Below are 55865 nucleotides of genomic sequence, written 5' to 3' on the forward strand. Positions count from 1 at the left end.
TGGCGCCCTGTGGTTCCACGGCCGGGGAACGCCCGACGGCGGATTGCAGCTTGCGATGATCCTGGGGCCACTGTTCGGGGCAGGGTTCGCCGTGGTCACGGGCATGGCCTACCGCGCCTTGTTCCAGGAAGCCGAAAGCCAACGGCTGGTTGCCGACGAACTCCGACGGACCCGCGCCGAACTCGCGCGCACCCAGCACGAGGCCGGCATGATCTCCGAACGCGAGCGTTTGGCCCGCGAAATCCACGACACGTTGGCCCAAGGGTTCTCCAGCATCATCCTGATGGGAAGGTCGGCGGAAAAGGCCCTGGCGGATGGACAACCGGAGACAGCGCAGGAGCGGTTGAGGACTGTCCAGGAAACGGCTTCGGCCAACCTGGCTGAAGCCCGGAGCTTTGTCCGTGGCCTGCGGTCTCCCGACCTGGCGCAGTCGGGGTTGGTGGATACCCTGTCCAGGCTCTGCGCGAAGACGGAGACGGAAGCCGCTGCCCGGGGGACCGATCTGCGTTGCCGCTTCGAGTTGGTGGGCTCCCCCGTGGAACTCCCCGGTTCCTACCAGACCACCTTGCTGAGGGCGGCCCAGGCTTCCCTCGCGAACGTGTGGGCGCACGCCCACGCCCATGCCGCCGTCGTGACCCTGTCCTTCCCAGGAACCGAGGTGACCATGGATGTCTTCGACGACGGCGTTGGTTTTGATTCCACGACGGTGGCCGGCACGGCGAGGGGCGACGGAACCGGCGTCGGGCTTTCGGGGCTGCGTGAGCGGCTTGCCGCCCTGGACGGGAGCATGGAGATTGAGTCCGCACCGGGAGAGGGGACGGTGGTGGCCATCCGCCTGCCGCTTCCCGAGGAGGGTGCAGCATGAGCGGGATCCGTGTGCTCCTGGTGGATGACCATCCCGTGGTCCGCGCAGGGCTCCGAGCCATGCTGGCCGATTTTCCAGGCGTCAGCGTCGTGGCAGAGGCCTCCGATGGTGCTGCGGCGTTGGTGGAGCTTCGGCGTTTGGCTGCCTTGGAAGAGCCGGTGGACCTGGTGCTCATGGACCTCCAGATGGGCACCGGCATGGACGGAGTCACGGCAACGGGCAAGATCAAGGCCGGTGGGGGCGGGACTCCCCCGCCCCCGGTGCTGATCCTCACCACGTACGACACCGACGCCGACATCCTCGCCGCCGTGGAGGCAGGAGCGAGCGGCTATATGCTCAAGGACGCCCCACCGGAGCAGATCCTGCAGGCAGTTTCACAGGCCGCAGCGGGGCAGACGGCGCTGGCCCCGGAAGTTGCGGCACGGCTTATGGGACGGATCCGCAACCCGTCGCCGGCGCTGAGTGCCAGGGAAGTCCAGCTCTTGGAATTGCTGGCAACGGGCATGGGCAACCGGGCTATTGCCAAGCAGCTTTTCATCTCGGAGGCCACCGTGAAGACGCACCTGGTGCACATCTACTCAAAGCTTGGCGTGGACAACAGGACCGCCGCGATTGCCGTGGCCACGCAGCAAAGGATCATCCGCGCTCGGTGACCGTCCGGGGTGTGGGCGCAACAAGAAACTGTCAGTGGAACCCGGCATAATGGCGCAAATGGGGAAACTTCGGAACCTGGTCCTTGGTCTCGTTACGCTGGTGATGGCCGGTTCGCTGACCGCTTGCGATGACGGCCGCTCTGGAGCGGAGAGTGCCGCAAAACAGCTGGCCTCCGCCTTGGAAGCGCTCGACGTCGGGCAACTCGCCTTCGACGGGAAGGACGCGGCGGCGGCCAACGATGAACTGAAAGCCGTAGTGGGAGGCCTTGACGCCAAGCCATCCGTCCAGTCCGGGGACCTCAAACTCGACGGCGACAAGGCCACCTTCCCCCTCAATTACAGCTGGAACATCGGCTCGGCCAAGTGGGAATACAGCCGGGAAGCGACCCTCAAGAAGTCAGGCGACAAATGGGCAGTCCAGTGGTCTCCGTCCCTCCTTGCCCCGGAGCTCGCTGATGGCCAAACGCTCTCGGCAAAGACTGTAGCTGCCCAGCGCGGGCAGATCCTGGGTTCCGGGGACGCTCCGATCGTCGAAGATCGGCCTGTCTTCCGGGTTGGTATCGACAAAACCAAAACCTCCGAAGACAAGTGGGACGCCTCGGCCCGGGCCATGGCTGAACTGCTCGGCCTGGATGCAGAGGACTACGCCAAGCAAGTGGCAGGCTCCGGACCACAGGCCTTCGTGGAGGGCATCGTCCTGCGCGCCTACACAGCGGATATCACTGAAGCCAAGATCAAGGCCATCCCGGGTGGTGTGAGCATCCTCGACTCCATGGCCCTTGCCCCCACGCGCACTTTCGCGCGCGCACTCCTGGGCAGTGTTGGCCAGGCCAGCGCCGAACAGATCGAAAAGTCCAACGGCGCCCTGCGCGCCGGGGATACCACCGGTACGGGCGGGCTGCAACAGAAATACGACTCCTTGCTTCGCGGCAAGGACGGCGTGGAAGTTGTTGCCACCGCCGAGCCTGCGGCCGAAGGCGCAACGCCGGAAACCAAGGTGCTCTTCTCCACTCCCGCGGAAGCGGGGACCACGCTGAAAACCACGCTGGACCTTAAGCTCCAGCAACTGGCCGAAGAGACACTGGCCGGCGTTGGACCAGCATCGGCAATCGTTGCCCTCAAACCGTCAACGGGCGCAGTGCTTGCTGCGGCGTCCGGGCCGGGCAGCAACGGCTACAACACAGCACTGCTGGGCCAGTATGCACCCGGTTCCACGTTCAAGATTGTTGATTCCCTGGCGATGTTCCGGAACGGTGCCACGCCGGACTCCAAGGTTGACTGTCCCTCCACGGTGACCGTGGATGGCAGGACCTTCAAGAACTCCGAGGGGTATCCCGAAAGTTCGCTGGGCAACGTCACACTGACCGACGCTTTTGCCCACTCCTGCAACACGGCGTTCATCAACGCCCGCGACACAGTCAGCCAGGATCAACTCGAATCGGCTGCCACGGCGCTGGGCGTTGCTGTAGAGGCCCCCAAACTGGGTGCCGATGCCTTCCTCGGTTCCGTTCCGGGCGAGGCAGCCGGCACCGAGCACGCGGCGTCCATGATCGGGCAAGGCAAGGTGCTGTTCTCGCCGCTCTCAGCGGCTGTCATGGCTGCCTCCGTTGCCAACGGAGCGCCCGTTTCGCCCCAACTGGTGCTCAACGCCGACGCCGCGGGAACCCAACAGAACCCCGACGCCGGTACGGCCACCGCGGAAGGCGGCACCGCATCGCCGTCGTCCGCTACGGCAATGGCCCCGGCGTCACCTGCATCCACCAAGCCGATCACCAAGGAAGAAGCCGCGTCCCTTTCGGACATGATGCGTGCCGTAGTGACCTCCGGGCACGCCGGGTTCCTGGCACAGGTTCCCGGAGCACCCGTGGGCGCCAAGACGGGAACTGCCGAATTCGGAAACGACGATCCGCCGAAAACGCACGCGTGGATTGTGGCAGTGCACGGTGACCTCGCAGTGGCCGTGTTCGTCGAAGACGGTGGACTCGGCGCCACCACCAGCGGCCCTTTGCTGAAGACCTTCCTGACGGCTGCCGGATGATGAGGGAGTAACCATGGAAACCAGCAATACCCAGTGCTTGGTGGTCGGCGGAGGGCCGGCAGGAATTGTCCTGGGACTATTGCTGGCGCGTGCCGGGCTCCGCGTGACGGTGCTGGAGAAGCACGCTGATTTCCTGCGTGACTTCCGCGGTGACACCGTGCACGCTTCCACCGTGCGGCTCCTCGATGAACTGGGCCTGGGTGAAGGGTTCCGACGGCTGCCCCAAAGCCAACTGAACAACTTCCGGCTGCCCACCGAAGACGGCGAATCCGTGGTCCTGGCTGATTTCGGCCTCCTCAAGGCGCCGTACAACTATGTGGCCATGGTGCCCCAATGGGATCTGTTGGACTTCCTGGTGGAAGCGGCCCGGCAGGAGCCGACTTTCACGCTGCTTATGAACACCGAGGCAACGGACGTGGTGAGGGATGCTGCAGGCGCCGTGGAAGGAGTCAGGTTCCGTACACGGGATCCCCAATCCGGCGAAACCATGGATACCGGGGAACTGCGGGCCGGACTCACGGTTGCCTGTGACGGACGGGGTTCCATCATCCGCCAACGAGCGGGAATGGTGCCCCGTGAGTTCTCCGTGCCGTTCGATACGTGGTGGTTCCGGCTTCCCCGGACGGCTTCGGAACACGATCCTGTGGCGTCCATTTCTCCGCGGTTTGGGCGCGGGGACGTGCTGCTCAGCCTGACCCGCAAGGACTACCACCAGATTGCCTATCTGGCAGCGAAGGGGTTGGACGCGGATCTGAGGCGAGAGGGTGCACAGGCTTTCCGCGACCGCATTTCACGGCTGCGTCCGGACCTCGCGGATCGCGTGGACACCATCCGCTCCATGGATGACGTCCACCTCCTGGACGTCAAGCTCAACAGGCTCAGCCGATGGCATCGGCCTGGCTTGTTGCTGATCGGAGACGCAGCACATGCCATGTCGCCGGCCGGAGGGGTAGGCATCAACCTGGCCGTCCAGGATGCGGTGGCCGCTGCCCGGATCCTGGCACCCGCCCTGCTCAGCTCAACCCTGGACGAAAGCCACCTCGCTGCCGTGCAAAAGCGCCGTTGGCTCCCAACAGTGCTCGTCCAGACGTTCCAGCGCGTGCTGCACCGGGGAGTGTTCGCCCGGGTCATGGCAGGACATGAGCCCAGGCCACCCAAGCCGCTGCTGTTCGTCATCCGCCATTTCCCGGGCTTCCGCAAGCTGCCCGCGCGGATGATCGCGTTTGGCCCTCGTCCTGAGCACGCACCCGGGTTTGCGCGGCGGAAGCCTGACGCCTGACCCGCAAAGGTCCCCTGCCGGCCAATGGTTCGACGCCGCCCATGGTTCCGTGCCCGCCCAGGCAAGTGCCGCCGTCGAGCATTAACTCCCACCATGGGAAGATGGGGCAGTGGCCCATATTGACGTTTCCGGCATCGACTACTTCCTCTCCGACGGCACCCAACTGCTCAACGGCGTGACCTTTAAGGTTCCTGATGGCACCAAGACGGCGCTGATCGGCCCGAACGGTACCGGCAAAACCACGCTGTTCAAGATCATCGCGGGCGATCTCACTCCGGACGAAGGTGTGGTTGGACGCTCGGGAAACATGGGCATCATGCGCCAGTTCGTGGGCCAGGTCCGCGATGAATCCACTGTTCGGGACCTGTTGGTCTCTACCGCCCAGCCGGGCCTCGCCAAGGCGGCCAAAGCCGTTGAGGAAGCCGAGCTGGCCATGATGGAGCACGACGACGAGCCCACCCAGATGCGCTATGCCCAGGCAATCGTGGACTGGGGTGACGCCGGCGGGTACGACGTGGAAACCGTGTGGGACGAGGTCTGCATGGCCGCCCTGGGGATTTCCTTCGACAAGGCACAGTTCCGCCGGGCTTCCACCCTGTCCGGCGGCGAGCAGAAGCGGCTCGTGTTGGAAGCACTGTTCGCGGGCCCGGATGAGCTCCTGCTGCTGGACGAGCCCGATAACTATCTCGATGTGCCCGGCAAGCGCTGGCTGGAATCGAAACTCAATGAATCCAAGAAGACTGTGCTGTTCATCAGCCACGACCGCGAGTTGTTGAACAATGCGGCCGGCCGGATCGTGACGCTGGAGCCGGGCATCAATGGTGCCGGTGCATGGATTCACGGCGGCGGTTTTGGCTCCTACGTGGAGGCGCGCGCGGACCGTAACGCCCGTTTCGAGGAACTCCGCAAGCGTTGGGACGAGGAGCACGTGAAGCTCAAGGAACTCGTCAACATGTACAAGAACAAGGCCGCGTTCCGCTCCGACATGGCCAACCGGTACCAGGCTGCACAGACGCGGCTGGCCAAGTTCCTGGAAGCGGGACCACCCGAGGCCCTGCCCATCGAACAGAACGTCCGCATGCGCCTCAAGGGTGGACGGACCGCCAAGAGGGCAGTCGTGGCCGAGAAACTGGAACTGACCGGGCTCATGAAGCCGTTCTCCACGGAGATCTGGTTCGGGGACCGGGTGGGTGTGCTGGGGTCCAACGGCTCGGGCAAGAGCCACTTCCTGCGTTTGCTCGCTACCGGTGGAACCGACCCCGAGCGTGAGCATTTGCCGGTGTCCGACGTCGTGATCGCCGAGGTTCCGCACGAAGGCACCGTCAAGCTTGGTGCCCGCATCCGTCCCGGGTTCTTTGCCCAGACCCACGTGCGGCCGGACCTTTTGGGGCGGACCTTGTTGGAGATCCTGCACCGGGGTGACGAGCACCGGTCCGGGTTGCCCCGTGAGGCGGCTGCGGGTGCGCTGGATTCGTATGGATTGGCCGGCCAGTCGGAGCAGAAGTACGAGTCATTGTCCGGTGGCCAGCAAGCGCGTTTCCAGATCCTTTTGCTGCAGTTGTCCGGCGCTACCCTGCTGCTCCTCGACGAGCCTACGGACAACCTCGACCTGCATTCGGGCGAGGCTCTTGAACGGGCGATTGATGCCTTTGAGGGCACTGTCCTTGCCGTGACGCACGACCGTTGGTTCGCCAAGTCCTTCGACCGTTTCCTGGTGTTCGGCTCGGACGGCAAAGTGTACGAATCCGAAGAGCCGGTGTGGGACGAGAAGCGGGTAGAGCGCGCCCGCTAACCCGACGCTCTCTCACCGAATCGCCCTTAAACGGGATCGCTCTCGCACCCACTGCGAGAGCGATCCGATTTAAAGGGGTGTTAGGTGAGAGAGCGTCCGGGGGTGAGCAAATGATCACAAAAAGTGATTAAGTGCGCGTCTGCTTGTTAGGCTGGAACCATGAAGACTGCCGACCGCCACCGCTACATCGGGGAGCTGCTGCGCACCCGCGAGGCGGTGACGGTTGACGAGTTGGTGGCCGAGTGCGGAGCCTCCGGAGCCACCATCCGGCGGGACCTGGAGATCCTTGCGGCCAACGGAGTGCTGAAGAGGGTCCACGGTGGCGCCCGCAGCCTGTTGGCGCGCGGCGATAATCCTGGCTACGGCCAGCGTGAACTTGAAGAGCACGAGTCCAAACTACGGATCGCAGCAATTGTTGACGGCCTCCTCCGGGACCGTGAGCACGTGTGGCTGGACAGCGGATCCACGGCCACGGAAATCGCGCGCAGGCTGTCCAACCGCGACCTCACCGTCATGCCCATGTCCCTTCACAGCGTGGACGCGCTGGCCGGGGGACGCGCCGAACTCATTTTGCCCGGCGGCCGTCTTATCCCGGGCGAACAATCATTCCGTGGACCCATGGCCGAATCCAACATCCGTTCGTTGCGCTTCGACACCGCGATCGTCACCCCTTGCGCCTTCAACCTCAAAGACGGGCTCCTGGCGCACGACCTCGACGATGCCGCCGTGAAGCGCTCCGGACTTGAGTCGGCCGCCCGGGTGATAGCCGCCGGCTCCGGAAGTAAATGGAATGCCAGCGCGGTGGCGTTGGTTGCCGCCATGGAGGCTGTGGACGTGATCGTGACAGACCTCAAACTCTCCCCAGAAGACCTTGCCCGGCTCGACAAACTCTCCGTGGAAGTTGTGATTGCATGACCACCAGCACCCGAACCTTACCGAACGTGAACGCCGCGGCAATCGCCACATTCCTGGTCTTTGGCATGAACGGCCTGGTCTTCGCCAGCTGGGCGGCCCGTATTCCCGCCGTGACCGAGGCGCTCAGCCTCACCTCGGGACAGATGGGCACCCTGCTGTTGTGCACCGCCGTAGGTTCCCTCGTTGCGCTGCCTTCGGCCGGGTGGGTGGTAGGCCGCATCGGAACCGCCAACACGGTGAGGCTTGCGGGCATCGTGGCCGGCGGTGCGGGAACGGCGATCGCCCTCTCGCTCATGGCGGCTTCGGTTCCGGCGACCGCCATTGCGCTGTTTTTCTTCGGTATTGGCATCGGCTTGTGGGACGTGGCGCAGAACATTGAGGGCGCCGAAGTCGAGCACCGGCTTAAGCGCACCATCATGCCGCAATTCCACGCGGCCTTCAGCGGCGGCGCGTTCGTTGGCGCCCTGATCGGCGCCGGGCTCTCCCAAATCGGTGTGGGCCTGCCCGTGCACCTGCTGGTGATCGCGGCCATCGCCGTGACCCTCTCGCTCACCGCCCCGCGCTTCTTTCTTCCGCACCACGCTGCGGTGGCTGAAACGCACGACGACGGTCCGGCGGCTTCCAAGGGCACGTCGGCTTGGCGGGATGGCAGGACGCTGCTCATCGGCGTGGTTGTCCTGGGTGCCACGCTGACCGAAGGTGCGGGCAACGACTGGATAGCCAAGGCCGCTGTGGACGGACTTGGCTCCTCCGAGGCAACGGGTGCGCTGCTCTTCGCGCTCTTCGTGGCAGCAATGACGGCCATGCGGTTCGTGGGCGGGAAGGCGATCGACAAGTTCGGCCGGGTAACTGTGCTCCGTGCCAGCATGGCCGCCGCGGCGGTTGGCCTGGCGCTGTTTGTCTTCGCGGACAACGTGGTCCTGGCGGCTGTTGGCGCTGCCCTGTGGGGCATTGGCGCAGCCTTGGCATTCCCTATGGGTATGTCCGCTGCGGCGGACGATCCGCGGCACGCCGCAGCGCGCGTCTCGGTGGTCTCCACCATTGGCTACGTCGCATTCCTGGCCGGGCCCCCGCTGCTGGGCTACCTGGGTGACCACACGGGCATCCACAACGCCCTGCTGGCTATTGGCGCGCCTATTCTTGTGGCCCTGCTGCTTGCCGGTGTTGCGAAGCCTTTGCCCGCCAAATAGGGCCGGTGCTTTCATTCTCGGCAATGCATATGCGGCGAAATGGCACCCACAGCAGCAGGACAAGGCCCGTCCCCAGGCAAGCGGCGCCGAGGACATCGCTGAGCCAGTGCGCTGACAGATAGGTCCGGCTGATCATCATGGCCAGAATCCCGAGTGCGGCCAACGCTTTGATCCAGAGCCGGTCGATAAGCACCACCGTGACTACCAGGAAGGTGGTTGTGGCCGACACATGCCCTGAAGGGTATGAGCCCGTGTCAGTCAGGACTTTGGCTCCCTCGGGACGTTGGCGGCCCACCACTACCTTGGCCAGCTGGGTGAGGGCAAGCGCAGTCACCCCCGCGACCATCACGAAGAGGGCCGTCCTGGGCCGTTGCCACAGCAAGAGAATCACGCCGAGAAGAAGCTGCAGGACGACCATCCCCACGTAGCCCACGCTGTTCAGCACCACATTCACTTGGTCCCAGAGGGGCGTGTGCAGGGTGAAGACGTAAGCCTGCCACAGCGTGTCCACGCCGTTGAACGCCGGCTCGCCGTTTCCCGCGAGGATGAGCAGGCCCGGAACAACAAAAGCGGTGAGCAACAGCACGGCCGGTGTTGCGATCTGCCATGTGGGCCGTTGACGCGGTTGCAGGAGGCGGGCCATCCACTCATGGTAGCCACCGGGGCTGGAACCGCCGGGGAGGCGCCGGGCAACCGTCGGCATCGGCGTTACGCTGGTCAGATGCAAGGCTTCCTGCGTAAAGGTCCAAAGCACGTCGCCAGGTTTGATCACTTCCTGGTGAGGGCTGTCTCACGCCAGCCCCAGGGTGAGCACGACGACTTCTTCCGGCGGCTCTCAGCAGCGGCCACCAAGGGCAAACTGTGGTTCGGCATCGCGGGCCTCATGGCCACGGTTCCGGGAAAGCCCCGCCGCGCTGCCTTGCACGGCCTGCTTGCCCTTGGCGTGGCCTCGGCGGTGACCAACCTGGTTTTCAAGACGGCACTCCCCCGCAGGCGGCCATTGCCCGAACATCTGCCTGTTTTCCGTTTCGTGAATCCGCAGCCCGTCAGTTCGTCCATGCCGTCGGGCCATTCCGCTTCTGCCGTTGCGTTTGCTGTTGGAGCCGGGCTGGTTTCACCGGCCATCGGCCTTGCCCTGGCTCCCGTTGCTGCCGGCGTTGCCTACTCGAGGGTCCATACGGGTGCGCATTGGCCGTCTGATGTGGTGCTGGGTTCGGCCTTGGGAGTGGGTTCGGCCATCGTGACGCGGAAATGGTGGCCGGCCAAGCCCCCGGAGCCCACTCCGCGGCGGACGCCCGTGGAACTCCCGAAGATATCCGACGGCGATGGGTTGAGTATTGCGGTCAATGCCATGGGCGGCTCCTACTCGCCGGAGACTGGCGATCTTCTCCGAAAGATATTTCCCAAAGCGCATATTCATGAGATTGCCGAAGGCGAAGACATCGGGCACGAAATTGAGGCAGCGGCCACCCGGGCCGGCATTATTGCCCTGGGCGTGTGGGGCGGTGACGGGACCGTTGGCACGGCGGCAGCTGCCGCCGTCGTACATTCCCTGCCACTCCTGGTGCTGCCGGGCGGAACACTGAACCACTTTGCCCGCGACCTCGGCGTCGGATCCATGGACGACGTCTTGAAAGCGGCTGCCGATGGGTCTGGCGCGTTGGTGGATCTTGGCAACGTCGTTATGCAGAGGGGCCTGCCGGAGCTGCCGGAAACCAGCGAATTGACGATGCTCAACACGGCCAGCGTAGGGGTTTACCCCAACCTTGTCCGGCGCCGTGAACGGTTGCAGCCGGCATTGGGCAAGCCCCTCGCCGGCCTGGTGGCATCGCTGCGGACGTTCGCGGTCAATTCCCCCACCACCCTGTTGGTGAATGGCGTCAGGCACAAGCTGTGGATCCTGTACATGGGCCGGGGCAGGTATTACCCCAGGGACCACGCGCCGCTTCGACGTCCGGTGCTGGACGACGGATTGTTCGATCTGCGCATGATCACTGCGGATGAGCCGTTCGCGCGGGCCCGACTGCTGTGGGCCACCGTGACGGGAACTGTGGCCGCATCCAGGGTGACCCACCTGACCGAGGGGACCAAGGTGCACATCGAGTCGATCGGGGAGCCGTTGGTGCTGGCTGTCGATGGGGAGCCGAAAGCCGGTGTCCGCAGCGCCGAATTCGTGGTCAAGCCGCGGAACCTGCGGGTCTATTCACCCCTCGACCCGGCGGTCTGAGCTGTTTCGGTCATCCGCGAGGATTACCCTGACTGAACCCTGAATCATCCCTGAGACAGGCGACTTCCTTCCTTCGTGTGACTAGCGTTTTAAGTACATTCACTACTCATCCGCATTCACTACTCATCCGCACGGACACGTGCCCAGGGAGGGGAACGCTTCCATGATCGAAGCAAAAGGCCTGACGAAGGTCTACGGCGAAAAGACCGCCGTTGGCGGTGTCAGTTTCACGGTCCAGGCTGGCCGGGTGACGGGCTTCCTTGGCCCGAACGGCGCCGGCAAGTCCACAACGATGCGCATGATCATGGGGCTGGACAGGCCAACATCAGGTGATGTCACGGTCAACGGCCTCCACTACGCCCAGCACAAGGCTCCGCTGCACCAAGTGGGCGCCTTGCTGGACGCCAAGGCCGTGCACACCAGCCGCAGTGCCTACAACCACTTGCTGGCAATGGCTGCCACCCACCACATCCCCACGTCGCGGGTCCACGAAGTCATCGAAATGACCGGCCTGGGCGCGGTGGCCAAGAAGAAGGCCGGTGGGTTCTCCTTGGGCATGGGCCAGCGGCTTGGAATCGCGGCTGCGTTGCTCGGTGACCCGCAAACGCTGATCCTCGACGAACCGGTAAACGGTTTGGATCCCGAAGGCGTTCTGTGGGTTCGCAATTTGGTGCGTTACCTCGCCAGCCAAGGCAAGACCGTCTTCCTGTCGAGCCACCTCATGAGTGAGATGTCCCAGACCGCGGACCACCTGATCGTGATTGGCCGGGGCAGGATCATTGCCGATGCGCCCATGCAGGACATCATTGCCGGCGCCCAGCAGGCCAAGACCCTGGTGCGTACTTCGGCGGCAAGCCGACTGTCCACGTTGTTGGTGGGTGACGGCGTCCGTGTGGACCAGAACGAGACCGAAACCCTGGAAGTTGTTGGTCTGCAGCCTCGTGAGATCGCCCAGGTGGCGCTGGACAACCAGGTTCTGATCTACGAACTGACTCCGCAGGTTTCCTCCCTGGAAGAGGCCTATTTCAACCTCACCAAGGACGAGGTTGAATATCACTCCCATCTCACTGGCGAGCCCATCGCCGCCGCAGCGGAAGGAAAGTAAGGACGATGAGCACCATGACTGAAAGCCGAACGAACGCACCTGCCCATGTATCTGCGGCCGGGCGGGGTGTGACCTTTGCCGGTGTTGTGAAGTCCGAATGGATCAAGCTCCGGTCCCTCACGTCGACGGTGATCCTGCTGGCCCTGACACTCATTGCCACCGTGGGTGTCGGTGCGCTGGCCGTCCTCATCCGGTTCACGTTTATCGACCAGATGATCAAGGAAGCGAAGAACGCCGGCCAGCCGGTGACTGCCGAGATGATCACGCAGCAGTTCCCGGCGGGCTCCGGGTTCGACCTCTACAACCTGCCGAACGCCGGAATCCAAATCGGCACCCTGGTCCTCGGTGCACTGGCCGTGCTCTTCATCTCCTCGGAGTACGCCACGGGGATGATCCGGTCCACCATGAACGCTGTTCCGAAGCGCATTCCGGCTTTTGCGGCCAAGGCTTTGCTCCTGGTTGTCATTTCCTACGTGATCACCACCATCGCCGCAGTCCTCACCTTCCTGATCGCCATGCCGGTGTTCCAGGGCCTCGACATCAAGCTCGACTGGTCCACCGACGGCGTCATGTACAGCATCTTCACCGGTGGCCTCTACGTTGCAGGCGTGGCCCTCATTGGTCTCTCACTGGGTACGCTGCTCCGCAACTCCGCAGGCGGCGTTACCGTGCTGGTCGCCCTCTTCTTTGTCCTTTCCATTGCTTCCGGGTTCCTGAGCCTTGTTCCCGGCGACTTCTGGAAGTACGTCCCCCAGTACATCCCCAGCGAGGCAGGCGGTCGCTTCCTGGCGATCGGGCACACGGACGGCGTACTGGATCCGTGGCAGGGCGGGCTGGTTTTCCTCGGCTACATCCTGCTCTTCCTCATCCCCGCCGTGTTCGCCATCAAGAAGCGGGACGTCTAGGCGGTCTAGGCTCGATCCATGACTGAAGCTCCACAGGCGAGGGACGCGTTGGCCACAGCGGCCGACGCGTCCTTCGCCGAAATCGCCCAACGGCGGCGCGGCCGTGTCCGGCGGTACTTCTACGAGCGTCCGCGGGCCATGGACGCCGTGGTGGTCCTTTGCTACGTGATCCTTGCCCTGCCCACCATCATTGCGTCCGGCAGCGAGGGCAAGTGGCTGGCGATGTCGCTGTTGCTGCTGATTGCGACTGTCCTGGCTTTCAGGCGACGCTATCCGCTCCAGGTGGTTACCGCCGTCGTGCTTTTCGAAGTGGCGGCCACCATCCTCAACCCGTGGGGCTCTAACGTTTCTGCTGGTTTGTGGTTCGCCCTCTATGCGGTGGCGACCGCGAAGAAGCGGCCTCTCGCGCTGCTGGTTTTCGTGGCGGCGAGCCTGCCGTTGAGCCTCCTGTACCTGTTCATGTGGACCAGTCCCACCAATCTGGACACGCTTCAGGACGTGCCGGAGAATTTCCATCTCATCAACAACATCGCCACGGCCGTCACCATCATGTTGTCCAACCTCCTGGCTACTGGAATCGGTATTTCGGTGCGGCAGCGGCGTGAACACGAGGCGGAAATTGCTGCGTGGGTGGCGCGGACAACGCAGCTGGGCAAGGTCACGGAGCGCAACAGGATTGCCCGCGAGATGCACGATGTTGTGGCGCATTCGCTGACGGTGATGATCAGCCTTTCCGATGGGGCTGCTGTGGTGGTCAAGAAGGATCCGGAACGCGCAGGCGACGTGCTGAACGAGCTGTCCAGGACCGGCAGGGCCGCCCTGGCCGACATGCGGCGTGTCTTGGGCGTTCTCCGTGACGATTCCGGGCGGCCCGCACCTTTGGCACCCTTGGAGTCGGGCCATAACCTGGGGAAACTCTTGGACGGGTTCCGCACCGCCGGCCTGCCCCTGCACTACGCCCATACGGGCCCGGCGCTGCCCGCCGACCCCGCGTTCGAATTGACGGTGTACAGGATCGTCCAGGAATCGCTGACCAACGTCCTTCGCTACGGCCGGTCGCTGAGCCGGGTGGACGTGCAGATAACCCGCGACGGCGATTTGGTCACCATTGACGTGCTCGACGACGGCCGTGGAACCCGGGAGGGTGGCGGGGACCTGGCGAGCAGCATCGGATCAGGCCAAGGCATCGCAGGGATGAGTGAGCGTGCGGGAATTTATGCTGGAATCGTGACTGCCGGTCCTGGAAAACGCGGCGGCTGGGCAGTACACGCCCAGCTGCGCTGGAACGGCGATAAGGGGGAAGAATGACTGGGGACAGCATGATCAAGGTCCTGTTGGTGGACGATCAGCCACTGCTTCGGATGGGGTTCCGACTCATCCTGGAGGGTGAGGACGATTTCACCGTGGTGGGCGAAGCTTCGGATGGGGCGGAGGCCGTGCGGTTGGTCGCGGAGCTGCACCCTGACGTGGTGCTCATGGATGTCCGCATGCCCGCCATGGACGGTATTGAGGCCACCAGGCGGATTTCGGACGCAGGCTCGGATTCCCGGGTGATCATCCTGACCACCTTCGACCTCGACGAGTACGCGTTCTCGGGTTTGCAGGCCGGCGCCTCGGCGTTCCTGCTCAAGGATGTGGCGCCCGCCGAATTGGTGCATGCAGTGCGCCTGGTAGCCAGCGGGGATGCTGTTGTGGCGCCGCGGGTCACGCAACGGCTGCTCGAAACTTATGTCCGTGGCGGGCATGCGCCGGGACTGGCTCCAGCCCCGCACCGGGATCCGCTCCTGGACGAGCTCACGCCGCGTGAAACCGAAATCCTCACCACCATCGCCGAGGGCCTGTCCAACGCCGAGATTGCGCACAAGTTCTTCCTGTCCGAGGCCACGGTGAAGACCCACGTCCGGCGGATCCTCAGCAAGCTCCAGCTGCGGGACCGCGTGCAAGTGGTGGTTTACGCCTATGAGACGGGCCTGGTGGTCCCGAGCAACCCGGATTACTGACCCACAGCCCCGGCACAGCTTCACCATGTACAAGCCATAGGCTGCCCGCGTTTGATGGAGGCATGACTTCACTCCAGCGCCTCACGCAAGCTTCCCCGGAGGAAGACCAGCCGCATCCCAACCACGATCGCGGACTTGAATTCGACCTGTCAACGATCCTGAATCGCAGACGGACGCTGGGTGTCCTCTTCGGTGCGGGAACGGCAGCAGCCTTGGCAGCCTGTACGCCGGGTACGGGAGGCAGCAGCGCCACGCCGTCGTCCTCTGCCAGTGCGGCGGCGACTGCGACATCGGCTGAAACCGCGACCGCCTCGCCTTCCGCAACGAGCACGGTAACCAGGGCCTTCGCAGAATGTGGCGTGGAGATTCCCCAGGAGACGGTGGGTCCGTACCCGGGCGATGGCTCCAACGGTCCCAATGTGCTGGAGGCCTCGGGAGTGGTGCGCAAGGACATCACGTCCAGCTTCGGCACCTCCACCACCAAGGCCGAGGGGGTACCGCTGACGGTAACCCTGACCCTCCTGGACAACGCGAACGGCTGCTCCCCGTTGGCCGGCGCGGCTGTGTACGCCTGGCACTGCGACCGGAACGGGAAGTACTCCCTCTACGACAGTGGCCTGGAAAACGAGAACTACCTCCGCGGAGTGCAGGAGACCGACGCCAACGGGCAGCTTACGTTCATCACCATCTATCCAGGGGCCTACAACGGCCGGTGGCCACATATTCACTTTGAAGTATTTGAGTCGCTGACCAACACCAGCTCCGCGGGCCAAGTCCTGGCCGTGTCCCAGATCGCCCTGACGGAGGCGGCCTGCAATGAGGTCTATGCGTCGAGCGGATACGAGAGCAGCGCCAAGAACTTCCCCAACACGACGCTGACTTCGGACAATGTCTTTGGTGACGACGGCGGCATATACCAACTCGCGACTATGTCCGGCTCAGTGGCCGGTGGCTACACGGCTGCACTGAACGTCACGGTGTAGCCCGGCGCGTCGGCGCAGCGGGACTAGACTCGGGGTCATGCCTTCGAACGCCTCCGCAGCAGACCACATCCAGGACCTCGGCTCTTTTGTTTCGGCGTCGCCGTCGAGTTTCCACGCAGTGCACGAGGCGGCCCGACGCTTGGATGCTGCGGGTTTCACCGGGCTTGATGAGCTTCAACCGTGGGAGGGCGGCCCGGGCAACTACTACGTGATCCGTGACGGTGCCCTGGTTGCCTGGGTCACGCCGGCCAACGCCGGTGCAACCAGCGGCTTCAACATCCTCGGGGCGCACACTGATTCGCCGTCGTTCAAGCTCAAGCCCAAACCCACCACCGGGAAGTTCGGGTGGCTGCAGGCGGGTGTTGAGGTCTATGGCGGCCCGCTGCTCAACTCGTGGCTGGACCGGGAACTGCAGCTTGCAGGCCGTTTGGTGATGCGTGACGGCACCCAGCACCTCACTGCCACCGGTCCGCTCCTGCGTTTCCCGCAACTGGCCATCCACTTGGACAGGGCCGTGAACGAAGGCCTGACGCTGTCCAAGCAGCAGCACATGAACCCCATTTTCGGTCTCGGCGATCCCGCCGGGGAGGACTTGTTGGGCCTGCTCGCCTCGCGCGTCGAGGGGGCAGCTGTGGATGCTGCGGAAATCGGCGGTTACGACGTCGTGGTGGCAGACACGCAGGCGCCGGCAGTTTTCGGGGCCAACGGTGAGTTCTTCGCGTCGGGCCGATTGGATAACCTTTCCTCAACCCACGCCGGGTTGGTGGCGCTGCTCGCCCACTCCGCCGCCGCGCCAGCCAATGGACCGATCGCCGTCCTGGCTGCCTTTGACCATGAGGAGATCGGCTCCAACTCCCGGTCCGGCGCGTGTGGCCCGTTCCTGGAGGACATCCTGACCCGGATTTCCGATGGTTTCGGCGCTTCGGTGAGCCAGCGGCGGCAGGCCCTCTCGGCGTCGTTCTGTGTTTCTGCGGATGCGGGCCACGCCGTCCACCCGAACTACGCGGAGCGCCATGATCCCACCAACCGGCCACTGCTGAACGGTGGCCCGCTGCTGAAGATCAACGCCAACCAGCGCTATGCCACGGATGCCACGGGCGCCGCCTTCTGGGCACGCCTCTGCGAGGAGTCGGGCGTGCGCTACCAGGAGTTCGTTTCCAACAACGACATTCCGTGCGGCTCAACCATCGGTCCGCTCACTGCGACGCGGCTGGGCATCCGGACCGTTGATGTGGGCGTTCCGCTGCTGTCCATGCACTCCGCCAGGGAGTTGTGTGGCGTGGAGGACCCGCACTTGCTGGCGACGGTTGTTGAGAGGTTCTTCGCAAGCGCGGTGTGACCGGACCCACAGGCTAAAGCGTCAAGGAGTCGTTTCAGGCTCGTTTCGATAGTGCTTGCAGCGAAACAAATGATGCCTCAAGCTATACATTTTGTGCATCCTCCTGTTTCGCTCAACATCAAAATGTACGTTCGCACAGCTTAGGCCGGAACCTCGCTGGCTAGTGTGGAAAGCCAAGTGGCCCAGTGCACATCAGTCGAGGGCCTTTCCCAGAACACTAAGGACGGCGCTCATCCATGCACGCTGACCAACAACTTTCCAAGTCACTGAAGCCCCGCCACCTGTCCATGATCGCCATTGCCGGCGTCATCGGTGCAGGTCTCTTTGTGGGCTCCGGAGCGGCGATCCAGCAGGCAGGTCCGGGTATCCTCGTGGCGTATCTGGCCGCGGGCCTTGTGGTCATTCTCGTGATGCGCATGCTCGGCGAAATGGCTGCCGCCAATCCCGAGACCGGCTCCTTCTCCACCTATGCGGACAAGGCCCTGGGCCGCTGGGCCGGCTTCAGCATCGGCTGGCTGTATGCCTGGTTCTGGATCATCGTCCTCGGCATCGAGGCGACCGCCGGTGCGGCCATCATGCATCGCTGGGTTCCAGGTGTCGACCAGTGGGTTTGGGCCCTTGTCCTGATGGTCCTGCTGACGTTGACCAACCTCGGTTCGGTGAAGTCTTACGGTGAGTTCGAATTCTGGTTCGCTTCCATCAAGGTGGCAGCAATCGTGATCTTCCTCCTCGCCGGCATCGCCGCGATCCTCGGCCTGTTCCCGGGTGTTTCCGCCCCGGGCGTGGCGAACCTGCTGGACCAGGGCGGCTTCATGCCGAACGGTCCCGGCGCCGTGCTGGCCGGAATCCTGGTGGTGGTTTTCTCCTTCTTCGGCGCCGAAATCGCGACCATTGCTGCCGGCGAATCAGCCAATCCAGTGGACGCGGTGAAGAAAGCCGTGAAGTCCACGGTATGGCGGATCCTCATCTTCTACATCGGTTCCATTGCGATCGTGGTTACCCTCCTGCCCTGGAACAGTGCCTCCGTGGCCAAGAGCCCGTATGTCGCAGTCATTGAGCTGTACGGCATCCCCGGCGCGGGTACCATCATGGACATCGTGGTCCTGACCTCGGTGTTGTCCTGCCTGAACTCGGGCCTCTACACGGCGAGCCGCATGCTGTTCTCCCTTTCGCAGCGTGGAGATGCGCCCAAGTCCTGGACCAAGATCTACAAGCGCGGTGTCCCGGCAGCCGCCGTCCTCGCTTCCACCGTGGTGGGTTTCATTACCGTTGGCCTGAACTACCTGGCTCCGGACACCGTGTTCCTGTTCCTGGTGAACACCTCCGGCGCGATCGCCCTGTTCGTCTGGCTGGTCATCGCCACATCCCAGCTCATCCTTCGCCGGCGTATGGGTGACGCCGCAAAGAGCCTCGAACTCAAGATGTGGTTCTTCCCGTACCTTACGTGGATTGCGATCGCCAGCATCGTGGCGCTCATTGTGGGCATGGTGATCCTCGAATCTACCCGCCAGTCGCTGTTCCTCTCGCTTGCCCTGGCCGTCGTGGTGGTCGGCATCGGCGTGTTGCGTTACCGGAAGGCCGGCCCCCCGGCCCACCCGGCCGCAGCGGAAGCCAAGCCCGCGGAAGTAAGTTCCGGACCGGCGTCGTAAGCTTCTGTTCGCTGCGGGGCAGCTGCCGTCAACGTACGACGGCGGCTGCCCCGTTTGCGTTTAAGCCGCTGACGGAAGGGGCTCACCTTAGGGGGGTATCGGGCGTAGTACGAGTCGGGCCGCAGAGTTCTATCGTGACGTTGGCCCATCGGGCAGTGTCAACCGGCCGTTCATGCGCCGCGGAATCGTGTTGGGCCCGTCCTGGAGTTCAGCGGGAAGCAGTGAGGCGGGTGCGTCTTGAAACGTTACTGGCCGAAGGAATCGACGGACTGCAGTCGACCCCACCGAAGTGTGGAGTGTGTTTGTAGACGGCCACGGGCCGCCGTGAGTCTGTGCCCAGCTGACGTTCACGCCGGTGGGGTAGTCGTTGTAGAGAATGCGACCTGCAAACGGCACGGAAAGCTCGGTCAATCGTGCCGTTAGGTTCTCGTCCCCCGTGCCGAAATGGATCGTTACGGTTAGCGAGCCGAGCATGGTGGTGAGCGCGCTCTCCAGTTCAGGGAGGGTGCTGTACCGGACAATGAGTGCTGAGGGGCCGAAGCATTCGCGAACTACTTCCGGTCCCAGTTTCGACGCCTTGATGCTGAACACAGCGGGACTGACGTGGAAGCCCTTCTCGGCCTGAGCGACCCTGGGAGTGATCCGTTGGACACCGTCGAGGTCATCCAAGGCGCTGGTGATGGAGCCGTACTCTTCGAAGATGCGCTGATTCAGTAGTGGGGCAACGGTAATAGCCGAGAGTTCCTCCGCCAGGGCTCTCACCAAGGCGTCTCCATCCGGTCCTTCCGAAACAAAGGCTACTCCGGGCTTGGTGCAAAGCTGACCGGCCGATGTTGTGATGGAGGCCGCGAGCCGGGCGCCAATTTCTGCCCCTCGCTCCATTGCCGCGTTTGGCGTAACAATCAATGGGTTCAGACTGCTGAGCTCGCCGTAGAAAGGTATCGGCTGGGGTCGGCTGTTGATGACGTTCAGGAGAGCAGTGCCGCCGCTCAGAGAGCCGGTAAAACCCACCGCTTGAATCAGTGGGTGTCTGACAAGGGCGCTGCCGGCATCTTGACCAAAGACGATCCCGATGGTTCCGTCTGGTGCCCCGAAGTTCCTCGCCGCAGCCACCATGACATCGTGTGAGAGTTCGGAAGTCTTTGGATGTGAGCTGTGGGCTTTGAGGACAACTGGACAGCCAGCGGCGAGGGCTGATGCTGTGTCACCGCCCAAAATGGAAAAGGCGAAGGGGAAATTGCTGGAGCCGAACACGGCTACAGGTCCGATGGGCTGCAGAATCCTTCGGAGGTCCGGTCTAGGCCCCATGGGACTCTGCCCGGCTGTGTCGATGGTCGCCTCCAGGTAGCTGCCCTCACGCAGGACCTCTGCAAAGAACCGCATCTGGTAGGTGGAGCGGTTGAGTTCAGCTGCAAGACGTGTTGTCCCTATGCCGGTTTCTTCATCGGCAGCTTTGATGAGTCCCTCAGCCCCAATGTCTACAGCGTCCGCGATTGACTCCAGCAACCTCGCACGTCCTTCCCGGCCGAGTTTCCGTAAGTAACCGAATGTTGAACGCGAACCACGCGCGATGCGATCGACATCGACGTCGCTGCTCTCTGTCGCTATCGGCTCCAGTCGTATACCTGTGTACGGGTTGGTACCTGCGATGGTGGGCATTTTCGAATCCTTTCGGGTAGCTCATTGGTGGAGAGTTTGGGGGTCCTCGAGGGGTGGATCCCGAATGGATCCCGGGTGCGATCCGGGTGTTGCGACTCTCCAGGCCCGGGACGACTGTGCTAGCTGCACTCTTTGTCCTATTGACACTGCACTCCCACTTAACATACTTTCATGTTTGTAAAATTTCAAAATTTTGGCATTACGAAACTGGGGATTTCACTATGCACCGGACAATCAAGGACGAACAAAGCAGTTCAAGTTCTGCACCGCTGGCGGCCAAGCTTGGGGACATAGCAGCTGGGCGGGGCGTGCGGTCTTTCCACGCGCTGCCGCTTCTGGGCGCGGCGCGGGACATGCCTGCTGTGGCCAGGCGGGGCTTTGAAGAACTCTTTGGGGGTGCGCTTCCGACCGCCGATCTAAGCTTCTCCGGGAGGGCGCTGGATTCATTCTTTGCGCCGGACGGACCGCTCGCTGCGGCACAAGCAGCGGCTGCGTCTGCGTTTGGAGTCGAAGAGGTCTTCTTTGGTACGTGCGGGACCACGGTCTCCAACCGCGCCGCACTTATGGCACTTGTTCGTGCTGGGGGAAGGGTGCTCATTGACGGCGCGTGTCACCAGTCAGTGATGTTTACGGCGACGGCGGCGCGGCTGCCGATGACGACCGTTCCGCCACTCGATGTGAGGGGCAGTGCCCTCACTGACGTCGACAGTATGGCGGGTAGGCTCTCTGCTGCTGCACACTCGGGTGACCCTTATGTGGTGGCTGTAATAACGGCCACCTCCTATGACGGCTACATCTTGGATATGCGGGAAGTGCTTCCCCGACTCATAGAGGCGTCGCCCTCCACGGCCCTGCTCATCGACTCCGCGTGGGGAGCGGTCCATTCGTTCTCGGGACGGCTTCGCCCATACACAGCCATGAGCGCTGTGGGCGAGCTTCGGTCTGCAGATGTCAGCCTGCCGCCCATCGTCGTGACGGCATCCGCGCACAAATCGATGTGTGCCATGAGGCAGGGCTCATTCATCCTGTTGGCGAGTGGTGGCGAGGCCACGCGTGAGGCCCTCCAAGCCGCCATCTTCAGCACGCACACAACATCGCCGTCTTGGACTATTCTCGGGTCCCTCGACTTGGCACGCCACCACGCGCAAGTTTTCGGGGACGAGTTGATCGAGCAAGCTATTGGTCTGCGCCTTGAAGTCTCTCAGCGGCTGGCTGCCAATCCTCTGACAGCCCCCTTGGTTGCCGACCGTGCTCCATTTGAAGGCATTGATGGTGTGGTCCAGGATCCAATGAAGCTGACGATAGACCCGCGGACAATCGGCGGCGGTGTCGAAGCGGGGAGTCGGCTCTATGGCGATTACGGCATCTATGTTTCGCGTTGTAGCCCGGCAGGACTCCAGTTCAACTTTCACATCGGCGTCAGCGCACAGGACGCTGATGACCTGGTTCACGCTCTGCATGGTTTGGCCTGGCGAGCGGCCTCGTCCACACCTGCCGGTCCGTCCCTTGGCCTCGGATCAACTGTGGACCGATACGTCGTCCCTTATCCGCCCGGCATTCCTATTGCAGTCCCGGGTGACACGTGGTGTGAGCGCAAACAGCAAGCTGTCCTGCGAGAAGAAGCCAGCGGCGCACGGGTTTTCCACATCGTCCAACCCGCCTGAATCGAGGTAGTAGCCGTGATAAACGTCGACATTATTCGCCGCCGGGCATCAGCCAGCCCCCATGACGTGGCTATTCGACATCGGGGCAACGAACTGGCCTGGGCTGAGTATCTGCATCATGTCCATAGAGTTCTGGGGTGGCTCGACGCCAATCTCCCCAAGGACAGCGACGTCGTTGCCATCGAAGCAGAGGCGACACCCGAAGTGTTCATCCTCGCCAGCGCGCTGACGACGCTTGGTACGCCGTGGGTAGCCTTGGACCCCTCCAAACCTGACACCGTCCGCGCTCATCAGCGCGAAGCCCTTAACCCTGCCATTGTCGCGACAGCATCAGCAGAGGGCGCTCTCCTTCTCTCGTCCGATGGATGCCAGCGCGACGCTGTGGCTTTGGCTAGCATCCGACAACAAGGAACGATCGCTTTCCGTAGCCGGCCATTCCGCGCCTTGGGTTTCACATCTGGAACGACGGGCATGCCCAAGACGGTGATTCGGACGTCACCAAGCGAAGCGCGCCGAAGTCAGATGCTCATCCGCCGATACGGTTTTAGTCCGGCAGACGTTTTCCTGCTTGGTCTTCCACTCGCCCATGCGTCGGGGCACGGTTGGACCCGCACCCTCATGACGGCGGGAGCCTCGGTTGTTATTGGAGACACCGATCCCATTTCGTTGGCCGATAGCCTCAAGGGCAGCTCCATCACGGCAACACTGCTGGTTCCACCTGTTCTGGAAGAGGTCGTTGCTGAACTGCAGAGAGTGGATCACAGCGGGCAGTTTAGAACCAACCTGCGCTTCCTTCTCACGGGTGGCAGACACCTCTCGGCCACACTGCTCGGGAGGGTTCATCAGACGCTGGGGCCTGTTCTGCATTCCTACTACGGAACCACAGAAACCGGCTTGAATACCCTTGCGGATCCAATGGATCTCCTTGCGAATCCCCGTACATCCGGGCGCCCGGTCGACGGCACCACCATTGTCATTACGGACGGCCATGGTCGTCCACAGCCTGTCGGGACTGCGGGCCGCGTGGCTGTCCACAGCTACATGAACGCCAGTGACTACGGAACAGGGCCTATTCCGACCATTGACTTAGGAGGGCAGGAATTCATCCTGACCTCCGACGTTGGCCGAATCAATCCCAATGGATCATTGGAGCTGCTCGGACGTGCAGGCCTGGAAATCGATGCCGCAGCGTGCGGCGATCTCATCGGGCTTGAGGACGATCTGCGGCTCCTGCCGGGGGTCACTGCGGCGGCGGTCCAGGTTTCAGCATCCTGCTACGTCCTAAACATCGTTCTGGCTAGTGATTCAGGAGTCAGCGCCGACCCAGTGCTGCTGCAGTACATGGCATTGCAGTGCGCCCGGCTACGCGGGGTCGTTATGCCGGTCAAGACCGACGTCGTAGAACGCCTCCGATTCAATTCGACTGGGAAGTTCGACTCCACTCGGACATTGGCCCACAACTCGCTCTCCAGCATCACCGCCTAGCGCTACAGCCCTGAAAGAAAGGCTTTCCCGAATGCACTCATCCACCGCCACCCGCGGCCTGGTCCTCTGCCTGGTCCCTCCTTTGATTTGGGGAGGCATGTTCCCTATCGCCAACGACCTCGCCCCGACGGTTAACGCATTCCACATGACTTTGATCCGGTATGTCACCGCTGCTGCTCTACTCGCAGTGATGCTCTGGCGGGCCGAAGGTCTTCGGGCACTGAGTTTCGATGGGCGGGTGGGCAGGCTGTTCGTATTGGGAACTGCCGGATTCGCCGGATTTGGCCTGCTCGCGTTTACGGCCCTCCGATATACCAGCGCGCCAAACGTCAGCCTCATCATGGCCATGATGCCCGCTATCGGGGCAGTCGTCGGGGCGATCGCCACCAGGAAGCTGCCTGCCGGATACACGGTTGCGTCCATTTTGGTGGCCTTCGCCGGGGTCTCTTTGGTCATAAGCGATGGCGACTACGGTCGTCTCTTCACGGGCCAGTTGGGCCTTGGTGAATTGCTTGCCTTACTCGGAGCGATCTGTTGGGTCACGTACACCCGGGGCGCTGCTGGCTTCCCGGGGTGGTCCGCCCTGCGATACACCACCCTTACGACTGTGATGGGCTGTGTCAGCATCTTCGCAGCGGTCCTTATCGCTACGGGAGTAGGTTACGTTGCTCAACCTGAACTGGAGGCCGTGCTGGGAGGTTGGTTGCATCTGGCCTACCTCATCATCTTCGCTGCCGTTGTAGCGGTCTTGTCATGGAACAAGGGCATTGGTCTCCTGGGTCCGTTGAACGGCACCCTGTTTATGAACCTCGTCCCGGTGGTTACCTTCGCAATAGCCATGATCCGCGGATATCAGCCGAGCGTGACTGCCCTACTTGGTGCCGGCCTCGTCATCGCCGCGCTGCTGGTCAACAACCTATTTTCCAGGCGATCTGGAGACGCGGTTCGAGGGCTCAAACTGTCAGTCACGCGCCCGGGTAGCGGACGATCTGAAAGGTAACCGCACCCAATACGTGGCATGCTAGAATCAATCTTCCATAATTATGAAAATAGCGGTATAAAAGCCCTTCATGGAAGAGTGAATCATGGCCCCCCAGCTCCATCACCCGGACCTGAGCGGTATTAGCGTCGTCAGCATGCTTCGCGCGGTAGCGGATCCAGTCAGGCTTCGCGTGATTGAGCTCCTCAAGGATGGTCCTGAGCGGACATGCTCCTGGTTGGCTGAGGAGGTTGATATCCCGCTTCCGACGATGAGCCACCACCTAAAGACTCTGCGGGAGGCCGGTGTCACCTCATCCCGCAAAGAAGGAACCACGCGGTGGACCGGTCTGCGGAGCGAGGAGCTTGAAGAGCAATTTCCGGGTTTCGTGAACCAGCTCGGGCAACTTGCACGTGTAGAGCACATGCGGCACGCGCAACGTCAAGCACGATAGGCCCGACGAATAAATACCAAATCGCCGGACGCTTTCCGAAGTAGGTTCCCGACCGGCGTCGTAAGCGCCTGTTCGCTGCGGGGCAGCTGCCGTCAACGTACGACGGCGGCTGTCCCGTTCGCGTTTAAGCCGCCTTCGGAGCGGCTACCGGAAGGTACGCGACCGGTCTGGAGCCGTCGGATGCCGCGGAGGCCTAGGCCGCTGTCACCGCTACTGGGCCAGACCGATCACCAGATTGATGGTCACGGCCAGGACGACGGTTCCGAACAGGTAGGAAAGCAGGCTGTGCTTCAACGCCTCGGCCCGGATCCTGTGGTTTTCAAGATTGGTGTCCGAAACCTGGTAGGTCATGCCCAGGCTCGTGGCCAGGTAAGCGAAATCGGTGTACTGGGGCGGCCGATCCTGGTTGAAACTGATGCCCCCAACGGCACCACCGGCCTCTGCCCCGGGGCTGTAATACAGCTCGGCGTAGCGAAGCGTGAAGAGCGTCTGAACCAGCATCCAGGAAAGCGCCACGCAGACCATCGCCAGCGCGGCGGAATTCAGCCTGGCGGCGGTATCGTCCGCGTGTGAATTGACGATGACAGCCGCAACGGCGGCGAGGCTCCCCAGGTTGGCGATGAGAATCAGCAGGTCCGTGACGCCGCGGGAAGGGTCTTCGGATGTCGCGTGCCGTTGGGTCCCCTCCGGGTCCAGGCGCGCAATCACCAGCCACACCCAGGCCACGTAGATGAACGCAGCCACAGCCCAGGCCACGGCAGGAGCGTCCACCCAGTTGCCGGTGGAACCCGTGACAGCCGTGGCGATTGCGCCGGCAATGACCATCACCACAAAGCGCAGCCGGCTGCGCCTGACCCTCGGGGCGTTCATGCGGTCCACCCTAGCGCTGGCTGCCCTGGTGATCCCTGGCGGCCCGCCGCTCGTCGGCTTGGAGAATGCCATCCCTGACGCCGGAGCGGACCACGAAATACAAGAGGTAGAGGAAGATCGCGCCGAACACGGCAGTGAGGGCAAGCGAGGTCAGTGCATCCATGGACCCACCTTAGCCGTCGGTTTCCTCGTCAGAATCCACAGAATGGCCAAGTTCGTGTTAGTGTCTTTGACGCTGTTACGGAGAAAAAGGAAACCGGCTCTCCGAATCACCCTGCGCGGGTGGCGGAATGGCAGACGCGCTAGCTTGAGGTGCTAGTCCTCGAAAGGGGGTGGGGGTTCAAGTCCCCCTCCGCGCACACAGGAAACCCCTGGAAGGTCGATGATCTTCCAGGGGTTTTTTCGTCTGGTTGCGCGGGTTCACCCGCCGGTGCGCGGGACGAACATGATGACCCCGACGCCGACAATGCAGATAGCGGCGCCAATGACGTCCCAGCGATCCGGCCTGAAGCCGTCCATGAGCATCCCCCACGCCAGTGAGCCGGCAATGAAGACTCCCCCGTAGGCGGCGAGCACCCGCCCGAAGTGCGCATCGGGTTGGAACGCTGCGAAGAATCCGTAGATGCCCAGCGCCACGACGCCGAGTCCAGCCCACCACCACGCCCTGCCCTCCCGGACGGCCTGCCAGATCAGCCAGGCGCCTCCAATCTCGGCGACTGCCGCGAGGATGAAGAGAATCGTCGACTTGAGGATGGTCATGGTCCAAGTATTCGCTGCAGCTGGACGTTATCCACATACGAGCGATGGCTGGTTTCGGTGCGGTATTCGGCCGAATAGCTTTGAGTGCAGGAGATGCACTAAGATATTGAAGTCTGTGCTGCGCCCTCCTTCCGAAACTTCGGCGGGGGAGCGATGCACAGCATCGCAAATGAACCTCCTGTTACGGAAATACCGTAACCGCTTAGCCCAAAGGAGGTGGGTTCACATATGCGTCCTTACGAATTGATGGTAATCATCGACCCCGAGGTCGAAGAGCGTACCGTAGAGCCGTCGCTTCAGAAGTTCCTGAACGTCATCACTACCGATGGTGGAACCATCGAAAAGGTTGACATCTGGGGCCGTCGCCGTCTGGCATACGACATCAAGAAGAAGTCCGAAGGTATCTACGCCGTGGTGAACTTCACCGCTGAGCCGGCTACCGCCAAGGAACTTGACCGCCAGCTGTCTCTCAACGAGACGATCATGCGTACCAAGATCATCCGCCCCGAAGACCAGAAGGTTGCTGCTGAGTAATCAGCCCCTTCAAATCTTTACCCCGCAGGAACGAACAAGGAGGCAGTAGATGGCAGGCGAAACCACTATTACGGTCATCGGTAATCTCACCAATGACCCCGAGCTGCGGTTCACCCCGTCTGGCTCAGCAGTAGCGAACTTCACCATCGCTTCTACTCCCCGGACCTTCGATCGCCAGTCCAATGAGTGGAAGGACGGGGAAACCCTGTTCCTCCGCGCATCGGTGTGGCGCGAAGCTGCCGAAAACGTGGCCGAATCCCTCACAAAGGGTACTCGGGTCATTGTTTCCGGCCGCTTGAAGAGCCGTTCCTACGAAACCAAGGAAGGCGAGAAGCGCACCGTCATTGAGCTCGAAGTCGATGAAATCGGCCCGAGCCTGCGTTACGCAAACGCCAAAGTCAACCGCACCCAGCGCTCCGGCGGCGGGTTTGGTGCCGGCAACGGCAACCAGCAGGGTGGCTTCGGCGGCGGCAACGCCGGTGGCTTTGGAGGCGGTGCTCCTGGTGGAAACCAGGGCGGCAACTCCGGTGGAAACTGGGGCAACAACCAGCCCGCACAGCAGGACGACCCTTGGGCAACGCCCGGTGTCAGCAACGCTGGCGGCTGGGGCAATGGCCCGGATTCCGAACCTCCCTTCTAAACACAAAAACACCACCATCCCGTGGATCAACATCCACGGGCTCCATAGAAAAGGAGCTCCACGATGGCTAAGGCTGAACTCCGTAAGCCCAAACCAAAGTCCAACCCCTTGAAGGCCGCTGACATCACTGTCATCGACTACAAGGACGTAGCATTGCTGCGCAAGTTCATCTCCGACCGCGGCAAGATCCGCGCTCGTCGCGTCACTGGCGTTACCGTTCAGGAACAGCGCAAGATCGCCCAGGCAATCAAGAACGCCCGCGAAGTTGCTCTGCTGCCTTACTCCGGCGCTGGCCGCGGCTAAGGGAAGGGATTAACTAACATGGCAAAGCTCATTCTGACCCACGAAGTAACCGGTCTCGGTGCTGCTGGCGACGTTGTCGAGGTCAAGAACGGTTACGCACGTAACTACCTCCTGCCCCGCGGCTTCGCTCTGACCTGGACCCGCGGTGGCGAGAAGCAGGTTGAGTCCATCAAGGCTGCACGTGCTGCCCGCGCCCACGCTTCGGTTGAAGCCGCACAGGCACAGGCCCAGGCTCTGTCCTCCAAGAAGGTCAAGCTCGAGGTGAAGGCCGGCGAGTCCGGTCGTCTCTTCGGCACGGTCAAGCCTGCTGATGTCGCTGCTGCTGTTGAGGCCGCTGGCCTCGGCGCCATCGACAAGCGCAACGTTGAACTGCCGAACCACATCAAGTCCGTGGGTTCGTACCAGGCCAACGTCCGCCTGCACGAGGATGTTTCTGCTGTCATCGACCTCGAGGTCGTTGCAAGCAAGTAGTCTTTGACTGCATCTGAAGGACCCCCGTTACCGGATTTCCGGTGGCGGGGGTTTTCATTTCCCCAGGAGCAACGCGGAGTCACTTAGGGCCCATGTTCGGCGACTAAAGGGCTGTAACTGACCCCGCGTTGCCTTATGCAGGGTTGTGGATCTCCGACATGGTGTGGTGGTAGCCGCTGCGGATCAACTCGGCCAGCACAGCGCGGTCCACATCGTCCAACTTGTTGATGTACAGGCAGGCCGTGCTGGTCTTGTGCTTGCCCAGCTCAGGCAGCAGCCGATCGGCGTCGGGACCTTCCGTGAGCCCGTAGAACACCAGGTTGGACTTACGGGGCGAGAAGGCGACAGCGGGGGAGTCGCCTTCCCTGCCTGTGGCGTACTTGTAGTGGTAGCTGCCGAAACCAACAATCGTGGGGCCGTACATGTACGCCTCTTCGCCGGTGATTTCACCCATCAGGTCCATCAACTCCAGCCCATCCGCACGACGGGTGGGGTGCTCCACGGCTGCAAGGAAATCTTCCACCGGCACATCCGTTGGCTGGGTCTTGTTTTCTGCCATGTGCGTAGTCTCCCAGACGACGGAAAGCCATGCCAGAACCCAGTGATAGCCTGCACCGGTGACCAATGAATCCTTGCGAGTCCGCCCGTTCCACCAAGTGGACGTCTTCTCCGACCGGCCCTATTTTGGCAACCCGCTCGCCGTCGTGGTTGATGCCGAGGGGCTCAGCACCGAAACCATGCAGCATTATGCGAACTGGACCAATCTGTCCGAGACGACGTTCCTGCTGCCGCCTACGGATCCGCGTGCCGATTACCGTGTCCGCATCTTCACGGCCAGCGAGGAGTTCCCGTTTGCCGGGCATCCGACGTTGGGTTCGGCACATACGTGGCTGCAGGCCGGGGGAGTGCCCAAGTCCCAGGGCGTAGTGGTTCAGGAATGTGGGGCGGGCCTGGTCCAAGTGAAGCACGACGGCGGACGGCTGGCTTTCGCGGCGCCGCCGCTGACGCGCTTCGGTCCCGTCGAGCCGGAAATCCGTGGGCAGTTGGCGGCGGCGCTCCAGGTGCCCGACGAGGCTATCCTGGATGCATCGTGGCTGGTCAATGGACCGGAATGGATCGGCGTGCTCCTCGATTCGGCGGAGCAGGTGCTTGCCCTCGAACCGGACGTTGCGGCCATGGGTGACCTGAAGGTGGGTGTGATTGGTCCGCACGCGGAAGGTTCGTCAACGGATTTTGAGGTCCGCACGTTCGTTCCTGGTGACGCCATGGTGGAAGATCCAGTGACCGGCAGCTTCAACGCCGGAGCGGCACAGTGGCTCATCGGCTCTGGCCGCGCGCCACAGGAGTACGTTGCCGCGCAGGGAACGGTCCTGGGCCGGGCAGGGCGCATCCACGTGAAAGCCCAGGACGGTGAGATCTGGGTGGGCGGGGCGTCGGTCACGTGCATCGAGGGAACAGTGCTGTTGTAGGGCGCGCCAGTAGGCCGTTGGCATTTCGGCGCGTGCCCTGGCTTCACCGTGGTCCGCCGCCGTGAAACACTCATGGAACTGGACTAAATGGTGAGGGCAGGTAATCCCTTCATCGCCCACTCCACGCCATGTGATTGACGCGCAGCACTGACGGATTGATCCCCGTTGCATGCACATAGAGGAGAACTATGGATTCCGCACGGACCTTTGAATCGATCGTCATCATTTTCAACCCGAACAGCACGGGAAACGCCCCGGATCTGGCGGAGGAACTGCAGGGAAAGCTCAAGGAACGGCTCCCGTATGAGGCGAACATCGTTCTTCGCCCTACCGAGCGTGCCGGCCACGCGGTGGAACTCGCCCGCGAGGCGGCAGCCGGCGGAGGGGACGTCCTGGTGGTGTCCGTTAGCGGCGATGGTGGCTACAACGAGGTAGTCAACGGGGTGATGCAGGCAGAGAATCCCAAGGCAGTGTGCGCCGTCATGGCTGCGGGCAACGCGAACGACCATCGCCGCACCGTCGGGACCAAGCCGTTGGATGAAGCCATCGCCGAGGGCCACGTGAAGAACATTGATCTGCTGCGGATTCATACCGGAGAGGGCGGGCCGGCCGAATTCGCGCACTCGTACATCGGATTCGGCCTCACGCCCGTGGTGGCCACGGAGTTGGAAAAGGGCAGCAAGGGGGCTCTCACCGAGATGCTGTCCGTGGTCAAGACCTTCTCCGAGTTCGAACCCTTCGAGATGCGGCTGCCCGATGGAAAGCAGCACAAAGTGGACAGCCTGGTTTTCGCCAACATTCCCGAAATGGCCAAGTATGCCACTTTGAGCGAGGCAGAGGCCGTTCCCGCCGACGGCAAGTTCGAGGTGGTTCTTTTCCCGCATATGCCTAAGTGGCGAGTGGTCCTGAATGCTTTGCGCGCCACGACGCAGGGGCTGGGCGACCAGCCGAGCGTCAGCAGCTACGAATTCACCACCCTCAAACCGCTGCCGTTCCAGATGGATGGCGAGGTCAAGCACGTCGAAGCTGGAGCCACTATCACGGTGGAGAGCGCCCACGAAGCCTTGCCCACCATCGCTTGAGCTCAGCCGGTGCCGCAGGCTGTGCTCACGAAGTCATAGATCCGTCCCCGAAGCTCCGTTGAGGCCGCCACCTTCAGCAGGCCCTTCCTGTCCCCAACGGTTACCCTCAGGGGCAACAGGGTCCCCACCTTGTCCTCGGCGACCGCGTGCGGATCACATCGCGCAGGCCTGATCCGCAACGGCACCACCTCCGGCTCGGTGTTGGCAGTGACTGTGACACTGCGGGGCCAAGGATCGCCCGGCACTTCGGCCAGCAGCGTGGTCCCGTCGATCGATTCGATGGTGAGGCCTGGTGCCGTCCCGCCGGACGTGCCCACCGGGGTGATGACAAGGCGTACGACGGCGGTAGCCCCGTCCGGGGCCACCTCCAGGCCGGGGTCCAAGACGATGGTTGCTGTCGCGGCCGCCTCCGCTGACAGGCAGAGTTCGTCGGAGTTCCGCGGGAGGACGTTGAAAGGGTCACTCGCGTCCGTGCTGGTCGTCTTTGGTTCACGCGCCGGGTCCGTGTAGTGGATGGTGGCCGTGATGGGTGCGTCGGATGCACTCAAGCAGGATGCTGCCGGAAGGGTGGCGGGGAGGCTCTTGGGTTGCTTCGGTGGCAAGTCCAAGGCGCCGCCTTCCGGACGCCAGGTGATGTCGCCCCGGAACAGGTTCGAACGCAGCACAGCGTCACTGACAGTGAGGTTAGCTTCCGTGTTGTTGGTGAGTTGGATGAGGATGGCTTGCTTGCCGTACTGGTCCCGCGACTGATTGACCTCCACGGAGATGGGCGTTTCCCCGTGCGAGCCGGCGGGAGAAGGGGCGGGTGCCTGGCCGGCAGATTCACAGGCCGGCAGGAAGCAGACGGCCGCCAGTGCAACCACGTACCGCCATGATCGGCTCACCATTCCAAAAGTCTAGGACCGCGCGAACGCCTGGAACATTCCCCGTTGTCCACCCATCCCGTAGAGTCACGCCTACGCACAACGAATCACGGATGAAGGGCGAACCCATGTCGTTCCAGGCTTATCTTGATGCGATCGAGGACAAGACCGGCCTCACGCCGCGCCAACTGGTGGAGATTGCGGAAGGCAAAGGATTCAACGACCCCGCGGTCAAGGCCGGAACCATTCTTGAGTGGCTGAAGGCGGACTACGACCTTGGGCGGGGCCACGGCATGGCCCTGGTCCATGTCATCAAGAAGGGCCCGCAGATCGACAGCAAACACGTGGGGACCGACGGTGTGCACCGCGACGAGTCGGACACGCTGTGGTTGGATGGCAAAGCCAGTAAACCTGCGGCTCCATAGTGGATCAGTGGCCGCGTTGCCCGCCGTCCCGGCTCCCACAGCGCGACGTTCGACGGCGGTGAGGGGGACCCTGCTCGTGGCGTCACTGTCGCCGCCTGCCAAAGGAACCGTGGACATTTCCTTCGCTAAAACACGGTTCAGTCCTAGCATTATCCGCAGGTGCACAGACGGGGGAGTGTGTAAATGGGGCCTTTGGAGTCCGCTCAGACTGATACGGGCGTGGTTAGGCGCACAGGTTCGCGTGAGGTAGAGCGCTCGGGCAGGCGGAAGCGACCGTGGCGGCTGAGGAAGCTGGATCTCGCCATCGTTGTGGTGCTCATTGTGCTGCTTGCCCTCTCAGCTACTCCGTGGCCGTCGGCGATGGTGATTCGCAGTGTTTTTGAACGCGGCGCCAAGGACACCGTTGATGAAATGCTGCCCTACGTTCCGGATACGCCGCTGCAGACAAACCCGGGGGTGGAATACAAGCCCGGACTCTCGTTCGACACCTTCAGCCCCCAGGGCACTACCGAAGCGCTCCCTGCCATCGTGTGGATTCACGGTGGCGCCTGGATTTCCGGTGCTCAGTCCAACGTGGAGCCGTACCTCCGGATCCTTGCTGCTGAGGGCTACACCACCATCGGCGTGGGCTACACGATCGCACCCGAGGCGACGTACCCCACGGCTGTCCGGGAGCTCAACGATGCCTTGGCCTATATCAAGGCCCACGCCGCCGAGCTGAGGGTGGATCCAGGCAGGATCGTCCTCGCGGGTGACTCCGCGGGGGCGCAACTCGCCAGCCAGATGGCCACGTTGACGGTGAATCCGGCCTACGCGAACCTCCTGGGGATCGAGCCGGCGCTGCGCAAAGAAGATCTTGCCGCCACTATCCTGCATTGCGGGGTCTATGACCTGCGCGCCATGGCTGATCTGAATGGCTTGGTCGCCTGGGGGTTCAAGACCTCCCTGTGGGCCTACACGGGCACTAAGGACTGGTCCTCCACCTATGCCGGCGGAACCATGTCCACCCTTGAGTTCGTCACCTCTGACTTGCCGCCTACGTTCATCAGCGGAGGCAACGGGGATGGCCTGACGTGGCTGCAATCCGTTCCCTACAGCAACCGCCTGAAGGCCGCCGGCGTTCCGGTGACTGAACTCTTCTGGCCTGCGGACCATCAACCAGCGCTGCCGCACGAGTACCAGTTCCACTTGAATTTCGTTGAGGCACGTGACGCCAAGCAGCGAACGCTCGATTTCCTGTCCACTCACGTATCGCGGAACTGACCACTGCGGTAAAAAGTATCTCCATGATGGAACTATTATTGGACCATGCCTGTCACTAAAGCGTCGACCAGCCGTGCTCCGCTGCTCGTATGGATCTCCATTGTTTGCGCCTCGGCGCTGATCGTGGTTCCGGCCGCCATGCTGCTCGGCAACCCGGTCGTCCTGCGCGGCCACCCGGCGCTTCCGGTGCTGTTACTGGTTGCCGCCGCTGGAGGCCTCCTGTGGGGGTTCCTGCTGTGGCGGGGTCGGGGGTCGCGGCCCAAGCGCTCCATGCTGCGGTCCATTGGCGCATGGGTGGGCCGATTGCTTGCGTTGTCAGCCGTGGCGGCTCTCGCTTGGCTGAACCCGTTCGCGCACCAACCTGCTGGTCCCCAGCCTGCACGGAACGTTGCGATCGTGGAGTCTCCAACGGACATTGCCATGGCTCCAGTGAACTCCACTCCCAGCAAAGGCCTGGTCTTCTACCCTGGAGCCCGCGTCGAAGCGAAGGCGTACGAAGATGTCCTTGGGCCCGTAGCCAACGCGGGTTATCTGGTGGTCATCCTGAAGGAACCCCTTGGGCTCAGCCTCCTCGACGGCAGCCAGGCACGAGCAGCCATGTCTGCCCACCCCGAAGTTCACTCGTGGGCTGTGGGTGGCCATTCCCTGGGCGGGGTGAGCGCAAGTTCCTTCGCCTTGGACAACCCCGATGTGAAAGGACTTGTCCTTTTCGCCTCCTATCCGCTGGACTCGTTGCGGGACCGGGCGGGTTTGTCGGTCTTGTCGGTCTCCGGGACCGCGGACGGCCTGAGCACTCCGGCCAAGATTGACCTTTCCCGTGAACTGCTTCCGCTCGACACCACCTTCGTCACTGTCCAGGGAGGCAATCATGCCTACTTCGGCAGCTACGGTGCCCAGCCGGGCGATGGGGAGGCTTCCATCGATCGAACGGCCGCCCAGGAGCAGATTTCGACAGCGACCGTCACCTCCATGGGTCAACTCGCCGGAGGCTAGGCGCCGGGAATACATTCACTCACCGCCCTGTTCAGATATTTAGATGCATATGCATGTATGATGGGGATAGATCGAGCAACAGGAGAATGCCATGGAAACCCGCCGCATCACCGTCCTTTCCGCCGGGCTCGGCGTGCCGTCGTCGAGCCGCCTCCTGGCCGACCAGCTGGCCGCCTCAGCCGAGCGGCAGTTGCGGTCGGCTGGCTATGAGGTGAGGATCGACGTCGTCGAACTGCGCGACCTCGCGGTGGACATCGCCAACAACTTCGTCACCGGCTATGCCGCGCCGCGGCTTGCCGAGGTGATTGCCGGCGTCGAGAACTCAGACGGCATCATCGCCGTCAGCCCGGTCTTCAGTGCCTCGTACAGCGGTCTGTTCAAGTCGTTCATTGACGTCCTGGACCCCAAATCTTTGGACGGCAAGGCTGTGCTGCTGGGTGCCACCGGTGGTACCGACCGTCACCAGATGGTCCTGGACCATGCCATGCGCCCGCTCTTCAGTTACCTGCGCACCAGGATGACTGCCACCGGCGTCTTCGCCGGACCCCAGGACTGGGGAACGGACGACGGCGGTTCGCCCCTTTCGGTGCGGGTGGACAGGGCCGCCGGTGAGCTCGTGCAACTGCTGAGCGGCCCCCAGCCGGGGCATAAGTCACCGGTTCTGGAGTCGTTGCCGTTCGAGCAGTTGCTCGCGGGCATTTCGGCGGGTCACTAGGGCGAACCATTTGGGCTCCCGGGTCGTTGAGGCAGACATGAAGTGTCCTGTTGATTTTGTTGACCTGGTGATGAGCGAACGCAGCGGCGTGGAGATCGACTACTGCCCCACCTGCCGTGGAGTGTGGCTGGATCGCGGCGAATTGGACAAGATCATTGATCGTGTCAACGGTGAAACCGGAGCGCTGCCGCCACGGTCGGCTGCAGCGCCAGCGCAACCTCCCATCGCGCCCCCTCCCATCTACAACCCCTTTGAGTCACGGCCCCGGTATGACGATCGGGAACGCCGTGACTACGACAGGCGCGATGACGACCGGCGATATGGATCCAACCGCGACCAGTACGGGAGGAAGCGCAAGAAAAAGGAAGGGTTCCTGGGAGATCTCTTCGACTTCTAATCGTCCAGGAGTTCAATGAACTCCCGGGCCTGCTTGATGGTGATGTCCGAGTGGCGGGTGAGCGCCAACGCTGCGCCTTCCACATCGCCGCTCTTGGCCAGTGTGCGGATGCGTCCGTAGATTTCGTCGTTGAGCATGTTGCTGCTGACCTCGCGGGTCACATCGCCTTTGCTGACGATTGCGCGGTACCTGTAGGGAAAGCGTTCGGGTTCATCGTCGTCGTCCGCCAGCAGGTCCCTTGCGGGTGCCTCCGGACGGAACGGCTGGGGGTGCGCGGCCAGGGCGCCCACGGCGTCCCGCGATGCCCGGAGGCCTTCGCCCGTGGCCTGCAGGTAAAGCTTGATGGCGGCCATACCCTGGCCTTGCGCGATCAGTGAGTACAGGCGGCGGTGCTGCTCTTCATTCAGCTTTGCTGCCGACTCCCTCGCAAGCTGTACCGGATCCTTGGGTGCCTTGGCGGCAGTCGTGTTGGCCTTGTTCTCGGCAGAACGCTTGGTGAAAGAGCGAATCAGGAGCAGTACGCCCACGATGACCAGGATGAGGATCACGAGGGGGATAAGGAGCGAATCCATGGCGTTTTGTCAGAGCCGATCTACGTAGTTCTTGGCGGTCATGAGGTCTGAGTGGGTCGCTTGTCGCAGCACCTTGATGGCTTGGATCTTTTGCCCGCTGCGGACCAGGTTTTGGATTTCAAAGGCCAACTGCGGGTTCAGCTGGCCGTTGGGAAGGACAGCAGCCTGGCTGCGGTTGGCGGGGCTGCCCGCTCCGTGCTGGGTGGTCTGTGCCCGGTTCTGGCTCGGTTTTGTGGAGGCTTCGATCCGCGCCCGCGACGCTAGTGCCGCCTGGACTTGGGACGCCTGGTGCGCGGCCGAGCGGGCCGCCAGCTCGCATTGGTACCGCTCGGCGTCGGAGATGCCTGTCTCGCGGGGTCTGAGGGCTGCCGAGACGGCCCAGAGGAGACCGACCAGGACTACCAAAGGAAGGGCTGTCAGCAGCAGGTCGCCAAGGTTATTCCCCATTCCTAGAGCTTATGCCAGATCGCTGGTTATCCACAGCACATTCCGCACCTGGCATAGGCTTCCGAGAGGAAAGTGTCAAATTGGGGTGGGGCATGTAAGGCGCATCACATTTGAGGTATGTTTTTCGACGTATTGCACCCTGTGGGGGCGGGCTAGGGCTGTGCGGCTGTGGATGGTTATCCACTAAAAGTTTCTTTCTTCCACAGCTTGTGATGAATGTTTTCGCAGGTCAGCAGCCACTTACCGCAAAAAGAATTTCTCTATCCACAGGGTAACGCACAGACTGTGCACAACGTGCGGGGCTTATTCCACAGGTTATCCACAACCATGCTGGATAACCGGCTTTGTCCTCACGCAGAGCACCGCTAACGTGGCTGGGGTACCTCTTTCAGGATGGAATCGGTCCTCCCGGCAGCCCCCAGGCAGCGGCGCGCAAAACCGCTTGGGGATGCTTCTGTGGATAAGTTGTGGAAATAGCTGTGGGCCAAAAATGTCGGCCCCTGCCGATACAACTGGAGCACTCGGCTGGTCCGCAAGGCTCGGGCAAAACCATCCCAGGTCCACTTGCGCTTTACGCACCACTGAGGGACCCACATCTCTACAGCGGTACACATATGGAGGACGGCTTTGTCAGTAACGCATTTGGACTCAATCGAGGGCTCCCGCTCTTCCGAAGCGAGCCGCAAACCTCCCCAGGACATCGCTGCCGAGCAGTCTGTTCTTGGCGGCATGATGCTGTCCAAGGATGCGATCGCCGATGTGGTGGAAATCGTTCGTGGGCACGACTTCTACCGTCCTGCACATGAGACCATCTATGAGTCGATCATCGACCTTTACGGCCGCGGCGAGCCTGCCGACGCCGTCACTGTCTCGGATGAGTTGACCAAGCGTGGTGAAATCAACCGGATCGGTGGTCCCGCCTACCTGCACGAGCTCATCCAGACAGTCCCCACCGCCGCCAACGCCGGGTACTACGCCGAAATCGTGGCGGAGCGCGCGGTGCTGCGCCGCTTGGTCAACGCCGGCACCAAGATCGTGCAGATGGGCTACGGCCAGGACGGCGAGGTTGAGGACCTGGTCAACCAGGCCCAGGCCGAGGTCTACGCCGTTGCCGAAAAGCGTACGGCTGAAGACTACGTGGCTTTGAAGGACGTTTTGGAGTCCACGGTGGACGAGATCGAGGCGTCCGGGCACCGCGGCGAAGGCATGGTGGGCGTCCCCACTGGTTTCTACGAGCTCGACGAGCTCACCCACGGCCTCCACCCCGGCCAGATGATCGTTATCGCGGCACGTCCGGCCGTTGGTAAGTCCACTTTTGCTTTGGACTTCGCCCGCTCCGCCGCAATCAAAAACAACATGGCCACCGTCATGTTCTCCTTGGAAATGGGCCGGAACGAGATCGCCATGCGTCTCCTGTCTGCCGAAGCCACCATCAGCCTCCAGGATCTGCGCAAGGGAACCATCAAGGACGAGCAGTGGTCCAAGATCGCCACCACCATGGGCCGGATGAACGACGCCCCGTTGTTCATTGACGACAGCCCCAACATGTCCCTCATGGAGATCCGCGCCAAGTGCCGGCGGCTCAAGCAGCAGCACGACCTGAAGCTGGTTGTCCTCGACTACCTGCAGCTCATGAGCTCGGGCAAGAAAGTGGAGTCCCGCCAGCAGGAAGTCTCGGAGTTCTCCCGTGCGCTCAAGCTGCTTGCCAAGGAACTCCAGGTGCCCGTCATTGCGCTGTCGCAGCTGAACCGTGGTTCCGAGCAACGCCAGGACAAGCGGCCCATGGTGTCCGACCTCCGTGAATCCGGCTCGATCGAGCAGGACGCGGACATGGTCATCCTGCTGCACCGCGAGGACGTCTATGACAAGGAATCCCCGCGTGCTGGTGAAGCGGACATCCTGATCGCCAAGCACCGTAACGGTCCCACCAAGGACATCGTGGTGGCCTTCCAGGGCCACTACTCACGCTTCGCCAACATGGCCGGCGATTCGGGCGGTGGAGGCGGGTTCTAAGGGGCGGAGAGCCGCACAGATGGCAACGGCCCGAAATACCGTCCCCGCCCAGAGGGGCGCCCATGTCTTCGTCGACGAATCCAAATCGAAGGCGTATTACGTTGCTGCGACCGTGGTTGCCCCGGCAGACCTTGGGTCGGCGCGACGCGCGATTAGCGCCTTGCGGCGCCCCGGCCAGCGTCGTGTTCATTTCAAGAGCGAAAGCGATGCGTCACGGAATGCGTTCCTGAGCGGCGTGCCGATGCCGGCCTGTCAACGTACCTGTACGTTGCTCGAGGTGTGCCGGATAAATTGGCCCGGCCGCAGTGCTTGGGTCATCAGGAAGTCGGCCCCTTTGGTACAGCGCGTTGTCGACTGCACGCCTTAAACAACGCGGGTCCGGCTCGTCATACCATCCGGAAGACTGCCAGACCCACTTCTCAGGGCTAATGCCCGTTGCAAGCTCTATCCTACCCCAGCTGCCTCCGCAGCAGGCAGAACTCGTTCCCCTCGGGGTCCTGCAGCATGTGCCAGTGTTCGTCGCCGGTCTGCCCGACGTCGGCGGGCCGGGCTCCGAGGGCCAGCAAGCGTTCCAGCTCGGCTGCCTGGTCCCGGTCCACAGGGTTGACGTCGATGTGGAGGGGCAGCCTTCCCGTGCGTGGATTAATGCTCGGGCTCAGGATGATGGTGGGCTGCAGCCCTCCGAAGCCCGCCTCCGGTGGGCCGATTTCGATGGCGCCGTCCTCACGGTCGAGTTCGACGTAGCCAAGGACGTCGCTCCAGAACCTGGCAAGGAGTTCCGGATCGTGGCAGTTCAGGACCAGTTCACTGATTCGGCAGGACATGGGAGCCAGTGTAATCAGGCGGACTCCATGTCTGATGAGGTTGTTCCCACATTCTCAGTGAAGCAGCAGGTAAAACACGATTGCGAGCCCGGGAATCAGCGCCTGTCCGATGGCGCTTGTGAGCAAACTCTTCTCCGTGACCCACAGCCAAAAACCAAGGAACACGTGGCTTGCGCAGCAGAACAGGACGATTGACGTTCCACCGGCTGTGCTGCCCGAGTTCACCATCCACAAGCCGACAGCCAAACCGACTCCGAACACGATGTTGTAGGCACCCACGTTCATGGCCCACATCCGAACGGCCCGGACATCCTCCGGTTTGATCAGGAAGATCCGGTGGAAGCGTTGATCGCCGTGAAAGAAGACCTCAAGTACTCCGACGCCAATCAGCGTCAGGGCGGTAACTCCGGCAAGAATCTGACTCACGAGGTTCATGAGCGTCCTCCAGGCCATGTCCGATCCGGCTGTTTCCGTGAAGGATACGCCCGCAGGGAATGGCCCTCAAGAACCCGGGAAAAGAGAAGGCCAGGCCCCACACATCGCGCGGGGCCTGGCCTTCAGAACGGGGAACTAGCAGCCCTCGAAGTCGCTCAGCACTTTCACCTTGGCGGCGGACCCGGACGTGGGGTCGAACGCGTACCCGATCCATTCCTTGGCCAGGCGGCGTGCCAGTTCGACGCCTACAACGCGCTGGCCCATGGTGAGCACCTGGCAGTCGTTGGACAGGATGGAGCGTTCCACGGAGAACGAGTCGTGCGCCGCGGTGGCGCGGATGCCCGGGACCTTATTGGCGGCGATGGCCACGCCGATTCCGGTGCCGCAGAAGAGGATGGCGCGGTCGGCCTTGCCGTCGCGGATCATTTCACCTGCAGCGATGCCCACGTAGGGGTAGGGCTTGGTGAAGTCTTCATCGTCACGGTGGACTCCGATGTCGATCACTTCGGTGATCCGGGAATCGGCCTGGAGGTCCGCGAGGATCCGGTCCTTGTAGTCAACGCCGGCTTCGTCGGCGCCCACGATGATGCGCATGGTCATACTCCTAGTTGATGGCGGCAGTTGCGTGAACTGCGGTGAAGTGGGGTCCGACGGCGGCAAACACCATGGCGAGTGACGTCGCCCCGGGGTCCGGCGTGCCGATGCTCTTCTCGGCGAGGGGACGGGCGCGGCCCTTGAGTGGCCGGAGGTCGGCGGTTGCGGCGGCCGCGTCGGCTGAGACGGCCGCAGCTGTTGCCCAAGCTTCGGAAACAGGTGATCCAGAGGCCACGGCGGACGTCAGGGAGGAAGTGAAGGGCAGCAATGAGTCCACCATGGTCTTGTCCCCGATCTCCGCCTTTCCGAGTCCCGTGATCCGGTCTGCGAAGGTCTGAACCGCTTGGGCGAGGTCGTCCGGCGTCGGGCTTTGCTCATTGCCCAGCCGCTCGCCAAAGGCGCGCAGCCCGGCACCCCAGAGGACACCCGACGTTCCGCCGGCCTTGTCGGCCCACGCGTCGCCGCCGGCGATCAGCACGGAACCAGCACCGGCGCCTGCAGCAAAGGCCGTGGCTGCGGCCTCAAGGGCGGCAGCAGATCCGCGGACCATGCCACGTCCGTGGTCACCGTCGCCCGCGATGGCGTCCATGTCGCCCAGCATCGACTCGGAGTCGCGGAGCAAGCCCGCGGTGGTCTCCAGCGCCGCGAGGCACTGGCCTGCGTAGGCGCGTGATTCCTCTGTGGAGGAGTAGTCGGCTGTGTCCACAGCAGCAGCTTCGTCCACAGCGTCTTCGGCAGCAGTGACGTCAAACCCGACGGAGCCGCGACGGTACGCCGGGGTCAGGGCCGGAGCCGTCCAGTACTCTTCAAGCTCTTCGTCCAGCCAGGTCAGCGTCAGCGAAACCCCGGCCATGTCCAAAGACGTCACCAGTTCGCCAACTTCGGGCATCACCAGCGTGTACCCGGCTTCGCGGAGCAGCGGAGCTACCGTGCGCCACAGGACAAAGAGTTCCTCGTTCTTGGTGGAGCCGAGTCCATTGAGGATCACGGCGACGCGGCCCGGCGCGCCAGCGGGGGCTTCGGCCAGTACGCGGCGCACCAGTTCGTTGCCGAGTTCGACGGCGGTGGGCAGCTCGGTGTCGAACAGTCCCGGTTCGCCGTGGATGCCCAGGCCCAGGCCCATGTGTCCCTCGGGAAGACTGAAGAGCGGCTGGTCAGCACCCGGGAAGGTGCAGCCACTGAAGGCGGTCCCGATGGTGCGGGTGTGATCGTTGGCTTTCCGTCCCAGCCGGACCACTGATTCCAGGTCCTGCCCGGCTTCGGCAGCGGCACCCATGACCTTGAAGACCACGAAGTCACCGGCAATGCCGCGGCGCTTCTCGATCTCGGACAAGGGAGCGCTGGCAATGTCGTCCGTGACCAGCACGTTCTCCGCACGGATTCCCTCGGCATTCAACCTTTCGCTGGCCATGCCGAAGTTCAGGACATCTCCGGCGTAGTTGCCGTAAGTGAAGACGACGCCTGCGCCGGAGTTGGCTGCCTTGGCCACGGAGTACGCCTGCTGGGTAGAGGGGGAGGTGAAGATGTTTCCCACCACGGCACCGTCAGCGAAGCCCGGGCCGATGATTCCGGCGAATGCGGGGTAATGGCCGGAACCGCCGCCGGTGATGACGGCGACCTTCGGCGTGGAGGGCCTGTTGCGGCGGACCGCGCCGCCCTCAACCTGGCGGACAAGGTCCGAGTGGGCGTCGCAGAAACCAGCGAGGGCTTCGTCGGCGAAGTCGGCGGGATCGTTGAAGATTCTGGTCATGGTGGGTCCTGGTTCTGGAGTCCGGGCGAGGGGAGTGCGGACTAGTGGATGTGGCTGCCGCCGTTGATGTCGATGGTGGTGCCGGTGAGGTAAGCGGAGTCCTCGGAGGAGAGGAAGGTGATGACTGCGGCAACTTCTTCGGTGGTGGCGTTGCGGCCCAGCGGGATACCTGCGTTGATGGCGTCTTCCTGCTCCTGGGTGCTGCCGACGCGGATGTTGGTGTCCACGGCGCCGGGGGTGATGGCGTTGACGGTCACGCCGGTTTCGCCGATTTCGCGGGCCAGGGCCTTGGTGAAGCCGAGGATCGCGGCCTTGGCTGCGGAGTAGGGAACCTTGCCGAAGACGCCGCCACCACGCTGGGCGGAAACGGAGGACATGTTGACGATGCGGCCCCAGCCGTTGGCGATCATGTCCGGCAGGAAGGCCTTGGTGACCAGGTACGTGCCGGTGGCGTTGACGTCCATGACCTTGTGCCACAGCTCAAGCGTGGTTTCCAGGAACGGGACGGGGGAGGTGATGCCGGCGATGTTCGCCAGGGCGCCCACAACCGGCAGGTTTCCGGCGGCAACTTCAGCGGCAACGGCGGCCTGTGCCTTGGTGACGGAAGCTTCGTCGGCCACGTTGATCTCGTAGCCGAAGGCGGGGACGTTGAACTCGTTGGCGATCTCGGCGGCAATCTTGGCGGACTTCTCGCCGTCGAGGTCCAGGATGGCGATGCCCCAGCCCTGGGCTGCGTAGCGGCGGGCGGTGGTGAGGCCGATGCCGCGCTCGGAGGTTGCTCCGGTGAGGACGGCGGTGCGCTGGATGGTGGACATGATGCTCCTTGGGTGGTTTGAAGGGGTACTAGATGAGGTCTGAGATGAAGCTGCCGGCCTTGGCGGTGGCGGCCGGGCGCTCGTCGTGCGTGACGTCGCGGGTTTCAAGCTCCAGCGAGAAGTGGCCGGTGTAGCCGGCATCCCGCAGCTTGGAGAGGCCGCCGGCGAAGTCCGCCTGGCCGTTGCCGATGCTGAGGTTGATGTTCCCGGGCCCGGTTTCTGTTGCGGGAACGGCGTCCCGCAGGTGGACGTGCTTGATGCGCCCGCCGAACCGGTCAACGAAGTCAACGGGATCGCCGCCGGAGGCAACGATGTGGCTGAAGTCCATGACGATTCCGACGTCGGAACCGGCCAGGCGGTCTGCGAGCAGCTGCGCACGTTCCGTGTTCCAGCAAAGCCGGAAGTAGTGGAGGGACTCCGTCCACAACTCCACTCCAAATTCCGCAGCCCGTTCGGCCGCATGGATCAACTGCGCAGCGACGGTTTCGATGTCTTCCTCGAGGCTCCTGACGGGCTCGTGGTCGATCGCACCGCAGGGGAGAACCAACGCTTTCGCGCCGGTCTTTGCCGCGAGGCTGAGCAGCATCTCGAGGTGACGTTCGCGCTTTCGCGAGGCGTCGGCGTCGAGCGTTGCGTTCAGGTCCCCGACGTCGCCGTTGACCGAGCGGACGCGCATTCCCGAGTTATTGACGACGGCGGCAACCGCCTCGACAGCCTCGGCGTCCAGGACGTAGGGCACATGGTCGCAGACGCCGGGGAGTGCCCCGAGGTCAATTTCCTCGAAACCCAGGCCGCCCATGGTCTCCAAGGCTGTTGCCAAGTCCTGGTGGCGGAAGCTGATCGAAGAACAGCCAAGTCGGTGATGGAACATCGTCGTTGATCCTCAAGTCGTGCGGTCCTCGCCGGAGAGGGCCTGTAGTGATGCAAACCACGTTACAGTCGTTAACTGTCAACAGTCAACCTTTGGAGTTGACTGTTGACAATGCTGGTGGTGTCGGTCACAGTTGACGTATTATGTTGACTGTCGACAGTGAGGTTGCGGAGAAGCGCCCCACTCTTCGAAAGGGAAATAAGCAATGAGCAATGAAGCTCTGACCATGCGTGGTCCGGTTCATGGAACCAAAGAAGCTAAGCGCGTCGCCGTAGGATCCGGCGTTGGCGCAGTCATTGAAACCTACGACTTCATCGGTTTCGGCACCGCTGCCGCACTGTACTTCGGTACGGCGTTCTTCCCGGGCGCCGACCCGGTGACTGGTACGTTGGCCTCGTTCGCGACCCTCGGCGTCGGCTTCGCTGCCCGCCCGCTCGGCGGCATCATCGGCGGCCACCTTGGCGACAAGCTCGGCCGCAAGCCCGTCCTGGTTGCCTCCCTGATCCTCATGGGCCTGGCGACGTTCGCCATCGGCCTGCTTCCCACCTACCAGCAGGTGGGCCTCCTGGCACCGGCACTCCTGGTGATCGTCCGCGTTATCCAGGGCCTGGCCTTCGGTGCGGAGTGGGGTGGCGCGATCCTCATGAGCTACGAACACGCACCGTGGCGCAAGAAGGGGCAATTCACTGGCATTGTGCAGGCCGGCTTCCCCGTGGGACTGCTGCTTGCCAACCTCGTCTTCCTGAGCAGCGTCGGCCTGGGCAGCGAGTGGGCGTGGCGCGTTCCGTTCCTGGCCAGCATTGTCCTGGTGGCCGTTGGCCTGATCATCCGCTCCAAGGTGCCTGAATCCCCGGTGTTCGAGGACGTCAAGACCAAGGGTGACATCGTCAAGTCCCCGATCGTCGAAGTCATCAAGACCGACTGGCGCAACATCGTCCGCGGCATCGGCCTCCGCATCGCCGAAACCGCCGGCTACGCAGTCTCCGTGACGTACATGATTTCCTACCTGCACAGCACCAAGCTCGCTGACAAGACCCAGACCCTGGTTGCCCTCTGCATCGCCGCCGCCATTGGTATCTTCGCCACCTACGCCTGGGGCAAGCTGACGGACAAGGTAGGCCGCCGTCCGGTCTACATCTGGTCCACCGCGTTCGCCGTAGTCTTCGGCATCCCGATGTTCCTCCTGGTCAACACCGGCCTGTTCATCTTCATCATCGCCACCATCGTGATCGCCTACGCTGTCTGCCAGAACTCCCTCGCCGGCGCCCAGGGTGCTTGGTTCCCGGAGCTGTTCCAGGCCAAGACCCGGTCCTCGGGAGCCTCGCTCGCCTACCAGATCTCCGCCATGGTTTCCGGCTTCACGCCGTTCATCACCACCCTGCTGTTCGTCAGCTTCGGATGGGTGGGCCCGGCCGCCCTGTTCAGCATCTACGGTGCGATCGGCCTCTGGGCTGCTGTCGTCACCAAGGAAACCTGGGGCAAGCGCGAGCGTCAGCTCGCCGAAGAAGCTGCCAACAACACGCCCCATTCGGTATCCGCCTAAGCACCCACACGACGTCGGGCGCGCTCTCCCCATCGGACCGCGCCCGTCTCCGGAAGGAAACCAGTGACTCTCACTCCAGTCGAAACGGCCGCCCCCGCTGCGGAACGCGTGGACCGCATCAGCGCCGCCGCCTACCGAATCCGCCACCACGCCTTGAACATGGGCGAGGTGCAGGGCCAGGGATACGTCGGCCAGGCCTTGGGCGCAGCGGACATGCTCGCTTCTGTCTACTCCGACCAACTCAGCTTCCGGGCCGAGGACCCGCATTGGGAAGGCCGGGACCGGTTCCTGCTCTCTACGGGCCACTACGCAATCGGGCACTACGCCGCCTTGGCAGAGGCCGGGATTGTGCCGGTCGCAGAGCTGGAAACCTACGGCTCGGACGACTCCCGTCTTCCGATGTCCGGCATGTCCACCTACACCCCGGGCATGGAGATCTCCGGTGGCTCGCTGGGCCACGGCCTGACTATTGCGGTCGGAATGGCTCTCGGGTTGCGGGCGCAGGGTTCCGCTTCGCGGGTCATCAACTTCCTCTCCGACGGTGAACTCGACGAGGGTTCCACGTGGGAGGCAGCCATGGGCGCGCACCACCACCAACTGGGCAACCTGATCGCCATGGTGGACATCAACGCCCTCCAGGCCGACGGAGCCACGAACACGGTGCTGCGCACCGAACCGGTGACCGAGAAGTGGGAATCCTTCGGTTGGTACACGCAGCGGGTGGACGGGAACGACGTCGGTGCGCTGCTGGCTGCGTTCGACAACATCGCCGGGCGCCGGGCTGCTTCGGGCGCTTCCGGCCAGCCGTCGGTGATCCTGTGCGACACGAAAGTGGGACGCGGCGTACCGCTGCTGGAGACCCGCGAGAAAGCGCACTTCATGCGCATCGAAGAACACGAATGGCAGATCTGCCGTGAGCAGCTGACCGCTGGATACGAAGGGACGGCCACGGCATGAGCTCAGTGACAACAACCACGACGGCGGCAGGCCCGGCCGCGGGCGCTTCGGCTGGGAAGCCAAAGCTGAAGACCTCTGCCATGATCGCCTCATTTGCTGACCCCGGGCAGAAGACCACCTCCGCGCCGTTCGGACACGCCTTGGTGGCCGCGGCCGAAGCCAATCCCAAGATCGTTGGCTTGACCGCGGACCTGGGTAAGTACACGGACATGCATATCTTTGCCAAGGCCTTCCCGGAACGGTTCTTCCAGATGGGCATGGCCGAGCAACTGCTCTTCGGTGCTGCTGCCGGCATGGCCGAGACCGGCTTGGTCCCGTTCGCCTCCACCTACTCCGTGTTCGCCGCTCGACGTGCCTACGACTTCCTGTGCTTGGACATCGCCGAGCCGAACCTCAACGTCAACATTGTGGGCGGCCTTCCCGGTCTCACCACCGGCTACGGTCCCAGCCACCAGGCCACCGAGGACATGGCGATCTTCCGCGGCATGCCCAACCTGACCATCGTGGACCCCTGTGACTCCGTGGACATTGAGCAGGCCGTTCCCCAACTGGCCGCATCCGATGGACCCACGTACCTGCGCTTGCTGCGTGGGAACGTGCCTACGGTGCTGGACGAGTACGATTACACGTTCGAACTCGGCAAAGCCAAAGTCCTGCGCGGCGGCAACGACGTGGTGTTTGTCTCCTCCGGGCTGATGACCATGCGCGCCCTGCAGGCGGCAGACGCCTTGGCCAAGCACAACGTGGACGTGGCCGTGGTGCACACCCCGACCATCAAGCCGTTCGATTCGGCCACGGTACTGGCCGAACTCAACACCGACCGGCTCGCCGTCACCCTGGAGAACCACACAGTAGTTGGCGGTCTGTTCGAAACTGTTGCCTCCGCCGTCGTAAGCGCCGGCCTCGGCAAGCGCGTGGTACCCATCGCGCTCCCGGACCAGTTCCTCGACGCCGGTGCGCTGCCCACACTCCATGAACGTTACGGTCTCTCCGTGGACCGCATCGTCGCCAAGGTCCTGGCAGAACTCGCCTGACCACGAAAGTCACAAGCACGGGGCGCGGAACCGGCGATACTGCCGGTACCGCGCCCCTGCCCGTAGTATCGACAGTTAACACCGGACTGTCGGCTGTTGCCCGAAGATATTGAGGAAAGATCATGGCCCTTGGCGCATCCCTCCTGGGACTGGAGAAGAAGAGCCTTCGCGAGCAGGCACTCATCGCTCTGAGGGGTGCCATTACCAGCGGCGAGCTGGAACCCGGGCGGCATCTTGTGGAGACCGAGCTGTCCGACATGCTCCAGATCAGCCGTGGAACACTTCGCGAAGCCCTCCGCCAGCTTGAACAGGAAGGCCTGGTTTCCGCCGGAGCACGCGGACGCCTTTCCGTCCGCCACTTGGACGTGAAGGAGATCCGGGACATCTTTTCCGTCCGGGGGGTCCTCGAATCGTTGGCCGCCCGCACGCTCAGCGACATGCCTGACAAGGAAGCGGCCCTCAGGGAACTGCGAGAGGCCGTGGAGGCCATGGGCAAGGCGAGTGAATCCTCCCTGGAGGAGCAGATCGAGGCTGACCTTGAATTCCACCGCACGCTGTGCCGCCTCTCCGGCAACGAGACCCTGCTGCACCAGTGGGAGTCTTTGGAAGGCTCCATCCGCATGTCCATCATGTTCGCCGGGGTGGAACGGGCCACGGGGAACATGAGTGTTGGCAGGCACTATGACATCGTTGCGGCGATCGAGACGGGCAACGCTGCGAAGGCACGCGAAACGATCATCTCGCATATGGACGGTGCTGCAGAAAACCTGGTGGGCTAGCCTGGCCGAACTGTTGGCCCACCACTGAGAGAGTGCGCTAACTGCCACTGAGGAGCGTTGAGGCGAAGGCTAGTTTGTCCGGGTGCCAGTTCAACGCCCACCTTCCCCCATCGCCGAAAACCCGTCCTCTGACTCACCTTCACCGGGACCCGACGCAGAGCCGGCCGAGCGTCCCGACGTCGACTTCGTCCACAGAAATCCCATCCTGGCCGGCGCAGTTGCCTGGGAGTGGAAGAGGCGTGCCACCACCGTCACGTTGGGCGGAATCCACACGTCCTGGTCCTCGCTGCTCCTGCAGGATCCCCTCGAAGCCGCCTTGTGGGTGGTCCTGGACGCATACGCGGATGATCTCGTTCCGCTGCCGCTCAAAGTGCGGTCCCTGACTGCTGCCGGACGCCGCTGCGTGGTACTTGGCCAGGTGACCCCCTCCCAGCGGGCAGCGTTGTCCGCTGAAGGAGCCGTCGCCATCCTTGACCCGGACAGTACGGCGGCGGAGATTCCCCGCTTGATTGAAGCCGTGGTCCTTGGATCAACCCGACCCCTGGTTCCCCAGCCAAGCGTCGGCAAGGAACTGACGGACAGGGAAATCCAAGTACTGGAGCTCTATGCCCGCCGACGTGCGCTCACCGCATCGGCCTTGGCCCAAGCCTTGGGTCTCAGGACCACCACGGTGCGCGGACATCTGGCACGTGGACGGAAGAAGCTCACGGACGCCGGTCTGCGTTGCGTCACCAGGGGAGAGCTGGCCAAGGCCCTCCAGGACATTGGCTACAGCATCACGGACAACCAGTGGCACGCCGTTGGACGGTGGTAGCCGGCTGGGGGCGTGGCACCACTGAGGAGGCCGGCAGTAAACACTGAGCCGGGATGCCTTGGCCACGGAGATAACCGGTGCCGGTGCCGGGCAATTGCTTCAAGCCGCGTGCTCACCGCAGGGTGGCGCGGTACCGGCGGCTCACCGCTGCCCGGCTGGTCCGCGGGCCTATCCCCAACTTGCGTCGAACCGATGCGAGGTGGTTCCGCAGGGTGGCATCGGCGATGCCCAGCCGTCTTGCCACCTCCATGCGCGGGAGCTCCTGGGCGTCCAGAAGGTAGGCGTCCGCGGCAATTTCCTCAGCCGCCGTCAAAGCGATGCATTCACGGCCGGAGTCGGGGTCGAACGGCAGGTGCGTGCCGTCGTCGGAAATGCTTTTGACCGCACTGAGCAGCACCTGGAGCGTTGCCGTCTCGGGCACGTAGCCGCGCACGCCCAGATTCATGAGGCCCAAGACGCGTGAACTGTGCAGGACGCCGCCGTAAACGAGCACCCGTTTGCCGGCCTGCACTAAATCGCTGACGCTTCCTTCCAAGTCCGGCATGGCGCCGTCTGCTACCACCACGCTTCCCGGCATCCTGGACTGCAGCGAGACCGTGGCCCAATGCACCAGCGACGTGAACTGACGGTTGTTGCTGATGACCCGAAGGCGCGAGCCCTGGGTGGCCTTGCTCAGTTTCTGGGAACGGAAATTCGCCCAGTGGGATTCAACAGGGTTTGTCATGGCTGTCCTTAACCTTCCAGTACGGCGTTGAGCCGGTTTGTCTCTTGATCCGGGAAACCTCCCACAGCACCCACACGGGACTCCTCCGGCATCCCCTGAACCAGGTCCGCGAGTTGCTTCCGTGTTGTGGAGTCCGTTTTGCGTAAAGCATTGGAGATGTGGCTTTCCACCGTGCGGATGCTGATCCCCAAGTGCTCGGCGATGTCCTGGTTGCTTTGCTGGCCCGCGACCATCGCCACCTCGATCTCCCGCACTGTGAGGGAAGAACCGGGTGCTTCGGAGCTGAAGTCGAAGAGGGTACCGGTTGGCCGGAACCGGGCGCTGAAATCCTTGGCGGCCCGGGCGAGCTCGCGTGCCATATCCGGTTCTCCGCTCAGCTGCCACCGTTGACCGGCCCCGCGCAGAAGCATGCAGATGTGGTACATGTCTGCATCCGGTACGTAGGTGTCCAGCACGTGCCGGAGCCGCGCCACGTCGCCATCAATGGCAGCATCTGCGGCGCCAAGGAGTTGGTCATGGACGGCCAGTCCCCGTTCTCGCAGGATGCCCTTGAGCAGGTCCCGGACCCGGGGGCCGGGCAGCAGCCCCAAGGCGAAAATGCCGGTGTGCACGGCTTCGAAGACGAACCCGCGGGCCAAGGCCTTCGACACGACACGACTGGCCAGCTGGTCGAAGGACTTCGCGCTGACGGGACGGCTGGCGGCCAGGTCCAGCACGCCCGTACCCACTCCGGGGAGGGGGCCGACGTCGGGGGCTTTTGCCGGGGTGCCCTCGGTGCCGCCGCCATCCCCAGCGCGTAAGGAGGACAAACGCAACATGGCGCCGTGCAAGGAATTCAGGAGGGGGCTGGGTGTGCCGAAGGAAAAGGACCGCCCCATCAGATACTCGGCTTCGTCGAACAAGCCGTGGTTCTGCAGGGACAGGGCAGCGAGGTAGCTCTGGCTCACCAGGGTGAATTGGTCGATCTCCTGCATCGCCTTCTGTCGCGAGGCAAGCGCCAGGATCAGGGACTCCTCGACACGTCCGCTCGCGAACAGGGCCAACCCGCGGATGAAGGTTTCGAAGCGTTGGAGTTCGTCCGGCATGTCGCCCGCAGCGATGCTGGTCAGGGCTGCCCCAGGTTTGAGGCTGTACAGCTCCAGGATTCCTTTGATGATGGCAAAGGCGCCCCCTGGCAGTCCTGGTTCCGGATCGGGGATGGTCACCTTGCCGTCTGCGGCGCACGATGCCTCAAGGAAGCTGATGAATGCTTCGGCTTCCGGGCGCAGGCGGGGCTCCCTGGACGCCGTGGTGCGGAGAAGTGCTACGCCTCCTTTGAGGTCGCCCCTAGCGGTATACATCCACCAGGCCTGGGTCATGGTGAAGAAAAACAGCTCCCCCGCCGTGCCGGACTCCATGTCGGTCCGGCTGAAGACTTCCTGGACCCGTTCGGGATCCACCGGCGCTCCCCAGTAGCAGGCCAGAAGCGGCACCGCGTTGGCCAGGTTCCGTTGGTGCTCCCATGCCGAGAAGTGGTCTCTCTCCATGGCCTCGGAGCGCTGCTGGAAATAGCGGTTCGTGGCCGCATGGTTACCGTCCATTTCCGCGCGGATGGCGGCCACTGCGGCGGGCAGGCGGTTAGTGGGTGCCTCGGCAAGGGCGTGGCTGCCAACTCTTCCCGTCAGGGTGCTTTGAAGAACCCTCCTGGACCCAACGGCGCGTGCTGCGAGGTAGTCGTCCAGCAGGGGCGGGAAGACTGTGGCCACAGGAGTGCCGTCCGGGCCGCTGACCACCGAAATCAGTCCGCCAACCTCCAGATCGTCCAAGGCATCTTCGCCTACCGTTGCTACGAGTTGGCTGACGGGTGTGGGTCCGAGCAACGACATCTTGTGGAGTGCGCGGAGCTGGTGGGTCCGCAGGCCCTGAAGCAGGGCTTCGAGCGCGCCGTACAGGTGTTCATTCATCAAACCGGCACCGGGCATGGACCAGCGGCCGTTCTTGAGCAACAGGCCTCCACTGAGGACGGAGCTTTCTATGAGACGAACGGCCAGGCGCAAATTGCCGCCCGACTTGGTGAGGACATGGGCCGCGACATCCACCTCGGCCGGAGCCCCGAGAATCTTCGCGATGAGCTTGTTGATCTGTCCAAATCCGAGCGCGGGGAGAGCCACTGCTGCTTCGGGAAGACAGGCCAACAAGCCGGCAGGTGCTGTGGGATGGAGTGGATTGTCATTCACGGTGATGACCAGCGGCACGTTGGCGCGGGACCGCAGAATGTTCACTACGGCCAGTGATTCCCGGTCAAGGTTGCCGACGTCGTCGATCACCATCACACGGGCCCCGGTCCGGGCAAACTGGGCTGAAAGGTAGTCCGAGACACCGAGGATTCCGATGGTCCGGGAATTGAAGTCGAGTCCCAGGGACAAGACGCCGGCGAAGGGCACGGCGGCCAGCGCGGGAGTGCCGAACATGGCGAAGACTTCAACACCGTCTTCCTCAAGCCGGGCAACCAGGGACCTTACGAGAGTGGACTTGCCGCTCCCGGGGGCGCCCACGATCCTGACACCCAAGCCCTTGGCCACGTATCCCAGAACACGATCGATTGTGTGGTTATGCAATGCCCGCTCTCCGACTGCATGGTGCTGCTTTCCTGCATAGTCAATGTGGAGCGCATGCGCGGATCGTGTTGGAGAACTGGGAAGATTTCCGGCAAAGCCGGCAGGATCAGTGGCCGGCGGCCTTCAACAGGTGGTCTGGCAGCCTGTTTCCAGGCGCGCGTCCGCGAATCTCAAGGAGCTCCCGGGCGTGCGCGTGAAGCTGCTTGTCCTCATCGGACACCGGCACCCAGGCAGGGATGGGAACCGCCGTCCCGGTCTCGTCCCGGGCAACCATTACGGTGAGGCAGTAGGTGGTCAGGTTCATTTCACGCGTTTTCGGGTCACCGGACCGGACATGTACGGCGATGTGCATACCTTTGGCACCCGTGTAGACGAGGCGGGCTTCCACCTCCACCACGTGGCCGATCAGCAGAGGCCGGTAGAAGCGGACACCGCCGGAGAACACTGCCACTGTGTCCTTGCCGCAATAGCGGGAGGCGCAGACGTAGGCCGCTTCATCGATCCACTTCATCACGATGCCGCCGTGGACCTTGCCGCCCCAGTTGACGTCCGTGGGGGACGCCATGAAACGCAGCGTGACTCGCTCGGCGGTGCCGGCGTCGGTATATTCCTGAGCGTTCATGGCGTTGACGATCTGCTCGCGCACTTCAATGCGCGCGAGTGCATGTTCACGGGCCTCCACCTCTTCCGGAGAGGAGGGCTCGAATTGGGGAACAGGGATGGGCTTCCCGTCCGATCCGACAGCTACGAAGATCACCATGCATTGGCTGTGCATGGTCTCCGGCCCACCCTTGGGGTCGCGGGAACTCACCACTGTATGGATGTGCATCGATGAACGGCCCGTGTAGACGATGGTGGAGGTGACCTCAACCATGTCTCCGCTGTTCACGGGATCCGCGAAATGGATGTTGCCCACGTATGCCGTGACGCAGTAGGACTTTGCCCAGCCCACAGCCGCGGCGTAGGCGGCTTTGTCCACCCATTCCAGCACCGTGCCGGCATCGACGGATCCGCTGTGGCCCACGTCCATGGGGGCTGCGAGGAAGCGGAGGGTCACTGAATTCGCGGGGGACTCGCTCATGCTGGCAGTTTACTGGCGCCATGTTTCTGTTACGTGCGTAAGTCGCTGCCCTGTTGTCGCGTGGGCCAGACGCGCCAATCCGCCGATTCGCTGGATCACCTCTTGTGTCGGGCGTCTTCCACCGGTGAGTGGCAGCCGTCGACTGTGACAGCTCATTTTGCCCTATAAATGAGAATCAATATCATTTAAGCCATGTCACAAAAAGCACCCTCATTTTCCCTGTCCCCGCGGAGCCCCCGCCGGCCCACCCGGGCGCTTGCCGCCGTCGGGCTTTCCGCCCTTTTGCTGAGCGCGTGTGCAGCGCCCGGAAACCAGGCCGCATCCAATCCGTCGCCGAGTACGGCTTCCACCAAGGAGGCAGGCGCACCAACGCCCCGCCTCGTGTACACGTACGACGGCGGCCTGGCAGCCCTTGATGCGAAGACGCTTGAGCCCGTTGGGGCCGGGACTCAGCTTGATGGCTTCAACCGGGTCAATCCGGCGGGGGATGGTCGCCACGTGCTTGTCTCCACTGGCGATGCCTTCCGGGTCTTCGACGTCGGCGCGTGGACCGAACCGCATGGGGACCATAGCCACTCGTATGCGGCCGATCCCCGGTTGACTGAGCTTGCCTTTGAGGCCAACAAGGCCGGGCACGTGGTCCGGCATGCAGGCAAAACCGTCCTGTTCAGCGACGGTTCCGGCAAGGTGGAAAGCTTCGCCTCCACCGATCTCGCCAAGGCCAATGCGCTCCCCGCCACCGACGTTTATACGACGCCGGAAGCCCATCATGGGGTGGCCGTGGAACTTGAGGACGGCAAACTTCTGGTGACCTTGGGCAACGAGGAAAGCCGCACGGGAATCGCCGTGCTTTCTGCGGGGAAGGGGCAGGACCGGCAGGAAGTGGTACGCAACGAAGACTGCCCGGGCGTGCATGGTGAGGCCGTGGCTGCCGGTGAGGCGGTGGTGGTGGGTTGCACCAATGGAATGCTGATCTACAAGGATGGGGCCATCACGAAGGTTGCCAGCCCGGATGCCTATGGACGCATGGGGAACCAGGCGGGCTCGGAGAAATCGCCCGTGATCCTGGGTGACTATAAGGTGGACAAGGCCGCCAAGCTGGAGCGTCCCACGCGGATTTCGCTCGTCAACACGGAGACGGCCAAGCTGCAGTTGGTGGACCTTGGAACCAGCTATTCGTTCCGGTCTTTGGGTCGTGGTCCCTCGGGTGAAGCCTTGGTCTTGGGCACAGACGGCAGCCTCCGCATCATTGATCCGCTGACGGGCATGGTGGAGAAGGCCATACCTGTGGTGTCCGCTTGGGAGGAGTCGGAGACATGGCAGGACCCGCGGCCCACGCTGTTCGTGCAGGGTTCGACGGCGTTCGTCACCGAGCCTGCAACCCGCACCATTCATGCGGTGGACCTGAAAACGGGTGAGGTGGGGAAGTCGGTGCAGCTTGAGCACGTGCCGAACGAACTGACCGGCGTCGAAGGCTAACCCAACGCTCTCTCACGTACCACCCCTTAAATCCCAACGCTCTCTCTCGTACCGCCCCTTAAATCCCAACGCTCTCTCACGTACCGCCCCTTAAATCCCAACGCTCTCTCACCTGTGGACCCCAATTTCCCGATGCTCTGTCACTCCCTTCAAGAAAGCGAGAGAGCGTTGAGGGTTTGGGGGTGTTTGGTGAGAGAGCGTTGGGTGTTTTGGGGGTGTTTGGTGAGAGAGCGTTGGGTGTTTTGGGGGTGTTTGGTGAGAGAGCGTTGAGGGGGTTTAGGCGAGGACGCGGAGTTTGGATCCCTCGCGTGCGAAGAGTGCGTTGTCCGCGGAGATCCGGCCGGCGCCGGCCAAAGCCAACGCCAGCGCGGCGCCAGCGAAGAGGAGAACGAGCTCGTATCCGCCGTTGGCCGCGAATATGCCTGCCGGAGCATGTACCAGGAACAGGGCGCCGAGCATGTCGACGGCAAGGAGGGCGCCGAACACGCGCGTCAGCAGGCCCAGGATGAGGGCGATTCCGCCCACGAGTTCGAGTGTGGCGACGATCGGGGCGACGACGGACGCGCCCGGG

56 protein-coding genes and 1 tRNA gene (2 of these 57 only partly in view) are annotated in these 55865 nt (G+C 63.1%); 38 read left to right on the forward strand and 19 right to left on the reverse strand.

Features of this window, described 5'->3' with window-relative positions; all coding sequences use genetic code 11:
- The 7 genes from ACIQTZ_RS11150 to ACIQTZ_RS11180 all read left to right on the forward strand — a co-directional run.
- Window positions 1-865: the 3' portion of a sensor histidine kinase gene (locus ACIQTZ_RS11150; RefSeq protein ID WP_402980388.1), read on the forward strand. It extends 428 nt beyond the left edge of the window; 865 of the gene's 1293 nt are visible here — the last part of the coding sequence; its start codon lies beyond the left edge, outside the window; its stop codon occupies window positions 863-865.
- Window positions 862-1518, forward strand: coding sequence for a response regulator (locus ACIQTZ_RS11155; protein WP_402980391.1), 657 nt, complete (start codon window positions 862-864; stop codon window positions 1516-1518). The genes ACIQTZ_RS11150 and ACIQTZ_RS11155 overlap by 4 nt, the downstream gene beginning before the upstream one ends.
- Window positions 1519-1576: 58 nt before the next feature.
- Window positions 1577-3556 carry a penicillin-binding transpeptidase domain-containing protein gene (locus ACIQTZ_RS11160; protein ID WP_402980394.1) on the forward strand — a complete coding sequence of 660 codons (1980 nt, stop codon included), beginning with the start codon at window positions 1577-1579 and terminating at the stop codon, window positions 3554-3556.
- Window positions 3557-3569: 13 nt separating this feature from the next.
- Entirely contained in the window at window positions 3570-4835 is a 1266-nt protein-coding gene (locus ACIQTZ_RS11165) for an FAD-dependent oxidoreductase (protein ID WP_402980397.1), read from the forward strand.
- Between the two features lie 109 nt (window positions 4836-4944).
- Complete coding sequence (locus ACIQTZ_RS11170; RefSeq protein WP_397324198.1) at window positions 4945-6627, forward strand: ABC-F family ATP-binding cassette domain-containing protein; 1683 nt, start codon at window positions 4945-4947, stop codon at window positions 6625-6627.
- 159 nt (window positions 6628-6786) lie between these two features.
- Window positions 6787-7542 carry a DeoR/GlpR family DNA-binding transcription regulator gene (locus ACIQTZ_RS11175; protein WP_402980400.1) on the forward strand — a complete coding sequence of 252 codons (756 nt, stop codon included), beginning with the start codon at window positions 6787-6789 and terminating at the stop codon, window positions 7540-7542.
- Window positions 7539-8732 (forward strand): MFS transporter, encoded by a 1194-nt coding sequence (locus tag ACIQTZ_RS11180; RefSeq protein ID WP_402980403.1) that lies wholly within the window; start codon window positions 7539-7541, stop codon window positions 8730-8732. Before ACIQTZ_RS11175 ends, ACIQTZ_RS11180 begins: the two co-directional genes overlap by 4 nt.
- On the opposite strand, the gene ACIQTZ_RS11185 is transcribed toward ACIQTZ_RS11180, so the two are convergent.
- On the reverse strand, window positions 8677-9486 hold the full coding sequence (locus tag ACIQTZ_RS11185) for a phosphatase PAP2 family protein (protein WP_402980406.1): 810 nt from the start codon (window positions 9484-9486) through the stop codon (window positions 8677-8679). The genes ACIQTZ_RS11180 and ACIQTZ_RS11185 overlap by 56 nt on opposite strands.
- On the opposite strand from ACIQTZ_RS11185, the gene ACIQTZ_RS11190 reads away from it, so the two are divergent.
- From ACIQTZ_RS11190 to ACIQTZ_RS11225, 8 genes are all read left to right on the forward strand, one after another.
- Entirely contained in the window at window positions 9454-10959 is a 1506-nt protein-coding gene (locus ACIQTZ_RS11190; RefSeq protein ID WP_402980409.1) for a bifunctional phosphatase PAP2/diacylglycerol kinase family protein, read from the forward strand. The genes ACIQTZ_RS11185 and ACIQTZ_RS11190 overlap by 33 nt on opposite strands.
- 163 nt (window positions 10960-11122) lie before the next feature.
- Window positions 11123-12064 (forward strand): ABC transporter ATP-binding protein, encoded by a 942-nt coding sequence (locus ACIQTZ_RS11195; RefSeq protein WP_402980412.1) that lies wholly within the window; start codon window positions 11123-11125, stop codon window positions 12062-12064.
- Window positions 12065-12078: 14 nt separating this feature from the next.
- Complete coding sequence (locus ACIQTZ_RS11200; protein ID WP_402980415.1) at window positions 12079-12969, forward strand: ABC transporter permease; 891 nt, start codon at window positions 12079-12081, stop codon at window positions 12967-12969.
- 18 nt (window positions 12970-12987) lie between these two features.
- Window positions 12988-14277: a sensor histidine kinase gene (locus tag ACIQTZ_RS11205; RefSeq protein WP_402980418.1), complete on the forward strand. Its 1290-nt coding sequence runs from the start codon at window positions 12988-12990 to the stop codon at window positions 14275-14277.
- Window positions 14274-14969: a response regulator gene (locus tag ACIQTZ_RS11210; protein ID WP_400334982.1), complete on the forward strand. Its 696-nt coding sequence runs from the start codon at window positions 14274-14276 to the stop codon at window positions 14967-14969. Before ACIQTZ_RS11205 ends, ACIQTZ_RS11210 begins: the two co-directional genes overlap by 4 nt.
- 62 nt (window positions 14970-15031) lie before the next feature.
- Entirely contained in the window at window positions 15032-15952 is a 921-nt protein-coding gene (locus tag ACIQTZ_RS11215; RefSeq protein WP_402980421.1) for an intradiol ring-cleavage dioxygenase, read from the forward strand.
- Window positions 15953-15989: 37 nt separating this feature from the next.
- On the forward strand, window positions 15990-17291 hold the full coding sequence (locus ACIQTZ_RS11220; protein WP_402980424.1) for a M18 family aminopeptidase: 1302 nt from the start codon (window positions 15990-15992) through the stop codon (window positions 17289-17291).
- Window positions 17292-17527: 236 nt separating this feature from the next.
- Window positions 17528-18940 (forward strand): amino acid permease, encoded by a 1413-nt coding sequence (locus ACIQTZ_RS11225; RefSeq protein ID WP_402980427.1) that lies wholly within the window; start codon window positions 17528-17530, stop codon window positions 18938-18940.
- Between the two features lie 129 nt (window positions 18941-19069).
- Here ACIQTZ_RS11225 and ACIQTZ_RS11230 read toward each other — a convergent pair whose 3' ends face one another.
- A complete protein-coding gene (locus tag ACIQTZ_RS11230; RefSeq protein ID WP_402980430.1) occupies window positions 19070-20599 on the reverse strand; it encodes an aldehyde dehydrogenase (NADP(+)) in 1530 nt (509 codons plus the stop codon).
- A gap of 221 nt (window positions 20600-20820) precedes the next feature.
- Between ACIQTZ_RS11230 and ACIQTZ_RS11235 the strand changes: the two genes are divergently transcribed.
- From ACIQTZ_RS11235 to ACIQTZ_RS11250, 4 genes are all read left to right on the forward strand, one after another.
- Window positions 20821-22263: a hypothetical protein gene (locus ACIQTZ_RS11235; RefSeq protein ID WP_402948727.1), complete on the forward strand. Its 1443-nt coding sequence runs from the start codon at window positions 20821-20823 to the stop codon at window positions 22261-22263.
- A gap of 15 nt (window positions 22264-22278) precedes the next feature.
- Window positions 22279-23748, forward strand: coding sequence for a class I adenylate-forming enzyme family protein (locus ACIQTZ_RS11240; RefSeq protein WP_402980433.1), 1470 nt, complete (start codon window positions 22279-22281; stop codon window positions 23746-23748).
- 31 nt (window positions 23749-23779) lie between these two features.
- Window positions 23780-24748 (forward strand): DMT family transporter, encoded by a 969-nt coding sequence (locus ACIQTZ_RS11245; RefSeq protein ID WP_402948592.1) that lies wholly within the window; start codon window positions 23780-23782, stop codon window positions 24746-24748.
- Between the two features lie 136 nt (window positions 24749-24884).
- A complete protein-coding gene (locus ACIQTZ_RS11250; protein WP_402980568.1) occupies window positions 24885-25181 on the forward strand; it encodes an ArsR/SmtB family transcription factor in 297 nt (98 codons plus the stop codon).
- Window positions 25182-25391: 210 nt separating this feature from the next.
- On the opposite strand, the gene ACIQTZ_RS11255 is transcribed toward ACIQTZ_RS11250, so the two are convergent.
- Together ACIQTZ_RS11255 and ACIQTZ_RS11260 are read right to left on the reverse strand one after the other, a co-directional pair.
- Window positions 25392-26051 carry a DUF1345 domain-containing protein gene (locus ACIQTZ_RS11255; RefSeq protein ID WP_402948587.1) on the reverse strand — a complete coding sequence of 220 codons (660 nt, stop codon included), beginning with the start codon at window positions 26049-26051 and terminating at the stop codon, window positions 25392-25394.
- A gap of 10 nt (window positions 26052-26061) precedes the next feature.
- Window positions 26062-26214 (reverse strand): hypothetical protein, encoded by a 153-nt coding sequence (locus ACIQTZ_RS11260; RefSeq protein WP_402948584.1) that lies wholly within the window; start codon window positions 26212-26214, stop codon window positions 26062-26064.
- Window positions 26215-26327: 113 nt separating this feature from the next.
- Here ACIQTZ_RS11260 and ACIQTZ_RS11265 point away from each other — a divergent pair.
- Window positions 26328-26410, forward strand: a tRNA-Leu gene (locus ACIQTZ_RS11265).
- A gap of 61 nt (window positions 26411-26471) precedes the next feature.
- Here the strand turns inward: ACIQTZ_RS11265 and ACIQTZ_RS11270 are convergent.
- On the reverse strand, window positions 26472-26810 hold the full coding sequence (locus ACIQTZ_RS11270) for a YnfA family protein (RefSeq protein ID WP_402980436.1): 339 nt from the start codon (window positions 26808-26810) through the stop codon (window positions 26472-26474).
- Between the two features lie 228 nt (window positions 26811-27038).
- Between ACIQTZ_RS11270 and rpsF the strand changes: the two genes are divergently transcribed.
- The 4 genes from rpsF to rplI all read left to right on the forward strand — a co-directional run bounded on the left by rpsF (window position 27039) and on the right by rplI (window position 28758).
- Entirely contained in the window at window positions 27039-27344 is a 306-nt protein-coding gene (rpsF, locus tag ACIQTZ_RS11275) for a 30S ribosomal protein S6 (RefSeq protein WP_397324157.1), read from the forward strand.
- A 49-nt stretch (window positions 27345-27393) separates the two neighbouring features.
- The gene (locus tag ACIQTZ_RS11280) at window positions 27394-27984 is read left to right on the forward strand and encodes a single-stranded DNA-binding protein (protein ID WP_397324155.1); all 591 of its coding nucleotides are present in this window, start codon (window positions 27394-27396) and stop codon (window positions 27982-27984) included.
- Between the two features lie 63 nt (window positions 27985-28047).
- Window positions 28048-28287, forward strand: coding sequence for a 30S ribosomal protein S18 (gene rpsR / locus ACIQTZ_RS11285; RefSeq protein ID WP_003800144.1), 240 nt, complete (start codon window positions 28048-28050; stop codon window positions 28285-28287).
- Window positions 28288-28305: 18 nt separating this feature from the next.
- Window positions 28306-28758 (forward strand): 50S ribosomal protein L9, encoded by a 453-nt coding sequence (gene rplI, locus ACIQTZ_RS11290; RefSeq protein WP_347109016.1) that lies wholly within the window; start codon window positions 28306-28308, stop codon window positions 28756-28758.
- 133 nt (window positions 28759-28891) lie between these two features.
- Here rplI and ACIQTZ_RS11295 read toward each other — a convergent pair whose 3' ends face one another.
- The gene (locus ACIQTZ_RS11295) at window positions 28892-29317 is read right to left on the reverse strand and encodes a DUF1801 domain-containing protein (RefSeq protein ID WP_402980439.1); all 426 of its coding nucleotides are present in this window, start codon (window positions 29315-29317) and stop codon (window positions 28892-28894) included.
- Window positions 29318-29375: 58 nt separating this feature from the next.
- On the opposite strand from ACIQTZ_RS11295, the gene ACIQTZ_RS11300 reads away from it, so the two are divergent.
- Both ACIQTZ_RS11300 and ACIQTZ_RS11305 read left to right on the forward strand, forming a co-directional pair.
- Window positions 29376-30227 carry a PhzF family phenazine biosynthesis protein gene (locus tag ACIQTZ_RS11300; protein WP_402980442.1) on the forward strand — a complete coding sequence of 284 codons (852 nt, stop codon included), beginning with the start codon at window positions 29376-29378 and terminating at the stop codon, window positions 30225-30227.
- 188 nt (window positions 30228-30415) lie between these two features.
- Entirely contained in the window at window positions 30416-31309 is an 894-nt protein-coding gene (locus ACIQTZ_RS11305) for a diacylglycerol/lipid kinase family protein (RefSeq protein WP_402980445.1), read from the forward strand.
- Window positions 31310-31311: 2 nt separating this feature from the next.
- Here the strand turns inward: ACIQTZ_RS11305 and ACIQTZ_RS11310 are convergent, their stop codons facing one another.
- Window positions 31312-32196 carry a hypothetical protein gene (locus ACIQTZ_RS11310; RefSeq protein WP_402980447.1) on the reverse strand — a complete coding sequence of 295 codons (885 nt, stop codon included), beginning with the start codon at window positions 32194-32196 and terminating at the stop codon, window positions 31312-31314.
- A 104-nt stretch (window positions 32197-32300) separates the two neighbouring features.
- Between ACIQTZ_RS11310 and ACIQTZ_RS11315 the strand changes: the two genes are divergently transcribed.
- From ACIQTZ_RS11315 to ACIQTZ_RS11335, 5 genes are all read left to right on the forward strand, one after another.
- Window positions 32301-32597, forward strand: a complete 297-nt coding sequence (locus tag ACIQTZ_RS11315) for a DUF4287 domain-containing protein (protein ID WP_400335000.1) — start codon at window positions 32301-32303, stop codon at window positions 32595-32597.
- A 219-nt stretch (window positions 32598-32816) separates the two neighbouring features.
- A complete protein-coding gene (locus tag ACIQTZ_RS11320; RefSeq protein WP_402980450.1) occupies window positions 32817-33860 on the forward strand; it encodes an alpha/beta hydrolase in 1044 nt (347 codons plus the stop codon).
- Window positions 33861-33905: 45 nt separating this feature from the next.
- Window positions 33906-34853, forward strand: coding sequence for an alpha/beta hydrolase (locus ACIQTZ_RS11325; protein WP_402980453.1), 948 nt, complete (start codon window positions 33906-33908; stop codon window positions 34851-34853).
- A gap of 91 nt (window positions 34854-34944) precedes the next feature.
- On the forward strand, window positions 34945-35568 hold the full coding sequence (locus ACIQTZ_RS11330) for an FMN reductase (RefSeq protein WP_402980456.1): 624 nt from the start codon (window positions 34945-34947) through the stop codon (window positions 35566-35568).
- Between the two features lie 37 nt (window positions 35569-35605).
- Window positions 35606-35965: a zf-TFIIB domain-containing protein gene (locus ACIQTZ_RS11335; protein ID WP_402980459.1), complete on the forward strand. Its 360-nt coding sequence runs from the start codon at window positions 35606-35608 to the stop codon at window positions 35963-35965.
- Here the strand turns inward: ACIQTZ_RS11335 and ACIQTZ_RS11340 are convergent.
- A complete protein-coding gene (locus ACIQTZ_RS11340) occupies window positions 35962-36537 on the reverse strand; it encodes a hypothetical protein (RefSeq protein WP_402980461.1) in 576 nt (191 codons plus the stop codon). The genes ACIQTZ_RS11335 and ACIQTZ_RS11340 overlap by 4 nt on opposite strands.
- Before the next feature lie 9 nt (window positions 36538-36546).
- Entirely contained in the window at window positions 36547-36984 is a 438-nt protein-coding gene (locus ACIQTZ_RS11345) for a hypothetical protein (RefSeq protein WP_402980464.1), read from the reverse strand.
- A 627-nt stretch (window positions 36985-37611) separates the two neighbouring features.
- Between ACIQTZ_RS11345 and dnaB the strand changes: the two genes are divergently transcribed.
- Window positions 37612-38997 carry a replicative DNA helicase gene (dnaB, locus tag ACIQTZ_RS11350; RefSeq protein ID WP_397324136.1) on the forward strand — a complete coding sequence of 462 codons (1386 nt, stop codon included), beginning with the start codon at window positions 37612-37614 and terminating at the stop codon, window positions 38995-38997.
- A gap of 449 nt (window positions 38998-39446) precedes the next feature.
- On the opposite strand, the gene ACIQTZ_RS11355 is transcribed toward dnaB, so the two are convergent.
- The 6 genes from ACIQTZ_RS11355 to ACIQTZ_RS11380 all read right to left on the reverse strand — a co-directional run bounded on the left by ACIQTZ_RS11355 (window position 39447) and on the right by ACIQTZ_RS11380 (window position 44286).
- Window positions 39447-39821 carry a VOC family protein gene (locus tag ACIQTZ_RS11355; protein WP_402980467.1) on the reverse strand — a complete coding sequence of 125 codons (375 nt, stop codon included), beginning with the start codon at window positions 39819-39821 and terminating at the stop codon, window positions 39447-39449.
- A gap of 54 nt (window positions 39822-39875) precedes the next feature.
- Window positions 39876-40256 carry a DUF1304 family protein gene (locus ACIQTZ_RS11360; protein ID WP_402948543.1) on the reverse strand — a complete coding sequence of 127 codons (381 nt, stop codon included), beginning with the start codon at window positions 40254-40256 and terminating at the stop codon, window positions 39876-39878.
- Window positions 40257-40391: 135 nt separating this feature from the next.
- A complete protein-coding gene (locus tag ACIQTZ_RS11365; protein WP_400335013.1) occupies window positions 40392-40850 on the reverse strand; it encodes a ribose-5-phosphate isomerase in 459 nt (152 codons plus the stop codon).
- 10 nt (window positions 40851-40860) lie between these two features.
- Window positions 40861-42600 (reverse strand): dihydroxyacetone kinase family protein, encoded by a 1740-nt coding sequence (locus tag ACIQTZ_RS11370; protein ID WP_402980470.1) that lies wholly within the window; start codon window positions 42598-42600, stop codon window positions 40861-40863.
- A gap of 41 nt (window positions 42601-42641) precedes the next feature.
- Window positions 42642-43415 carry an SDR family NAD(P)-dependent oxidoreductase gene (locus tag ACIQTZ_RS11375; protein ID WP_402980473.1) on the reverse strand — a complete coding sequence of 258 codons (774 nt, stop codon included), beginning with the start codon at window positions 43413-43415 and terminating at the stop codon, window positions 42642-42644.
- Between the two features lie 28 nt (window positions 43416-43443).
- Window positions 43444-44286 (reverse strand): sugar phosphate isomerase/epimerase family protein, encoded by an 843-nt coding sequence (locus tag ACIQTZ_RS11380; RefSeq protein ID WP_402980476.1) that lies wholly within the window; start codon window positions 44284-44286, stop codon window positions 43444-43446.
- Window positions 44287-44491: 205 nt separating this feature from the next.
- Here ACIQTZ_RS11380 and ACIQTZ_RS11385 point away from each other — a divergent pair, with 205 nt between their 5' ends.
- From ACIQTZ_RS11385 to ACIQTZ_RS11405, 5 genes are all read left to right on the forward strand, one after another.
- Complete coding sequence (locus tag ACIQTZ_RS11385; protein ID WP_397324127.1) at window positions 44492-45829, forward strand: MFS transporter; 1338 nt, start codon at window positions 44492-44494, stop codon at window positions 45827-45829.
- Between the two features lie 63 nt (window positions 45830-45892).
- Complete coding sequence (locus ACIQTZ_RS11390; protein ID WP_402980479.1) at window positions 45893-46786, forward strand: transketolase; 894 nt, start codon at window positions 45893-45895, stop codon at window positions 46784-46786.
- Window positions 46787-46791: 5 nt separating this feature from the next.
- Window positions 46792-47820, forward strand: a complete 1029-nt coding sequence (locus ACIQTZ_RS11395; RefSeq protein WP_402980571.1) for a transketolase family protein — start codon at window positions 46792-46794, stop codon at window positions 47818-47820.
- Between the two features lie 122 nt (window positions 47821-47942).
- A complete protein-coding gene (locus ACIQTZ_RS11400; RefSeq protein WP_400335019.1) occupies window positions 47943-48599 on the forward strand; it encodes a GntR family transcriptional regulator in 657 nt (218 codons plus the stop codon).
- An 82-nt stretch (window positions 48600-48681) separates the two neighbouring features.
- Entirely contained in the window at window positions 48682-49413 is a 732-nt protein-coding gene (locus tag ACIQTZ_RS11405; RefSeq protein WP_402980482.1) for a hypothetical protein, read from the forward strand.
- Between the two features lie 112 nt (window positions 49414-49525).
- On the opposite strand, the gene ACIQTZ_RS11410 is transcribed toward ACIQTZ_RS11405, so the two are convergent.
- The 3 genes from ACIQTZ_RS11410 to ACIQTZ_RS11420 all read right to left on the reverse strand — a co-directional run bounded on the left by ACIQTZ_RS11410 (window position 49526) and on the right by ACIQTZ_RS11420 (window position 53815).
- Window positions 49526-50137, reverse strand: a complete 612-nt coding sequence (locus ACIQTZ_RS11410) for a hypothetical protein (RefSeq protein ID WP_397324122.1) — start codon at window positions 50135-50137, stop codon at window positions 49526-49528.
- A gap of 8 nt (window positions 50138-50145) precedes the next feature.
- Window positions 50146-52734: a LuxR C-terminal-related transcriptional regulator gene (locus ACIQTZ_RS11415; protein WP_402980485.1), complete on the reverse strand. Its 2589-nt coding sequence runs from the start codon at window positions 52732-52734 to the stop codon at window positions 50146-50148.
- A gap of 106 nt (window positions 52735-52840) precedes the next feature.
- Entirely contained in the window at window positions 52841-53815 is a 975-nt protein-coding gene (locus ACIQTZ_RS11420) for an acyl-CoA thioesterase (protein WP_402948529.1), read from the reverse strand.
- 192 nt (window positions 53816-54007) lie between these two features.
- Between ACIQTZ_RS11420 and aztD the strand changes: the two genes are divergently transcribed.
- Window positions 54008-55294: a zinc metallochaperone AztD gene (gene aztD / locus ACIQTZ_RS11425; RefSeq protein WP_402980488.1), complete on the forward strand. Its 1287-nt coding sequence runs from the start codon at window positions 54008-54010 to the stop codon at window positions 55292-55294.
- Window positions 55295-55570: 276 nt separating this feature from the next.
- Here the strand turns inward: aztD and ACIQTZ_RS11430 are convergent, their stop codons facing one another.
- Window positions 55571-55865: the 3' portion of a DoxX family protein gene (locus ACIQTZ_RS11430; RefSeq protein WP_400335026.1), read on the reverse strand. Its footprint extends 140 nt past the window's final position; only the last 295 of its 435 coding nucleotides appear in the window; its start codon lies beyond the right edge, outside the window — the gene reads right to left on this strand; the stop codon is at window positions 55571-55573.

Source organism: Paenarthrobacter sp. NPDC090520 (assembly GCF_044769205.1).
GTDB lineage: Bacteria > Actinomycetota > Actinomycetes > Actinomycetales > Micrococcaceae > Arthrobacter.

Excerpts from the sequence above, each read along its gene's own strand:
- ACIQTZ_RS11215 (WP_402980421.1), top strand. The coding sequence starts at position 15,032 with ATGACTTCACTCCAGCGCCTCACGCAAGCTTCCCCGGAGGAAGACCAG.
- ACIQTZ_RS11260 (WP_402948584.1), bottom strand. The coding sequence starts at position 26,214 with ATGGATGCACTGACCTCGCTTGCCCTCACTGCCGTGTTCGGCGCGATC.
- ACIQTZ_RS11315 (WP_400335000.1), top strand. The coding sequence starts at position 32,301 with ATGTCGTTCCAGGCTTATCTTGATGCGATCGAGGACAAGACCGGCCTC.
- ACIQTZ_RS11370 (WP_402980470.1), bottom strand. The coding sequence starts at position 42,600 with ATGACCAGAATCTTCAACGATCCCGCCGACTTCGCCGACGAAGCCCTC.
- ACIQTZ_RS11385 (WP_397324127.1), top strand. The coding sequence starts at position 44,492 with ATGAGCAATGAAGCTCTGACCATGCGTGGTCCGGTTCATGGAACCAAA.
- ACIQTZ_RS11345 (WP_402980464.1), bottom strand. The coding sequence starts at position 36,984 with ATGGGGAATAACCTTGGCGACCTGCTGCTGACAGCCCTTCCTTTGGTA.
- ACIQTZ_RS11190 (WP_402980409.1), top strand. The coding sequence starts at position 9,454 with ATGCAAGGCTTCCTGCGTAAAGGTCCAAAGCACGTCGCCAGGTTTGAT.
- ACIQTZ_RS11230 (WP_402980430.1), bottom strand. The coding sequence starts at position 20,599 with ATGCCCACCATCGCAGGTACCAACCCGTACACAGGTATACGACTGGAG.
- ACIQTZ_RS11375 (WP_402980473.1), bottom strand. The coding sequence starts at position 43,415 with ATGTCCACCATCCAGCGCACCGCCGTCCTCACCGGAGCAACCTCCGAG.
- ACIQTZ_RS11335 (WP_402980459.1), top strand. The coding sequence starts at position 35,606 with ATGAAGTGTCCTGTTGATTTTGTTGACCTGGTGATGAGCGAACGCAGC.
- ACIQTZ_RS11250 (WP_402980568.1), top strand. The coding sequence starts at position 24,885 with ATGCTTCGCGCGGTAGCGGATCCAGTCAGGCTTCGCGTGATTGAGCTC.
- ACIQTZ_RS11270 (WP_402980436.1), bottom strand. The coding sequence starts at position 26,810 with ATGACCATCCTCAAGTCGACGATTCTCTTCATCCTCGCGGCAGTCGCC.
- ACIQTZ_RS11165 (WP_402980397.1), top strand. The coding sequence starts at position 3,570 with ATGGAAACCAGCAATACCCAGTGCTTGGTGGTCGGCGGAGGGCCGGCA.
- aztD (WP_402980488.1), top strand. The coding sequence starts at position 54,008 with ATGTCACAAAAAGCACCCTCATTTTCCCTGTCCCCGCGGAGCCCCCGC.
- ACIQTZ_RS11255 (WP_402948587.1), bottom strand. The coding sequence starts at position 26,051 with ATGAACGCCCCGAGGGTCAGGCGCAGCCGGCTGCGCTTTGTGGTGATG.
- ACIQTZ_RS11235 (WP_402948727.1), top strand. The coding sequence starts at position 20,821 with ATGCACCGGACAATCAAGGACGAACAAAGCAGTTCAAGTTCTGCACCG.
- rplI (WP_347109016.1), top strand. The coding sequence starts at position 28,306 with ATGGCAAAGCTCATTCTGACCCACGAAGTAACCGGTCTCGGTGCTGCT.
- ACIQTZ_RS11330 (WP_402980456.1), top strand. The coding sequence starts at position 34,945 with ATGGAAACCCGCCGCATCACCGTCCTTTCCGCCGGGCTCGGCGTGCCG.
- ACIQTZ_RS11200 (WP_402980415.1), top strand. The coding sequence starts at position 12,079 with ATGACTGAAAGCCGAACGAACGCACCTGCCCATGTATCTGCGGCCGGG.
- ACIQTZ_RS11180 (WP_402980403.1), top strand. The coding sequence starts at position 7,539 with ATGACCACCAGCACCCGAACCTTACCGAACGTGAACGCCGCGGCAATC.
- ACIQTZ_RS11325 (WP_402980453.1), top strand. The coding sequence starts at position 33,906 with ATGCCTGTCACTAAAGCGTCGACCAGCCGTGCTCCGCTGCTCGTATGG.
- rpsF (WP_397324157.1), top strand. The coding sequence starts at position 27,039 with ATGCGTCCTTACGAATTGATGGTAATCATCGACCCCGAGGTCGAAGAG.
- ACIQTZ_RS11245 (WP_402948592.1), top strand. The coding sequence starts at position 23,780 with ATGCACTCATCCACCGCCACCCGCGGCCTGGTCCTCTGCCTGGTCCCT.
- ACIQTZ_RS11205 (WP_402980418.1), top strand. The coding sequence starts at position 12,988 with ATGACTGAAGCTCCACAGGCGAGGGACGCGTTGGCCACAGCGGCCGAC.
- ACIQTZ_RS11410 (WP_397324122.1), bottom strand. The coding sequence starts at position 50,137 with ATGACAAACCCTGTTGAATCCCACTGGGCGAATTTCCGTTCCCAGAAA.
- ACIQTZ_RS11420 (WP_402948529.1), bottom strand. The coding sequence starts at position 53,815 with ATGAGCGAGTCCCCCGCGAATTCAGTGACCCTCCGCTTCCTCGCAGCC.
- ACIQTZ_RS11365 (WP_400335013.1), bottom strand. The coding sequence starts at position 40,850 with ATGCGCATCATCGTGGGCGCCGACGAAGCCGGCGTTGACTACAAGGAC.
- ACIQTZ_RS11380 (WP_402980476.1), bottom strand. The coding sequence starts at position 44,286 with ATGTTCCATCACCGACTTGGCTGTTCTTCGATCAGCTTCCGCCACCAG.
- ACIQTZ_RS11340 (WP_402980461.1), bottom strand. The coding sequence starts at position 36,537 with ATGGATTCGCTCCTTATCCCCCTCGTGATCCTCATCCTGGTCATCGTG.
- ACIQTZ_RS11305 (WP_402980445.1), top strand. The coding sequence starts at position 30,416 with ATGGATTCCGCACGGACCTTTGAATCGATCGTCATCATTTTCAACCCG.
- ACIQTZ_RS11225 (WP_402980427.1), top strand. The coding sequence starts at position 17,528 with ATGCACGCTGACCAACAACTTTCCAAGTCACTGAAGCCCCGCCACCTG.
- ACIQTZ_RS11195 (WP_402980412.1), top strand. The coding sequence starts at position 11,123 with ATGATCGAAGCAAAAGGCCTGACGAAGGTCTACGGCGAAAAGACCGCC.
- ACIQTZ_RS11400 (WP_400335019.1), top strand. The coding sequence starts at position 47,943 with ATGGCCCTTGGCGCATCCCTCCTGGGACTGGAGAAGAAGAGCCTTCGC.
- ACIQTZ_RS11220 (WP_402980424.1), top strand. The coding sequence starts at position 15,990 with ATGCCTTCGAACGCCTCCGCAGCAGACCACATCCAGGACCTCGGCTCT.
- ACIQTZ_RS11175 (WP_402980400.1), top strand. The coding sequence starts at position 6,787 with ATGAAGACTGCCGACCGCCACCGCTACATCGGGGAGCTGCTGCGCACC.
- ACIQTZ_RS11280 (WP_397324155.1), top strand. The coding sequence starts at position 27,394 with ATGGCAGGCGAAACCACTATTACGGTCATCGGTAATCTCACCAATGAC.
- ACIQTZ_RS11310 (WP_402980447.1), bottom strand. The coding sequence starts at position 32,196 with ATGGTGAGCCGATCATGGCGGTACGTGGTTGCACTGGCGGCCGTCTGC.
- ACIQTZ_RS11160 (WP_402980394.1), top strand. The coding sequence starts at position 1,577 with ATGGGGAAACTTCGGAACCTGGTCCTTGGTCTCGTTACGCTGGTGATG.
- ACIQTZ_RS11155 (WP_402980391.1), top strand. The coding sequence starts at position 862 with ATGAGCGGGATCCGTGTGCTCCTGGTGGATGACCATCCCGTGGTCCGC.
- ACIQTZ_RS11360 (WP_402948543.1), bottom strand. The coding sequence starts at position 40,256 with ATGAACCTCGTGAGTCAGATTCTTGCCGGAGTTACCGCCCTGACGCTG.
- ACIQTZ_RS11295 (WP_402980439.1), bottom strand. The coding sequence starts at position 29,317 with ATGGCAGAAAACAAGACCCAGCCAACGGATGTGCCGGTGGAAGATTTC.
- ACIQTZ_RS11210 (WP_400334982.1), top strand. The coding sequence starts at position 14,274 with ATGACTGGGGACAGCATGATCAAGGTCCTGTTGGTGGACGATCAGCCA.
- ACIQTZ_RS11355 (WP_402980467.1), bottom strand. The coding sequence starts at position 39,821 with ATGTCCTGCCGAATCAGTGAACTGGTCCTGAACTGCCACGATCCGGAA.
- rpsR (WP_003800144.1), top strand. The coding sequence starts at position 28,048 with ATGGCTAAGGCTGAACTCCGTAAGCCCAAACCAAAGTCCAACCCCTTG.